52 protein-coding genes and 1 pseudogene (2 of these 53 running past the window's edge) are annotated in these 57,202 nt (G+C 57.3%); 24 read left to right on the forward strand and 29 right to left on the reverse strand.

Features of this window, described 5'->3' with window-relative positions:
* Positions 1–1,839 carry the 3' portion of a TonB-dependent siderophore receptor gene (locus ACQUTP_RS18840; RefSeq protein WP_062913522.1) on the forward strand. It extends 420 nt beyond the left edge of the window, so 1,839 of the gene's 2,259 nt are visible here — the last part of the coding sequence; the start codon falls outside the window, past its left edge; it ends in the stop codon at positions 1,837–1,839.
* Between the two features lie 264 nt (positions 1,840–2,103).
* Here ACQUTP_RS18840 and ACQUTP_RS18845 read toward each other — a convergent pair whose 3' ends face one another.
* Positions 2,104–2,472, reverse strand: coding sequence for a helix-turn-helix transcriptional regulator (locus ACQUTP_RS18845; RefSeq protein ID WP_017900112.1), 369 nt, complete (start codon positions 2,470–2,472; stop codon positions 2,104–2,106).
* A gap of 33 nt (positions 2,473–2,505) precedes the next feature.
* Positions 2,506–4,266 carry a tannase/feruloyl esterase family alpha/beta hydrolase gene (locus ACQUTP_RS18850; RefSeq protein WP_285755512.1) on the reverse strand — a complete coding sequence of 587 codons (1,761 nt, stop codon included), beginning with the start codon at positions 4,264–4,266 and terminating at the stop codon, positions 2,506–2,508.
* 624 nt (positions 4,267–4,890) lie between these two features.
* Here ACQUTP_RS18850 and bamA point away from each other — a divergent pair.
* Positions 4,891–7,314, forward strand: coding sequence for an outer membrane protein assembly factor BamA (bamA, locus tag ACQUTP_RS18855; RefSeq protein WP_032456847.1), 2,424 nt, complete (start codon positions 4,891–4,893; stop codon positions 7,312–7,314).
* 550 nt (positions 7,315–7,864) lie between these two features.
* Positions 7,865–8,218, forward strand: a complete 354-nt coding sequence (iraM, locus tag ACQUTP_RS18860) for an anti-adapter protein IraM (RefSeq protein WP_004206315.1) — start codon at positions 7,865–7,867, stop codon at positions 8,216–8,218.
* A 38-nt stretch (positions 8,219–8,256) separates the two neighbouring features.
* Here iraM and ACQUTP_RS18865 read toward each other — a convergent pair whose 3' ends face one another.
* From ACQUTP_RS18865 to ACQUTP_RS18875, 3 genes are read right to left on the reverse strand one after another with little or no spacing between them, the layout of a single operon-like run.
* On the reverse strand, positions 8,257–9,018 hold the full coding sequence (locus ACQUTP_RS18865; protein ID WP_049004460.1) for an inositol monophosphatase family protein: 762 nt from the start codon (positions 9,016–9,018) through the stop codon (positions 8,257–8,259).
* A gap of 10 nt (positions 9,019–9,028) precedes the next feature.
* Entirely contained in the window at positions 9,029–10,048 is a 1,020-nt protein-coding gene (locus ACQUTP_RS18870; RefSeq protein ID WP_428902428.1) for a LacI family DNA-binding transcriptional regulator, read from the reverse strand.
* Positions 10,045–10,815, reverse strand: coding sequence for an MBL fold metallo-hydrolase (locus ACQUTP_RS18875; protein WP_004206319.1), 771 nt, complete (start codon positions 10,813–10,815; stop codon positions 10,045–10,047). The genes ACQUTP_RS18870 and ACQUTP_RS18875 overlap by 4 nt, the downstream gene beginning before the upstream one ends.
* Before the next feature lie 162 nt (positions 10,816–10,977).
* Between ACQUTP_RS18875 and ACQUTP_RS18880 the strand changes: the two genes are divergently transcribed.
* From ACQUTP_RS18880 to ACQUTP_RS18895, 4 genes are read left to right on the forward strand one after another with little or no spacing between them, the layout of a single operon-like run.
* Positions 10,978–12,009, forward strand: a complete 1,032-nt coding sequence (locus ACQUTP_RS18880; protein ID WP_004206321.1) for an ABC transporter ATP-binding protein — start codon at positions 10,978–10,980, stop codon at positions 12,007–12,009.
* Positions 12,010–12,038: 29 nt separating this feature from the next.
* Positions 12,039–13,178: an extracellular solute-binding protein gene (locus tag ACQUTP_RS18885; protein ID WP_004206323.1), complete on the forward strand. Its 1,140-nt coding sequence runs from the start codon at positions 12,039–12,041 to the stop codon at positions 13,176–13,178.
* A gap of 60 nt (positions 13,179–13,238) precedes the next feature.
* Positions 13,239–14,069 (forward strand): ABC transporter permease, encoded by an 831-nt coding sequence (locus ACQUTP_RS18890; RefSeq protein WP_004206325.1) that lies wholly within the window; start codon positions 13,239–13,241, stop codon positions 14,067–14,069.
* On the forward strand, positions 14,069–14,926 hold the full coding sequence (locus ACQUTP_RS18895) for an ABC transporter permease (protein WP_004206327.1): 858 nt from the start codon (positions 14,069–14,071) through the stop codon (positions 14,924–14,926). Before ACQUTP_RS18890 ends, ACQUTP_RS18895 begins: the two co-directional genes overlap by 1 nt.
* Positions 14,927–14,972: 46 nt before the next feature.
* Here the strand turns inward: ACQUTP_RS18895 and ACQUTP_RS18900 are convergent, their stop codons facing one another.
* Complete coding sequence (locus ACQUTP_RS18900; protein WP_002885064.1) at positions 14,973–15,254, reverse strand: YjcB family protein; 282 nt, start codon at positions 15,252–15,254, stop codon at positions 14,973–14,975.
* 509 nt (positions 15,255–15,763) lie between these two features.
* On the opposite strand from ACQUTP_RS18900, the gene ACQUTP_RS18905 reads away from it, so the two are divergent.
* Complete coding sequence (locus ACQUTP_RS18905) at positions 15,764–17,368, forward strand: EAL domain-containing protein (protein ID WP_017900108.1); 1,605 nt, start codon at positions 15,764–15,766, stop codon at positions 17,366–17,368.
* Here ACQUTP_RS18905 and soxS read toward each other — a convergent pair.
* Positions 17,353–17,682, reverse strand: coding sequence for a superoxide response transcriptional regulator SoxS (gene soxS / locus ACQUTP_RS18910; protein WP_004206330.1), 330 nt, complete (start codon positions 17,680–17,682; stop codon positions 17,353–17,355). The genes ACQUTP_RS18905 and soxS overlap by 16 nt on opposite strands.
* An 84-nt stretch (positions 17,683–17,766) precedes the next feature.
* Here soxS and soxR point away from each other — a divergent pair, with 84 nt between their 5' ends.
* The 4 genes from soxR (at position 17,767) to ACQUTP_RS18930 (ending at position 22,687) form a co-directional block, all read left to right on the forward strand.
* A complete protein-coding gene (soxR, locus tag ACQUTP_RS18915; protein ID WP_004206331.1) occupies positions 17,767–18,225 on the forward strand; it encodes a redox-sensitive transcriptional activator SoxR in 459 nt (152 codons plus the stop codon).
* 259 nt (positions 18,226–18,484) lie between these two features.
* Positions 18,485–19,153 carry a glutathione S-transferase family protein gene (locus ACQUTP_RS18920; RefSeq protein ID WP_100051226.1) on the forward strand — a complete coding sequence of 223 codons (669 nt, stop codon included), beginning with the start codon at positions 18,485–18,487 and terminating at the stop codon, positions 19,151–19,153.
* A 390-nt stretch (positions 19,154–19,543) separates the two neighbouring features.
* On the forward strand, positions 19,544–20,893 hold the full coding sequence (locus tag ACQUTP_RS18925) for an NCS2 family permease (protein WP_004206333.1): 1,350 nt from the start codon (positions 19,544–19,546) through the stop codon (positions 20,891–20,893).
* Positions 20,894–21,040: 147 nt separating this feature from the next.
* Positions 21,041–22,687, forward strand: coding sequence for a Na+/H+ antiporter (locus ACQUTP_RS18930; RefSeq protein WP_004206334.1), 1,647 nt, complete (start codon positions 21,041–21,043; stop codon positions 22,685–22,687).
* 161 nt (positions 22,688–22,848) lie between these two features.
* Here ACQUTP_RS18930 and ACQUTP_RS18935 read toward each other — a convergent pair whose 3' ends face one another.
* Complete coding sequence (locus tag ACQUTP_RS18935) at positions 22,849–23,730, reverse strand: LysR family transcriptional regulator (protein ID WP_004206335.1); 882 nt, start codon at positions 23,728–23,730, stop codon at positions 22,849–22,851.
* Positions 23,731–23,835: 105 nt separating this feature from the next.
* On the opposite strand from ACQUTP_RS18935, the gene ACQUTP_RS18940 reads away from it, so the two are divergent.
* The 7 genes from ACQUTP_RS18940 (at position 23,836) to ACQUTP_RS18970 (ending at position 31,098) form a co-directional block, all read left to right on the forward strand.
* Positions 23,836–24,243: a CidA/LrgA family protein gene (locus ACQUTP_RS18940; protein WP_032456851.1), complete on the forward strand. Its 408-nt coding sequence runs from the start codon at positions 23,836–23,838 to the stop codon at positions 24,241–24,243.
* Positions 24,240–24,929: an LrgB family protein gene (locus tag ACQUTP_RS18945; RefSeq protein ID WP_032456852.1), complete on the forward strand. Its 690-nt coding sequence runs from the start codon at positions 24,240–24,242 to the stop codon at positions 24,927–24,929. Before ACQUTP_RS18940 ends, ACQUTP_RS18945 begins: the two co-directional genes overlap by 4 nt.
* Before the next feature lie 612 nt (positions 24,930–25,541).
* Entirely contained in the window at positions 25,542–26,078 is a 537-nt protein-coding gene (locus ACQUTP_RS18950) for a fimbrial protein (RefSeq protein ID WP_017900102.1), read from the forward strand.
* A gap of 52 nt (positions 26,079–26,130) precedes the next feature.
* Positions 26,131–26,817: a fimbrial assembly chaperone gene (locus tag ACQUTP_RS18955; RefSeq protein WP_428902427.1), complete on the forward strand. Its 687-nt coding sequence runs from the start codon at positions 26,131–26,133 to the stop codon at positions 26,815–26,817.
* Positions 26,771–29,362: a fimbria/pilus outer membrane usher protein gene (locus ACQUTP_RS18960; protein WP_428902426.1), complete on the forward strand. Its 2,592-nt coding sequence runs from the start codon at positions 26,771–26,773 to the stop codon at positions 29,360–29,362. The genes ACQUTP_RS18955 and ACQUTP_RS18960 overlap by 47 nt, the downstream gene beginning before the upstream one ends.
* The gene (locus ACQUTP_RS18965) at positions 29,359–29,973 is read left to right on the forward strand and encodes a fimbrial protein (protein WP_017900099.1); all 615 of its coding nucleotides are present in this window, start codon (positions 29,359–29,361) and stop codon (positions 29,971–29,973) included. Before ACQUTP_RS18960 ends, ACQUTP_RS18965 begins: the two co-directional genes overlap by 4 nt.
* A 33-nt stretch (positions 29,974–30,006) precedes the next feature.
* Positions 30,007–31,098 (forward strand): type 1 fimbrial protein, encoded by a 1,092-nt coding sequence (locus tag ACQUTP_RS18970; protein ID WP_017900098.1) that lies wholly within the window; start codon positions 30,007–30,009, stop codon positions 31,096–31,098.
* A gap of 49 nt (positions 31,099–31,147) precedes the next feature.
* Here ACQUTP_RS18970 and actP read toward each other — a convergent pair whose 3' ends face one another.
* The 3 genes from actP to acs form a co-directional block, all read right to left on the reverse strand.
* Positions 31,148–32,800 (reverse strand): cation/acetate symporter ActP, encoded by a 1,653-nt coding sequence (gene actP / locus ACQUTP_RS18975; RefSeq protein ID WP_025999225.1) that lies wholly within the window; start codon positions 32,798–32,800, stop codon positions 31,148–31,150.
* On the reverse strand, positions 32,800–33,111 hold the full coding sequence (locus tag ACQUTP_RS18980; protein ID WP_004206350.1) for a DUF485 domain-containing protein: 312 nt from the start codon (positions 33,109–33,111) through the stop codon (positions 32,800–32,802). The genes actP and ACQUTP_RS18980 overlap by 1 nt, the downstream gene beginning before the upstream one ends.
* A 184-nt stretch (positions 33,112–33,295) precedes the next feature.
* Complete coding sequence (gene acs / locus ACQUTP_RS18985; RefSeq protein WP_004206352.1) at positions 33,296–35,254, reverse strand: acetate--CoA ligase; 1,959 nt, start codon at positions 35,252–35,254, stop codon at positions 33,296–33,298.
* 100 nt (positions 35,255–35,354) lie between these two features.
* Here acs and ACQUTP_RS18990 point away from each other — a divergent pair.
* Positions 35,355–35,555 (forward strand): annotated as a pseudogene (locus ACQUTP_RS18990) (hypothetical protein).
* A 111-nt stretch (positions 35,556–35,666) separates the two neighbouring features.
* Positions 35,667–36,980, forward strand: coding sequence for a glutamate/aspartate:proton symporter GltP (gltP, locus tag ACQUTP_RS18995; RefSeq protein ID WP_004206354.1), 1,314 nt, complete (start codon positions 35,667–35,669; stop codon positions 36,978–36,980).
* Positions 36,981–37,014: 34 nt separating this feature from the next.
* Here gltP and ACQUTP_RS19000 read toward each other — a convergent pair whose 3' ends face one another.
* Together ACQUTP_RS19000 and fdhF are read right to left on the reverse strand one after the other, a co-directional pair.
* Positions 37,015–37,701, reverse strand: coding sequence for a tetratricopeptide repeat protein (locus ACQUTP_RS19000; RefSeq protein ID WP_004206356.1), 687 nt, complete (start codon positions 37,699–37,701; stop codon positions 37,015–37,017).
* Between the two features lie 204 nt (positions 37,702–37,905).
* Positions 37,906–40,053: a formate dehydrogenase subunit alpha gene (gene fdhF / locus ACQUTP_RS19005; protein ID WP_077598907.1), complete on the reverse strand. Its 2,148-nt coding sequence runs from the start codon at positions 40,051–40,053 to the stop codon at positions 37,906–37,908.
* 272 nt (positions 40,054–40,325) lie between these two features.
* Between fdhF and ACQUTP_RS19010 the strand changes: the two genes are divergently transcribed.
* Positions 40,326–41,054: a response regulator gene (locus ACQUTP_RS19010; RefSeq protein ID WP_004206359.1), complete on the forward strand. Its 729-nt coding sequence runs from the start codon at positions 40,326–40,328 to the stop codon at positions 41,052–41,054.
* 50 nt (positions 41,055–41,104) lie between these two features.
* Here ACQUTP_RS19010 and ACQUTP_RS19015 read toward each other — a convergent pair whose 3' ends face one another.
* From ACQUTP_RS19015 to ACQUTP_RS19030, 4 genes are all read right to left on the reverse strand, one after another.
* Positions 41,105–42,112 carry a carbohydrate kinase family protein gene (locus tag ACQUTP_RS19015; RefSeq protein ID WP_032456858.1) on the reverse strand — a complete coding sequence of 336 codons (1,008 nt, stop codon included), beginning with the start codon at positions 42,110–42,112 and terminating at the stop codon, positions 41,105–41,107.
* A 74-nt stretch (positions 42,113–42,186) separates the two neighbouring features.
* Positions 42,187–43,128: an ABC transporter substrate-binding protein gene (locus ACQUTP_RS19020; protein ID WP_186384791.1), complete on the reverse strand. Its 942-nt coding sequence runs from the start codon at positions 43,126–43,128 to the stop codon at positions 42,187–42,189.
* Between the two features lie 30 nt (positions 43,129–43,158).
* Positions 43,159–44,157, reverse strand: coding sequence for an ABC transporter permease subunit (locus ACQUTP_RS19025; protein ID WP_285755503.1), 999 nt, complete (start codon positions 44,155–44,157; stop codon positions 43,159–43,161).
* Complete coding sequence (locus ACQUTP_RS19030; protein WP_032456860.1) at positions 44,154–45,674, reverse strand: sugar ABC transporter ATP-binding protein; 1,521 nt, start codon at positions 45,672–45,674, stop codon at positions 44,154–44,156. Before ACQUTP_RS19030 ends, ACQUTP_RS19025 begins: the two co-directional genes overlap by 4 nt.
* Before the next feature lie 179 nt (positions 45,675–45,853).
* Between ACQUTP_RS19030 and ACQUTP_RS19035 the strand changes: the two genes are divergently transcribed.
* Positions 45,854–48,139, forward strand: a complete 2,286-nt coding sequence (locus ACQUTP_RS19035; protein ID WP_285755502.1) for an ATP-binding protein — start codon at positions 45,854–45,856, stop codon at positions 48,137–48,139.
* Between the two features lie 70 nt (positions 48,140–48,209).
* Complete coding sequence (gene yjdP / locus ACQUTP_RS19040; protein WP_004206366.1) at positions 48,210–48,563, forward strand: DDRRRQL repeat protein YjdP; 354 nt, start codon at positions 48,210–48,212, stop codon at positions 48,561–48,563.
* 22 nt (positions 48,564–48,585) lie between these two features.
* Here yjdP and phnP read toward each other — a convergent pair whose 3' ends face one another.
* From phnP to ACQUTP_RS19100, 12 genes are all read right to left on the reverse strand, one after another.
* Positions 48,586–49,344 (reverse strand): phosphonate metabolism protein PhnP, encoded by a 759-nt coding sequence (gene phnP, locus ACQUTP_RS19045; protein ID WP_004206367.1) that lies wholly within the window; start codon positions 49,342–49,344, stop codon positions 48,586–48,588.
* A 15-nt stretch (positions 49,345–49,359) separates the two neighbouring features.
* A complete protein-coding gene (phnN, locus tag ACQUTP_RS19050) occupies positions 49,360–49,923 on the reverse strand; it encodes a ribose 1,5-bisphosphokinase (protein ID WP_004206368.1) in 564 nt (187 codons plus the stop codon).
* On the reverse strand, positions 49,923–51,059 hold the full coding sequence (gene phnM, locus ACQUTP_RS19055; protein WP_004206370.1) for an alpha-D-ribose 1-methylphosphonate 5-triphosphate diphosphatase: 1,137 nt from the start codon (positions 51,057–51,059) through the stop codon (positions 49,923–49,925). Before phnM ends, phnN begins: the two co-directional genes overlap by 1 nt.
* Positions 51,056–51,736, reverse strand: a complete 681-nt coding sequence (gene phnL, locus ACQUTP_RS19060; protein ID WP_004206372.1) for a phosphonate C-P lyase system protein PhnL — start codon at positions 51,734–51,736, stop codon at positions 51,056–51,058. The genes phnM and phnL overlap by 4 nt, the downstream gene beginning before the upstream one ends.
* A 107-nt stretch (positions 51,737–51,843) precedes the next feature.
* The gene (gene phnK, locus ACQUTP_RS19065; RefSeq protein WP_004206373.1) at positions 51,844–52,602 is read right to left on the reverse strand and encodes a phosphonate C-P lyase system protein PhnK; all 759 of its coding nucleotides are present in this window, start codon (positions 52,600–52,602) and stop codon (positions 51,844–51,846) included.
* The gene (locus ACQUTP_RS19070; protein ID WP_002885202.1) at positions 52,599–53,447 is read right to left on the reverse strand and encodes an alpha-D-ribose 1-methylphosphonate 5-phosphate C-P-lyase PhnJ; all 849 of its coding nucleotides are present in this window, start codon (positions 53,445–53,447) and stop codon (positions 52,599–52,601) included. The genes phnK and ACQUTP_RS19070 overlap by 4 nt, the downstream gene beginning before the upstream one ends.
* A complete protein-coding gene (locus tag ACQUTP_RS19075) occupies positions 53,440–54,504 on the reverse strand; it encodes a carbon-phosphorus lyase complex subunit PhnI (protein ID WP_017900090.1) in 1,065 nt (354 codons plus the stop codon). Before ACQUTP_RS19075 ends, ACQUTP_RS19070 begins: the two co-directional genes overlap by 8 nt.
* On the reverse strand, positions 54,505–55,089 hold the full coding sequence (gene phnH / locus ACQUTP_RS19080; protein WP_004206375.1) for a phosphonate C-P lyase system protein PhnH: 585 nt from the start codon (positions 55,087–55,089) through the stop codon (positions 54,505–54,507).
* A complete protein-coding gene (phnG, locus tag ACQUTP_RS19085; protein WP_004206376.1) occupies positions 55,086–55,538 on the reverse strand; it encodes a phosphonate C-P lyase system protein PhnG in 453 nt (150 codons plus the stop codon). Before phnG ends, phnH begins: the two co-directional genes overlap by 4 nt.
* Positions 55,539–56,264, reverse strand: coding sequence for a phosphonate metabolism transcriptional regulator PhnF (gene phnF / locus ACQUTP_RS19090; protein ID WP_004206378.1), 726 nt, complete (start codon positions 56,262–56,264; stop codon positions 55,539–55,541).
* A 155-nt stretch (positions 56,265–56,419) separates the two neighbouring features.
* On the reverse strand, positions 56,420–56,854 hold the full coding sequence (gene yjdN / locus ACQUTP_RS19095) for a VOC family metalloprotein YjdN (RefSeq protein WP_032456862.1): 435 nt from the start codon (positions 56,852–56,854) through the stop codon (positions 56,420–56,422).
* 228 nt (positions 56,855–57,082) lie between these two features.
* A protein-coding gene (locus tag ACQUTP_RS19100) for a zinc ribbon domain-containing protein YjdM (RefSeq protein ID WP_004206382.1) crosses the window boundary here: on the reverse strand, positions 57,083–57,202 show its end. Its footprint extends 216 nt past the window's final position; the window shows 120 of its 336 coding nt (coding positions 217–336); its start codon lies beyond the right edge, outside the window; the stop codon is at positions 57,083–57,085.

Raw genomic sequence — 57,202 nt, forward strand, 5'->3', positions numbered from 1 at the left:
TCCCGTGGCGATACCAACTGGGTGCCGGCAGAGATGATCGATCATATCGATGTGATCCGCGGCCCGGCGGCGGCGCGCTATGGTAATGGCGCGATGGGCGGGGTCGTCAACATCGTGACCAAACCGACCACGCCTGAATGGCATGGGTCGTGGAATACCTATATGAATGCTCCGCAGCATCGTAAAGAAGGGTCGACGAAACGTACCAACTTTAGCCTCAATGGTCCGCTGTCAGACAGTGTCAGCTTCAATCTCTGGGGTAATCTGAGTAAAACCCAGGCCGATGCTCAGGACATTAACGCCGGGCATGAAGCCGAGCGTACAGGCTCCTACGCGGGCTCTTATCCCGCCGGACGTGAAGGGGTGGTGAACAAAGATATTCACAGTAAGCTGCGCTGGGAGTTCGCCCCGATGCAGGCCCTGGAGTTTGAGGCCGGCTACAGCCGACAGGGCAACCTCTATGCCGGCGACACACAAAACACCAATACCAGTACGCTGGTGAAGAGCATGTACGGGAAAGAGACTAACCGTCTCTACCGGCAAACTTATGGCGTGACATGGACCGGCGGCTGGGATAATGGCGTGACCAGCAACAGCTATGCCCAGTACGAACACACCCGCAACTCGCGAATGAATGAAGGGCTGGCGGGGGGGACGGAAGGGATCTTCTCCAGTAGCGAGTTTTCAGATATCGATCTGGCCGATGTTCTGCTACATAGCGAAGTGAATATTCCGTTTACGCTGGGGGTCGATCAGAATCTGACGCTGGGGACAGAATGGAATCAGCAGCGGATGAAAGATGGCGTATCGACAACCCAGGCGCTCTCTTACGGAACTATCGATGGCGTATCGGCTACTGGTCGTAGCCCGTACTCCAGCGCCGAGATCTTCTCGCTGTTTACCGAAGATAATATGGCGCTAACGGACAGCACCATGCTGACACCCGCTCTGCGCTTCGACCACCACAGCATCGTCGGCAATAACTGGAGCCCCTCGCTGAACCTGTCCCAGGAGCTGACGGACGACTGGACGCTGAAGCTGGGCATTGCCCGCGCTTACAAGGCGCCTAACCTCTACCAGTTGAACCCGAACTATATTCTCTACAGCAACGGTCAAGGCTGTTACGCCAGTAGTTCCGCCTGCTATCTGATGGGGAATAGCGACCTGAAAGCGGAGACCAGCGTTAATAAAGAGATTGGTCTTGAGTATAAGCATGAGGGCTATCAGGCGGGAATCACCTGGTTCCGTAACGACTATCACAACAAGATTGAGTCAGGGTACGCGGCGGTGGGCACTGCCAGCAACGGCACCACCAATATCTATCAGTGGGAAAACGTACCAAAGGCGTTAGTGGAAGGCCTGGAAGGAACGTTGAATCTTCCGATGGGGGAGACGGTTAACTGGAGCAATAACCTGACATGGATGCTGCAGAGCAAGAATAAGACGACAGGCGACCGACTGTCAGTGATCCCGCAGTTTACCCTGAACTCGACTTTGAGCTGGCAGGTCCGTGAAGATCTCTCTCTGCAGAGCACCTTTACCTGGTATGGCCGACAGAAACCAAAACGCTTTAATTATAAGGGCGAGGCGGTCAGCGGCAGCGAATTAAACGAAGTCAGCCCATACAGTATTGTCGGTCTCAGTGCGACCTGGGATGTGAACAAAAACCTGAGCTTCACCAGCGGGATAGATAACCTGTTTGATATCCGCCACTATCGGGCAGGGAATGCGCAAACGACCGGCAACGCGACGACGGGAGCTTATCTGTATGGCGCGGGTGCCGAGACCTATAACGAATCGGGGCGGACCTTCTTTGTGAGCGTAAATACTCACTTCTGATGGTGCTGATGAGAATGAAACCGGGTGCAGCGCGGCCCGGTTTTTTTATTTCAGATGAGAGCGGTGGAAACAATTATAAATGGTGACAAAATCTTCACGCCCTCTACATTATTAGCTCAAAATATCCTTTTATACTGATTTCCGTCGAGCAAGGTCGTTGATCCCGATCGGGCTCGATAATAGCACCCTGCTATTTCCCTTCTGCAATACCCCCTGTCCCCCTTCCATTCCCAACCGCAGCGATGCGGAGGAGGGGGACCTTCCTTATTTTTGCCGGGTGACCTGATGACGATATTGAGTGGGGGTGAGCGCATGATATTTTTTGAAGGTACGATTAAACGCACTGAGATCGTCATAACCAACCATAATACAAATATCGACAATACGGTAACCAGGCGTCGTCAGCAATAAACGGCGACAGAGCGACATGCGCTGCTGGCGGATATATTCCATCGGCGATCGATCAAAATAATGACGGAAGAGCCGAAACAAATGCCAGGGGGAATAACCAGAGATATCGCTCAGATCGTCGACGGTCAGTTTCTTATCCAGATTATTATCGATCCACAAGAGCAGGTCGCTTAATACCGATTGCTGGAGCGTTTTGCTATGCATGATTGAGGCCAATCCCAAAAACGAAGGGCTCCTCAATGAGGAGCCCTGGATTTATTGAACGGTGAGCTCGCCGTGGCGAACCTGATAATTTTTTTGGTTATCAGGGCCAATAAAGTCGCTGGCGGGTTTTGCCACCTGCAGATGACCAAACGCGGTTGATTGCTCTGCATGATAATTTTCGCCGTCATTCACGTTGCCGTGCCCGTTATAACGGGCAATGGCCGGGAAGGGATACACCGGACGCGTTGCGATAACGGCTGGAGCGGCGTCAGCGTAAGGCTGACTGACTTTCTGCACGCCGTGAAACTGCGTTTGGGCATCTGGTTTTTCTGTCATCGGCGGCAGCCTGGCGGCGGCTGGCGCCCGTTTGCCGGCCATAATCTCTTGCGGCGCGATGCCTTCCTCGGTCCAGCGCATCAGCGGGGTAAGGAGATCAATTTGATCGTAACCTTCGCCATTACCGCAATGTGCTACCCCAGGCAGCAGGAATAACCGCAGGAAGGAATCCGTTGCGGCATGGCCTATCTCTGCTTCTACGCCGCGGTAATAGGCGATAGAAAAGGCTGGGCTGACGGAGTCATCGGCCAGACCGTGCCAGAGGATAAGCTTGCCGCCGCGCTGCTGATAGGCATGAAGATTGGTATTTGCCGCATTATAGAGCGGTGCCAGTTGAGCGACGGCGTCAAAATTCTGCTGATTAAGTGGGAAATCCCGCATCGATTGGATCTTCTGTTTTCCTCCCGGCAGGAGCACGGATTGCAGAGCCGGTAGTACCATCATTTCCGACATTGAGTGGCCGGTCGGCGTCTCCGGCACCGGCCAGCGTAGCTCGGAGCCCAGCGGAAGACCGCCAGCGACGAACTGGGCGCCGTGGCTGTCGTAAGCGCCGCGGTAGAGCTTTTTCACTACCTCAATCTCTTCCTGTGTCAGGCAGGCGGAACGGTCCTGAGCGTTGGCAGGACAGCGGGGAAGCCAAGTCTCAGAGAACTGACAGGCATAGGGGTTTTGCAGGATGCCGTCCTGCACGCCGGAAAGCGTCGGGCAGTGAGCCAGTATGGCCTGGTGAATCAAAGGTAAGCGATCTTTCAACAAGATAGCGGTACCGTCCGGACGCTGATTGGCGGCCACATTCCAGCCGTGGAAGAAGGAGTTCTGAAACTGGAAAAAGGCCGCTGGCGCGCCAGCGCTGATACCGTCAAAATCCTGCGGAAAGCGCTGCGCTTCCATCAATGCTTCGCGACCGCCGTCTGAGCAGCCCATAAAGTACGCGTACTTTGGCGGCTGGCGGTAAAGCGTCTGCATCACCGCTTTGGCCAGCACTGCGGTCAGGTGGTTGGCGCGCCAGGCAAAATCGATGCGCTTTTGCGGATCTTCTGCCCATGACGCATCCATCATACTGCCATGGTGCCCCATATCGGTTGCTGCCACCACAAACTCGCCGTTCATTGCCGGTAGGCAGCCGCTGGCATTCGACAGACTCAGGTTAATACTCCCGCACAGTCCGCCGCAGCCGACCTGCAAGAAACGTTGACTCCAGCGCTGGGTCGGCAGGGCAATCTGCACGCCAATCTGGGGGGCGATAGTGGCGCTCACCTTGCACCAGCTTCCCTGCGCAGAGGTCTGCATTTCAGTGTGGTTGATAGTGACCTTTGCGCCAACGGCGGCGCTGAAGTCGGTAGCGCTTAGCGCATCGCATGTTAGCGCGGGGAGAATAATCGGCAGACTGGAGGCAGCCTGCGTGGGTGAAGCGAACGATAACCCAACGAGGGTGCAGAGAATGATAGGTAACATCGTTTTAAGTAAGCGTGTCATACGCGATTCCCTGTGATTGATGATGGGAGGCGGCAGGATGGTGAAGCCTATGCCTCACCTTCCCTGGCGAGGCGCCACTGCTTGGCTATTGTAGATAACGATAGACTTTCCTTGATGCCTTGATAAGGCGTCCCTACTGTATTCTGCTATTTTGAGGAAAATATGGAGATGTTCGCCATCGGCGTCTGGTGGTGAATACAAGATAAAATGTTGTGATGTCGATTGCATAATTTATTCAATTTCTCTTCATTATATCTGCTGGCTTTAAGAATATGATTGTGCCTGTTCCTGGTGATTCCAGAGAACAACATTCCTAACGAGATCCTTCCCCCTTTCCATTAGCAAGAAAGGGGGCTTTTTCAATAAAGACCGTTCAGGTAAATCTAAATATAGCTCTGGTGTTGGCCATTAGAACCACGGCGTTCAGGAAAAGTTCCATCATTAAATATATTTTTAAACATGATTTAACATCCTTTTTTTCTCCATTTTGTCGCCATAATTGCATGTAATTCTGCGCCTCGCTCAGGTTATTTCTGTCGCATATCTTAGATACGCATCCTGAACAAATAAGCTCAACGCCAGCAGATAACTGCTATTGCTCATTATCTCGTAGACGACACATTCATGTTAAAAAAGACTCATATCATCAGCGGATTATTGATTACCCCTTTAACGCTGTACGCCGCAACCTCATATCAAGTTGATGATATCCGTTTTGAAGGGCTGCAGCGCGTGACCGTCGGGGCGGCGCTATTAAGTATGCCGTTGCACGCGGGAGAAGCGGTGACGGCAGAGGAAGTCAGCGAGGCAGTGCGCGCGCTGTATGCGAGCGGCAATTTCGAGAATGTGCAGATCCTGCGCGATGGGAAAACGCTGGTGGTGCAGGTTAAGGAGAGGCCCACTATTGCCAGCATCAGTTTTTCCGGGAATAAGTCGGTGAAGGATGATGCGTTAAAGGAAAATCTCACCGCGACAGGTATTTCAGCAGGTAGCGCACTGGATCGAAATTCGCTTAGCGAAATAGAAAAGGGGTTGCAGGATTTCTATTACAGCGCGGGGAAATACAGCGCGCAGGTTCACGCTGTGGTGACACCGTTACCGCGTAATCGCGTTGACTTAACGTTCGTCTTTCAGGAAGGCGTATCGGCGAAAATCGCACAAATAAACATTATCGGTAATCAGGCGTTTCGGGAAGAGACGCTCCTGGACCAGCTTCAGCTACGCGATAATGTGCCGTGGTGGAATGTGGTAGCGGATAAAAAATATCAGAAACAGAAGCTGGAAGCCGATCTGGAAACGCTGCGCAGTTTTTATCTCGATCGCGGCTATGCGCGCTTTGCGATCCAGTCCACGCAGGTCAGTATGACGCCAGATAAAAAATCCCTGTATATCACCATCACCCTCAATGAAGGCGAACGTTATCAGGTCGACCGAACTCAGGTGACAGGCGACCTGGCGCAGCATGGACCGGAGATCGAGGCCCTTGCCCAGCCGCTGGCGGGGGCATGGTATAGCGGGGCGCAAGTCACCACGGTTGAAAATGAGATCAAAAAGCGTTTTGGTAAGTATGGTTATGCCTGGCCGCAGGTGACGACCACGCCGGAAATCGATGACGCGCATCATCGTGTGACGCTGCATATTCAGGTCAACGCCGGCCGCCGCTACTCGGTACGCCAGATCCGCTTTTCCGGTAACGACACCTCCCGGGACGCGGTGTTACGTCGTGAAATGCGCCAAATGGAAGGGGCGTGGCTCAACAACGAAAAAGTCGAGCAAGGGAAAGTACGTCTTGATCGAACGGGTTTTTTTGAGAACGTTGAACAGCAGATCGTTCCGGTCAATGGAACGGCGGATCAGGTCGATGTGGTCTACAAGGTGAAGGAGCGCAATACCGGCTCATTCAACGTGGGCCTGGGATTTGGTACGGATAGCGGCGTGAGCTATCAGCTTGGCGTGACGCAGGATAACTGGCTGGGTACGGGCAATAGCGTGAGCTTCAATGGGACGCGCAACAGCTATCAGTCTTATCTTGAACTGGGGGCGACGAACCCGTGGTTTACCGTTGATGGCATCAGCCTGGGCGGAAAGATTTTTTATAACAGCTATGATGCTTCCGATGCGGATGCCGGGAGCTATAACCAGCAGAGCTATGGCTTAGGCAGTACGCTAGGGTTTCCCATTAGCGAAAATAACTCCCTGAACCTGGGGCTGGATTATGTCCATAATCGCCTGACCAATATGGATCCGGAGCTGACGACCTGGCGCTACCTCAGCTCTCGGGGAATCGAGCCCAGCGTGGTGACGAAAGATGGCGACAGTGGCGCAAAATATAGCGCCAACGATTATTTTGTGAGTCTTGGATGGGGCTACAACGATCTCGATCGCGGCTTCTTCCCGCGTGCGGGAAACAAGAGCAGCCTGAGCGGTAAAGTGACGCTCCCCGGTTCGGATAATAGCTACTACAAACTCTCTTTTGACACCGCCCAGTATCTGCCGCTGAGCGAAAACAAGCGCTGGGTCTGGATGGAACGCCTGCGCGCAGGCTATGCTGGCGGGTTAGACGGCAAAAGTGTGCCGTTCTACGATAACTTTTACGCTGGCGGTTCGTCGTCGGTGCGCGGCTTCTCTTCTAACACCATTGGGCCTAAAGCGGCTTATTACCGCTGCAATGGTAGCGAAAGCAGCTATAGCGCCTGCCCGCTGGACGCCTCGTCTGATGCGGTCGGCGGGAATGCCATGGCGGTGCTGAACAGCGAATTTATCATTCCAACCCCCTTTGTGAATGACAAATACGCCGATAGTCTGCGAACCTCGCTGTTTGTTGACGCGGGGACGGTCTGGAGCACCTCCTGGCACAACACCGCGCAGACGCTGGCGGCAGGTATCCCTGACTACGGCGATCCGAGTCATATTCGTCTCTCCGCGGGGATTGCCGTGCAGTGGATGTCTCCCCTTGGTCCACTGGTCTTCTCCTGGGCAGAGCCGTTTAAAAAGTACGATGGTGATAAAGCAGAACAGTTTCAGTTTAATATCGGCAAAACCTGGTAGGGCCTCAGCGGGGCTTGTTAGACCGGCATGGCAATATTCTGTGGACTGTCTTCCGACATAGCGATTGAGCAGAATATGCTCAATCGCTATGTCGATATTATCGCTAAGGAATGCGATCTGGCGGGACACCCGCGACATTTACCCGAGCGCGGTCTGAGGGCCTCGCGGAGCTGGTGACGTACGACGAGGTAACCGCGCAATAAATAGCTGCCTGCTACGGTCCTCTTTTCTTGCCAACCGCGGGTAATGCTCAGTGCTGCATCATCTAATACCAATGACTGAGGCCTCATCCAGAGGGACTAAGACGTATTGTCAATTAAGTTTATATTATCTTATTTTTTATTATATTTTCTTTTTTAAGGTTAATTTGGCTGTTTTTTATCGGGCCTAATCATAAATTTCGAGAGGAAAATGAAACGTTACTAATAATGGGTTGTGTTGTTAGGAATTGTCTTAAGTCACATAATTGTCAGGGACGCTTGCGGTTTATAATAATGAATGCTATCACTATATACGGTAACAATTTGTAGCATCTGTATAAGGAAGGAATATGAAATGGACTATTCTTAATACTCTGATCTGCCCGCAATCCGGCATCGCCTTCTCGGCAATATCCAGTCTGCGTTTCTTAAAATTTATCATGTGGTACGAGGCCGATGTGATCCTGCTGCCCGGCGAGTCGATGAAGCTCTATTCCTCGAGAGTTTTAATTAATGACCAGTATCATTCATTAAAAATCTACAATATTACGGTGTACGATGAGGCGCAATGGGAAAAATTACGTGAGCGGCCATCTTGCCCATACCATGCCGGCGGCGAGCGGTCTGACTCCTGTTTTTACCAGTCCTTTTGCGCAATTAAGCGCTGTCCGAATAATATTCCCCGCAGCGAACCCTGGCGGTAGTCAGTCCACGCCGCCGGCCAGCCGCCGGCGGCGTGGCGTTATTTCGCCAGCAGGGCCGCCAGCCGCGGCTGGACGCTTGCGCAGCCCGCCAGCACGAGGTTGCCTCGCCGCAGACCCTCATTGGCGAGAAACGCATTGCACTTTCCACCCGCCTCCTCAATCAACAGCATGCCTGCCAGCGCGTCCCAGCTGTTCATATGCGCTTCATAATAGGCATGGAGCTGGCCGGCGGCGACATGCGCCAGCATCAGGGCCCCCGCGCCGAAGCGGCGATATTCCAGGCCGGCGTCGAGCAGGGTCGCGATGGCCTGGGCGTAGTCGCTGGCCGGGGCGCGGCTGGAACGGCCCATACCCACCACCACCGCATCCGGATCCGGTTCGCGTAGCGTCAGACGCTGGTCGTTGAGATACGCGCCTTCGCCGCGGCCGGCGAAGAAAAACTCATCGCGATCGGGAGCGTAGATAATGCCAAGCGTCAGCTCGCCCTGGCATACTCGCGCCAGCGAGATACACCAGTAATCCATACCGAGGATAAAGTTGGTGGTGCCATCGACAGGGTCGAGCACCCAGACGGTCTGTTCATCGCCAGCAAAACCGCTCTCCTCGCCGAGGAAACCCTCCTGGGGAAAATGGGCCTGCAGCCAGCCTTTAATCTGTTGTTCTACCGCGAGATCCGCCTGCGACACAAAGTCCTGGCGCGATTTTTTATCGACCTGTAATCCCGCATCGCGCAGCGCCTGGGCGTGGGCGCCAGCCTGGCGAATCAAGTCGCATAATGATTCTCGTTGTGCTTCCGTCATAGTCCTGCTCTCAGATAACAAAGGGCGACGTGCGCCGGTGAATTAACGTCACCTCCACCCAGGTGGTGCGTGAAGGTTGTAAAGGGTCGGCGGCGCGCTCCTGCAGCCGGGTAAGCGCCTGGCGGGAAATCGCCGCCACATCCTGATGTAGGGTGGTGAGCTGGTAGCTATATTGCGCGGTCGGCGGCGTGTTATCAAAACCAATCAGCTGGTAATCCTCAGGCGCCTGTTTGCCGCGCTGGCGCATTCCATCGAGAAAGCCACAGGCAAGCTGGGCATTGGCGCAAAAGATCCCCTCAGGCACCTCGCCAGCGAGCGCCGCGGCCTGCTCACCGCCGACGTAGCCCTCTTCCGGACAGGCGAGGTGCGCCAGGTCGCGTTCGATGTTCACTCCGCGCGTCTGTAGCGCCCGGCTGAACGCTTCCCCGCGCATGCGTCCGGCCCAGGTGGAAGGGTGAGTATTGAGCCAGCCGAAGCGCCGACAGCCGCTGCGCAACAGCTGGTCGGCGGCCAGCTCGGCGCCAGCGGCGTTATCAGAGCAGACATAATCCACCCCGGGGATCGTCGGTTGACGGTTAATGCCCACCACCGGAATATGCTGGTGAACGCACTCGTTCACCAGCGCTTCCGGCGGCTGGCCGGAGGTAACGATAACTCCGGAGACGCGAAACTGAGCGAAACGGCGCAGGGTGTGCGCCAGATCCTGCTCGCTATGGATCTCGCTCACCAGCGCCTGAAAGCCCTGGCGTTGGATCTCGTTGAGCAGGGCATCAAGCAGGGCGCTGCGAAAAGGATCGCTGATGCGCGAGACGATCACGCCGATTAAGTGGCTGCGCTGGCGGTTCAGCCCCTGGGCGAGGAAATTAACCTGATACCCCAGCTCTTCGGCGGCGCGCAACACCCGCGCCCGGGCATCGGGAGAGATGCTGCCGTTGCTGCTCAACGCCCGGGACACCACCGCCCGGGAGACGCCCGCTCGCTGGGCAACGTCCTGGGCAGTGACGCTGGGTTTACGGGGTGCAGGGCTCATAGGATATGCGCCTCGTCGTTAAACGTGGGACGCGGCAACGTTAAGGCGAGCCCATCCCGGGAAACGAATAAACCCGGCCACGGCTGGCAGGCCTGCTTCAGCGCCGGCAGGGAAGCGTCCTCGCAGTGATAGAGCCCCAGCGCCGGGAGCTGCAGCGTTCTGAACAGCATCAGGCAAGAGGGGAAATCGCCATGAGAGGCGTCATCGTCCAGAGCCGCCACCGAGGCACACTCCTGAAACGCCAGCCCGGCGCCGGCCATCAGGGCCATCGAGTCGGCGGTCGGCCGGCCATCGCCGCTGTAAAACAGCGTCTGCCCGGCAATGGTGATACGGATGGCGCGATTACTCAGCTCATGCTGGGTGGGGGCAGTGCGGATCTGCCAGTCCTGCCACGTCCAGGCGTCGCGACACGCTTGCCAGTCGAGGGTGAAGCCAAGCTCCGCCTGCGGCCAGTTCGCCAGCGCGGCCAGCTGCTTGAGCACCGGCTGCTGCGCCGGCTGGCAGTAGATAATCAACGGCTTCTGGCGGGAGCCGCTTTTCCAGTAATTCAGCAGCGCCGTCAGACCGGTGCAGTGGTCCGGATGAACGTGGGTGAAGTAGATCGCGTCGATATCGTTGACCCCGCCGCCGCGCTGCCAGAGCGCGCGGGGAACGGTGGGGCCACAGTCGATTAACCACTGTTTGTTGTCCGCGTCGATTACCCGCAACGCGGAAGTATTTTGCGTGCAGGAAAAGGCGCTCCCGCAGCCAAGCACATCTATTTTCATTTACCCTCGCCAAAAATTTTTGTCGCTTAATTAAATTGTCATAAATACCCGACAAAGTAGGCTCACATCATGTCGAGTCAACGTTGCATTTTTTTTACAGCTAAATGAACACGTGTTCATACCAATAAAAAATGCCCGCAACAGCGCTTTCAGGTAGCGAATATGAGTTATTTAAAGATCTCTGGCCTTAAAATTAGTTATGGCGATAAAGTGGTTTTACATAATATCGATCTGGCGGTCGAGCAGGGGGAGATGATCGCCCTGCTCGGCCCTTCGGGATGTGGAAAAACCACCCTGCTGAATGCCCTCTGCGGTTTTATTCCGGTGGAAAGCGGGGAGATCGCCATCGCCAGCCGATCGATCACCCATCAGGCGCCGGAGCAGCGCAATATCACCATGGTGTTTCAAAGCTACGCCCTGTGGCCGCACCTGACGGTGGCGCGCAATATTGGCTATGGCCTGAAGCTGCGCAAATGGCGCGGGGCGGATATCACACGGCGAGTGGCGGAGCTGCTACGGATCGTCAATCTCGACGGGCTGGCTGACGTGAAGGTGACCGAACTCTCGGGCGGCCAGCGGCAGCGGGTGGCGCTGGCGAGGGCGCTGGCGATAGAGCCTCAGGTGCTGGTGCTGGATGAGCCGTTATCTAATCTGGATGCCAAAGTGCGGCTCAATGTGCGCCATGAAATTAAATCTCTGCAAAAGAAACTCGGCTTTACGTCATTAATTGTCACCCACGATCAGCAGGAGGCATTAGTGATGGCGGACCGAATTGCGGTATTAAACCAGGGGCGAATTGAGCAAACCGGCACGCCGGAACAAATATATCAGCGACCCGCGACACCCTTCGTCGCTGATTTTATGGGCGCCGATAATAAAATAACCTCTGATGAAATATCCGCTGCCGCAATATCCGGTTTATCCGCTGCTCAGCAGGGTGAAAAAGTCATTTATTTTCGCAGCGCCGATGCCACGCTCGCTGAATTAACGCAGCCCGCGCCGCAGGAAGGGCTCGCCCTGGAGGGGATGGTGGAGCAGAGCGCGTTTCTGGGCAATCTGTATCGCCACAGCGTGCGCTGTCATGACCGCCTGCTGCAGGCCGACTCCGCTCAGTGCTGGCCGACGAAAAGCCGCGTCAGGCTCCATGTGCCGATGCCGGCCCTCCATATTTTTCCTTTACCACTATCACAGTGATATCAGCGTGTTCATTCTGGGGACAATCCATGTTTACTAAGACGAAAGCAGCGATCTTAACGACCCTCTGCCTGAGCGTTAGCGCCCAGGCCGACACCTTTCTTAACGTCGCCACCGCGGGCGATCAGAATATGGTGGATTACGTGAAAACCTGGCTGGGGCCAAAATTTGAAGCCGCTCATCCCGGCGTCAAGGTGCGGGTGATCGGTACCGGCCCAGGCGACGCCGGGTCGAATAAAATTAGCGAGAAGCTGAGCGCCCAGCAGGAGAGCGGCGCGCAGCAATGGGATATCGACGTCGCCGTGGTGCATCAGAAGGCGGGCGGGGAGCAGGTGGAAAAGGGATTGCTGCAAAAATATCGCCAGGATATTCAGACCGGCGGCATGGTGAGCTCGCCGAGCGCCACCCAGGCGCTGGGCGTTAACGTCGACGGATACGTTATGCCGATGTTCTTAAGCCAGACCGCTATCGCCTGGAACAGCGATCTCGTCAATACGCCACCGGCGTCGTATGACGAGCTGGTGGCCTGGACGCAGAAACATCCTCAGGCTTTTGGCTATAACGGCATCAAGAACGGCATGTCCGGCGTTAGCTTTGTGGTGGGCTGGATCTACGCCTACGGGACCGACGCCGAGCGCCTCTCCTCCGCGCCTTATGATAAAAGCGTCGAAAAGGGCTGGCAGCAAGCCTATGAGAAACTGAAGGCGTTCAATAAAAATGTCACTTTCACTCCGGGCAACGCTGGTACGCTCGACATGCTAAGTCGGGGAGAGATTGCCATGGGCCCGGTATGGGTCGACATGTTCTATAGCTGGAAAGATCAGGGCAAGCTGCCGCCATCGATTAAGCTCGCTTTACTGGCCCCGGGCATGCCGGGTCAGCCGATGTATTACGTCATTCCGGCGAAAGCGGCGAATCCGCAGCTGGCGCGCGACTTTATCGCGCTGGCCACCAGCCCGGAAGTGCAGGCGCAGGGGATCGTTAAGCAGTTCAACTGGTATCCGGGCATCGACGCCGGGCAGGTGAAGCCGAAGCTGGATGCAGCGACCTGGCAAAAACTGTTTGCCGAAATCTCGCCAGAAGCGTTGGCGAAGTATGGCAAAAGCTTCCCGATCGCTCCCTACTTTGACGATATCAAAGAGGGTTACGAAAGCCAGGTGGCCAATTAACCCTTTTTCCAGCCCGGGTCGCCGACCCGGGCGCTTGCTTGTGCCAACGCCAGGTTCTTTATGTCCAGTTCATTAAAATATTTGCTGCTGGTTGCCCCGGCCGCGCTGATGGTCGCGATCTTGTTTTTGTATCCGCTGGGGTTTTCGCTGGTCTCGGCGTTTACCGCGCCGGGACAGCCGTTCACCCTCGATCATTTTCGCAAGGTCTACGCGCTTTACGCCAACGATGTGCTCTTTTCGCTGCTTATCGTGCTGATCTCGGTGGCGTTGTTAGCGCTGATCGCCATTACCCTGTCGGCAGTGATTGCGCTGTCGCCTTGCCGGCCCGTTGTTCGCCTGCTGGGTTTTTTGTATCGCCTGCCGCTGTTTATTCCTTTTATCGTCGTCGCTCAGATGATGCGCACTTTTCTCGCCAAAAATGGCCTGATGAACAATGCGCTGGTGGCGGCCGATCTGGTCAGGCCGCTGGAGACCCTCTCCTGGCTGGGATGGAAGGGAATTGTCATTACCTTTGTCTGGAAGCAGCTGGCCTTTGCTACGCTGTTGATCTGCGGAGCGATGGCGGCGCTGGAGCCGTCGCAGATCCTCGCCGCACGTAACCTTGGCGCCTCCCGGCCGCGGCTGCTGTTCGATATTATGCTGCCGCAGGTCCTGCCGACCATCGGCGTGGCGCTGGTGCTGTCGACGGTAACCATGATGTCGGTGCTGTCGGTACCGCTGATGATCGGCGTGGGGACGCCGACGATGCTGACCGTGGATATGGCGTTTCGCGTCAATTCCTATGGTGATTACGCGGTGGCGAATGCGCTTGGCGTGGTGTCGCTGGCGATCTGCGGCGCGCTGTCGTGGTTTTACCTGCGCCATAGCCTGCAGCAAAAAGGCGGTGAATGATGAAAGCGCTGAACCTTGCTTCCTCTCCGTCATGGTGGGTAAGAGGACGCCGTAAAGTGAACGCCAGCCCGGTGCTGCAGACCCTGCTGCTGCTGTTTATGCTGCTGGCGATGTTTGGCCCGCTTCTGAACCTGTTGATCTGGACCGTAGCGGAAAGCTGGTATTTTCCCCATTCGCTGCCCAGCCAGTGGGGCCTGAAGTACTGGTATCAGGTTTTCAATCCGTACAGCGATGTCTCCAGCTCGCTGTTAACCAGCATACTGATCGCCCTGCTGTCGGTGGGGGTCTGTTTGCTGATTTCCGTTCCCGCCGGCTATGCGCTTTCCCGGCGGAAAATGCCGCTGCGGGTGCTGTTTATGCTGCTGTTTCTCCTCCCGCAGGCCTTTCCCAACCTGACGGTATACATGAATATTGCTCGTCTGTTTTACCAGTGGGGCTTGAACGGAACTATCGCGGGGGTGGTGCTGGTGCATAGCGTCCATGGTCTGATGTACTCGGTGTGGATCTGTGTGGCCGCGTTTTCAGCCATCGACCCGCTGCTGGCGCGGGCATCGCGTAACCTGGGCGCCGGACCGGTGTATACCTTCTGGCACATCGTGCTGCCGCAGGCGGCGCCAGGGATCGTTGCCGCCTGCATCTTTGTTTTTCTGGAGTCGTTGGATGAGTTTACCGGCACCTTCTTCGTCGGGGCGCCGGATATCACTACGCTGCCGCTGCTGCTCTATAACGCCAGCATGTCGGGTAACTATCAGGTCTCGTCGATTACCGCGCTGATTTTGCTGGTGCCATCGCTGCTCTTTATGGTGGTGATCCATAAATTTATGCGTCCGGAGATGATGGCGAAATTGGGGAAATAAGAGCTGCAGAAAACGAAAAAGCTTCCCGTCGGGAAGCTTTTTAACCTCAGGTCATCATCATTGGCCATTCTGGCGGCGTCTGACTCATGACTTCAATCATCACATCTTTGATATTGCCCCAGATTTTGGCAATATCGAGCAGGGTGATGCCGAGCAAACCGGTGGCGAACCAGCAGGCGGCGGCAAGGCCGAGGCAGCTGCAGATCACCGCCAGACCGGCGTAATCGCTTTTGCGAAGCTGAATATTCAGTGAGCTGGCGAGAAACATGAGTACTGCGCTCACCAGGGGCCAGCGCAACAACACGACACTGGTAGTAATGGAAGCCATTAACCTATCCTCAAAGAAAGTCGGGGAGCCATGGACGACCTGGCGCGACTGACGATGGCATAGCGCTCTGGTCTCAACTGGCGTACTAGAGAGTGATGAAACGCCATTTCTGTTTCATCAACTTGTGTGAACTATATCACACTTGGCGCTTTCTTCACCAGTCAAAAAATGAGCTTTCGCTGCGTTTAATAGCAATGTTATTTGTGTGGATATTGGTGAGCAACCCCCGCTGATCTTATTTTCATTGCCTTGCTAATGATTATTATTCTGCGGGTTTTATTACCTGTTCTTGTTTATTACACGGAGAAACCGAGTCAGATACGCGTCTATTCTTAATCTTGGCGGAATATCTTCCGAATACCTGATAAATAAGTATTATTCTTCACCATCAGGGGTAAAGCTGACGCCCGTGAGGGCTGGCAGAAAATCTGCTGATGTCTATCGCAGTCGCGATTGCTAACGTGTTTGGTCTACCTTAATTAAGGCATATCGCATGGATGTAAGCGTAAATGGGTGACAGTGCGCCGCATAAGGCGCTAAGGCTCATCGGAACGGGTTTGGTTATTTTATTACCAGTGGTACTGGCATTGTGGTTTGCCCAGCTGCGGGCGAAAGCCGAAACCATTGATCAATTACACTCATTTTCGCAGTTGGCGCTGCAAAAAACGGAAATGGTCATCCGCGAAGCGGATCAGGCCCGGGCGAAAGCCAGCCAGTATCGCGGGGAGCTATGCTCAGCGGACCATCAGCGTTATTTATTGCATATCGTTCGCGGCCTGCTGTATGTGGAAGATCTGATCTACGCTAACGGCCAGCGCTTTATCTGTTCAACGTCCGTTCATCAGCAAACCGGCTGGCGGATGCCGGCGGCCAATTACACCAAAAAGCCGGATGTCGCGATTTACTATTACCGGGACACGCCGTTTTATCCGGGCTTTGCCATGAATTATATGCAGAAGGGGCCCTATGTGGTGGTGGTCAATCCCTTCTCGTACAGCTCGGTAATCGCCAGCGATCGCGATTTAGCCTATGGCGTATTTGATACCAAAACCAACCTCTTTTTCTCGGTCAGTAACAATGTCGAGCCCGCGGAACTTCATGCGTTGATTCGCGAAGGCGATACCTTTTTTAATCAGAATGGCCGGGTGTATACGATAGCCCGCTCCGCTATCCGGCCGATCGCCGTCATTATGTCCACCTCGCGGGCCAGCTATTATCACAACTTTTGTGACCAGGCCAGCCTGACGCTGCCGCTGGGGATCATTTGCAGTATTTTACTGGTGCTGGTGTGGTCGCGCACCCGCCGGCAGTATCACTCGCCGCGCAATATGCTGCAGCGGGCTCTGAGCTGCCGCCAGCTGCGCCTGCACTACCAGCCGATTATCGATATTAAAAATAACCGCTGCGTCGGAGCGGAAGCGCTGCTGCGCTGGCCAGGGTTTGACGGCCCGGTGATGAACCCGGCGGAGTTTATTCCGCTGGCGGAAAATGAAGGCATGATTGCCCAGGTGACGGACTACGTGGTGGATGAGCTGTTTTACGAAATGGGCGAGTTTCTTGCCAGCCATCCGCAGCTGTACGTGGCGATCAATCTCTCTGCGTCGGATTTCCACTCGGCGCGGCTGATTTCACAGATCAGTGAGAAAGCGCGCAGCTATGCGGTCTGTATCGGACAGATCAAAATCGAAGTTACCGAGCGGGGGTTTATCGATGTGCCGAAGACCACGCCGGTGATCCAGGCGTTTCGCGAAGCGGGCTATGAAATTGCCATCGATGATTTCGGCACCGGCTACTCGAATCTGCATAATCTGCACGCCCTGAACGTCGATATCCTTAAAATCGATAAAACCTTCGTTGATACGCTGACCACCAACAACACCAGCCACCTCATTGCCGAGCACATCATCGAGATGGCGCGCGGGTTGCGTTTAAAGACTATCGCGGAAGGCGTGGAGACGCCGGAGCAGGTAAGCTGGCTCTACAAGCGCGGCGTGCAGTATTGCCAGGGCTGGCTGTTTGCGAAAGCGATGCCGGCGCGGGAATTTATGCAGTGGTTAGCCAATGCGCCCGCGCCCGTGAACGTGCCTCAGCCGCCGCGTCACGCGGAGATCTGATGGCGGTAGTCGCTGGGGGTGCGGTCGAACTCCCGGCGGAAGACCCGCGAGAAGGTTTGCTGCGAGACGTAGCCCAGATCCATGGCGATATCAAAGATCGGCCGCTGGGTGGTTCGCAACGCCTCCGCCGCCAGCAGCAGACGGCGCTGACGAATATAATCCCCCAGCGTCTGATGCATCACGGTGCGGAACATCCGCTGCAGGTACCACTTCGAGTATCCTGACTTTTTGGCGACTACATCAATGTTAAGTGGTTGATCGATATGTTCATCAATCCATTCAATCAGTGTTTGAATAATATCCTGATGGGACATAAAGCGGCCTCTCTCAATTCTCGATTCGTCGTTTTGTCTGCGGGCGAGTATAATTCCTCAAGTTAACTTGAGGTAAAGCGCTTTATGGAAAAGAAATCACCCCGCATCAAAATGCTGCTGACGCCCGGGGAAGTGGCAAAACGAACCGGCGTGGCGGTCTCGGCCCTCCATTTTTATGAGAGTAAAGGGCTGATCCACAGCCAGCGGAATGCCGGCAATCAGCGGCGCTACCGGCGCGATGTCCTGCGCGCGGTGGCGATTATCAAAATTGCGCAACGTATCGGCATCCCGCTGGCCACCATCGGCGACGCGTTTGGCGTGCTGCCGGAAGGGCACAATCTCAGCGCAAAAGAGTGGAAAATGCTGTCATCCCAGTGGCGCGAGGAGCTTGACCGGCGTATCCACACCCTGACGGCGCTGCGCGACCAGCTCGACGGCTGCATCGGCTGCGGCTGTTTATCGCGGCGCGACTGCCCGCTACGCAACCCGGGCGATAAGCTGGGGGAAGAGGGGACCGGCGCCCGGCTGCTGGAGGAGGAGTGATAAAACTAAAGCGCCACAACTGGGCGCTTTAGTTGTTTTCCGGTCTTGGTCTTTCGCATTATCTCGTTGGTTCACGAGAGGGTTTCCCCCGACGTCGACGTCCCTCAGTATTGCGCAATCTGTTGATGGAGGTTCCGGTTTGCGTCGACACTTTAACTATGGCATCCGCCGCCGTTTTTTCCTCACTATTTTGCCGAAATTTTCCCGGCAATCAGCGCCTGTTCCTATAGTTAATTTGAACAAACGACGGGAGAGGCCCATGCTGACGGTACATCATCTTAATCAGTCACGATCGCAACGCGTACTGTGGGCGCTGGAGGAGCTACAGCTGCCTTATCAGATAGTCCGCTATCAGCGGGAAAAGTCGATGCTGGCGCCAGCGGCATTGAAGAAAATCCACCCGCTGGGGAAATCGCCAGTACTGGAAGACAACGGCTATGTGCTGGCGGAGTCCGGCGCGATCCTTGAGTATTTGCAGGAGAGCTGGGACAGCGATGGGCTGCTGAAGCCGCAGGGCGCGGATGACAAACTGCAGTACCGCTTCTGGCTGCACTATGCCGAAGGCTCGCTGATGCCGCTGCTGTTAATGAAGCTGGTGTTCGCCAGCCTCGGCAAACCCCCGGTGCCCTTTGGCGTCCGCTCGCTGGGCTCGCTGCTGGGCAAAGGTATCCAGAAAGCGTGGCTCGATCCTCAGCTGGCCACCCATGCGCGATTCATTGACGACCATCTGGCCACGCGGCCATGGTTTGCCGGCGATCGGCTGAGCATGGCCGATATCCAGATGAGCTTCCCGGTGATGGCGCTGCTGGCCCGCGGCGGCATGGATGATCTTCGCCATATCGAGGCCTGGCGACAGCGGGTGGAACAGCGCCCGGCCTGGCAGCGGGCCATCGAGCGCGGCGGCCCCTTCACCTTACCCGGCGCCTGAGGTATCAGCGGATCCGATGATGCGGCTAAATGAAAGCAACTGACTAAAAAATTGTTAGCGGATTGCGCATGGACGATAACGTTTGCGCATAAGCTGGTTATTTTCTGTTCGTCATAAGCGAAATTTAGCGAAATACGATAAACATCGGTTGAAAAGGGTTATCTAAAGGCCGGATAATCGTTTGCCTTTCTGTTTTGCTCCCTCTTTTATCTGCTATCCAGGGGGAGGAGACAAGGTTGACACACCGTAGTGTATGCGTGGAGTTAAACGTTTGCTTTTTTGCAGCCCCCCTGGCGCTGCGATTCGGTACAAGGAGATCGCGTTTAACTGGCAGTGGAAGGTCCACCACGCATATCAACGAACAATAAAAATTTTCAGGGGAAGTTTTCTATGTCTACGCCTTCAGCGCGTACCGGCGGTTCATTAGACGCCTGGTTTAAAATTTCGGCGCGCGGTAGCACCGTGCGTCAGGAGATTGTTGCAGGTCTTACTACCTTTCTGGCAATGGTGTACTCCGTCATCGTGGTGCCGGGCATGCTCGGAAAAGCGGGCTTCCCGCCGGCCGCGGTGTTTGTTTCTACCTGTCTGGTGGCGGGCGTTGGCTCGCTGGCGATGGGATTATGGGCAAACCTGCCGATGGCCATCGGCTGCGCTATCTCGTTGACCGCTTTCACCGCCTTCAGCCTGGTGCTGGGGCAGCACATCAGTATTCCGGTGGCGCTCGGCGCGGTATTCCTGATGGGCGTCCTGTTTACGGTGATCTCGGCAACCGGCATCCGCAGCTGGATCTTGCGCAACCTGCCGCAGGGCGTGGCCCACGGTACCGGGATCGGGATCGGTCTGTTCCTGCTGCTGATTGCCGCCAATGGCGTTGGCCTGGTGATCAAAAACCCGCTGGACGGTCTGCCGGTGGCGTTGGGGAACTTTGACAGCTTCCCGGTGGTGATGTCGCTGATTGGCCTTGCGGTGATCATCGGTCTGGAAAAAATGAAGGTACCGGGCGGTATTCTGCTGACCATTATCGGCGTGTCGATTGTCGGCCTGATTTTCGATCCTAACGTCCATTTCTCCGGGATTTTCGCCATGCCATCCCTGAGCGATGACCAGGGCAACTCGCTGATTGGCAGTCTGGATATCGTCGGCGCGCTGAATCCGGTTGTGCTGCCCAGCGTGCTGGCCCTGGTGATGACGGCGGTTTTTGACGCCACCGGCACCATCCGCGCGGTGGCCGGTCAGGCGAACCTGCTGGACAAAGACGGACAGATCATCAACGGCGGTAAAGCGCTGACCACCGACTCCCTGAGCAGCGTCTTCTCTGGCTTAGTCGGGGCGGCGCCGGCGGCGGTGTATATCGAATCGGCGGCGGGTACGGCAGCCGGCGGTAAAACCGGCCTGACCGCGGTGACGGTAGGGGTCCTGTTCCTGCTGATCCTGTTCCTCTCTCCGCTCTCTTATCTGGTGCCGGCCTACGCGACCGCGCCGGCGCTGATGTACGTCGGCCTGCTGATGCTGAGCAACGTGGCGAAGATCGATTTCAATGACTTCGTTGACGCCATGGCTGGCCTGATCACCGCGGTGTTTATCGTGCTGACCTGCAACATCGTGACCGGCATCATGATCGGTTTCGCGACCCTGGTGATCGGCCGCCTGGTCTCCGGCGAGTGGCGTAAGCTGAACCTCGGCACGGTGATTATCGCTGTGGCGCTGGTGGTGTTCTACGCCGGCGGGTGGGCGATTTAAACCCTTTGTGCTCCTCACGGGCGGCTCAGGCCGCCCGTTTTATTTTTAAGCCACATCCTGTTTCCATTTGCGTTAATCTGGGTAGCGTATGATTCACAGGCAAGACGCCTCACAGGTATAAAAGAAAACGCAGCAAACAGGGAACACATGGAAATATTCTTTACCATCCTCATCATGACCCTTGTGGTCTCACTCTCCGGGGTAGTGACGCGCGTACTGCCCTTTCAGGTTCCACTCCCACTGATGCAAATCGCCATTGGCGCGCTTCTGGCGTGGCCGACCTTTGGTTTGCATGTTGAATTTGATCCAGAGCTGTTTCTGGTCCTGTTTATCCCGCCGCTGCTGTTCGCCGACGGCTGGAAAACGCCGACTCGCGAATTCATTGAGCACGGTCGCGAGATCCTCGGCCTGGCGCTGGCGCTGGTGGTCGTGACGGTGGTCGGCATCGGCTTTCTGATCTACTGGATTGTGCCGGGCATTCCGCTGATCCCGGCGTTCGCGCTGGCGGCCGTGCTGTCGCCGACCGATGCCGTGGCGCTTTCGGGTATCGTCGGGGAAGGGCGGATACCGAAAAAAATCATGGGTATTCTGCAGGGTGAGGCGCTGATGAACGACGCCTCCGGCCTGGTCTCGCTCAAGTTTGCCGTCGCGGTGGCGATGGGCACCATGGTCTTTACCGTCGGCGGCGCCACCGTCGAGTTTCTGAAAGTGGCGATTGGCGGCGTGCTGGCCGGGTTTGTGGTGAGCTGGTCGTATGGCCGCTCGATGCGCTTCCTCAGCCGCTGGGGCGGTGACGAGCCCGCCACGCAGATCGTCCTGCTGTTCCTGCTGCCGTTTGCCTCCTATCTGATTGCCGAACATATCGGCGTCTCCGGCATTCTGGCGGCGGTGGCGGCAGGGATGACCATCACCCGTTCCGGCGTGATGCGTACCGCGCCGCTGGCGATGCGCCTGCGCGCCAACAGCACCTGGGCGATGCTGGAGTTTGTCTTTAACGGCATGGTGTTTCTGCTGTTGGGCCTGCAGCTGCCGGATATCCTCTCCAGCTCGCTGGTGGCGGCGGAAGCCGACCCCAATGTCGAGACCTGGATGCTGTTTACCGACATCATCCTGATCTATGCCGCGCTGATGCTGGTGCGTTTTGGCTGGCTGTGGTCGATGCGTAAGCTTAGCCAGCGCTTCCTGAAGAAGAAACCGATGGAGTTTGGCTCCTGGACTACTCGCGAGCTGCTGATCTCCTCCGTTGCCGGGGTGCGCGGGGCGATTACCCTCGCCGGTGTGCTCTCTATTCCGCTGTTGCTGCCGGACGGGAATGTCTTTCCGGCGCGCTATGAGCTGATTTTCCTCGCCGCCGGGGTGATCCTGTTCTCGTTGTTCGTTGGGGTGATTGCGCTGCCGATCCTGCTGCGTCACATTGAATCGAGCGATAATGTGCAGCAGCGGAAAGAGGAGCGTCTGGCGCGCGCGGCGACGGCGGACGTGGCGATTGTGGCTATCCAGAAGATGGAAGAACGGCTGGCGGCGGATACCAAAGAGAATATCGATAACCAGCTGCTGACCGAAGTCAGTTCGCGGGTGATCGGTAACCTGCGCCGCCGCGCCGATGGGCGTAACGACGTGGAGACCTCCATGCTCGAAGAGAGTCTGGAACGCCGCTTCCGCCTGGCGGCGCTGCGCTCTGAACGTGGCGAGCTGTACCATCTGCGCGCCACCCGGCAGATCAGCAACGAGACGCTGCAGAAGCTGCTACACGACCTCGACCTGCTGGAAGCGCTGTTAATCGAAGATCAATAACCTGTCATCCGGATAGCGCGACATTCATTCGGGCTACCGGCGAGACCGCAGTAAATGTGTAGCCCCGGTAAGCGTTAGCGCGACCGGGGAAACCCGGGCAGCGGCGCAAGCGTCTGACCCGGGCTACCCATTCCTCTCCGAAACGCGTTGTCACCAGGGATTTATTCCAGCCAGAACGCTTTACTGCACGCCAGCCAGGCCTCAGCGCTGCGCGACATATACACCCCTTCCCGCCAAATCATCCCCAGCTCCCAGCGCAGCTCGCTTTGCAATGGGATCCAGCAAAAATTCTGCGGGTCGAGACGCTGGCAAATCGGCTCCGGCAGGATCGCCACGCCAATGCCGGCCTGCACCATGGCGGCGAGAAAATCCCACTGACCGCTGCGCACGGCGATCCGCGGCTTCACATCATGCTCGGCAAAGAGGCGCATCAGCTGCTGGCTGAGGGCGAAATCTTCGTTGTAAATAACCAGCGGATGCGCCGCCAGCTCCGCCGGCGAGAGCGAGGTCTTGCCTTCCCACGTCGCGGTCCTGGGCGCCAGGACGCACAGCGGGTGGTTGAACAACGGTAAGGTGGTGAGGCTGCTTCCTTCTTCGATCGGCAGGGCGGTCATCGCCATATCAAGCTCGCCGTTGCTGACCGCCTGCTGAACCGTCAGGCCGCCAAACTCGGCGATTTTCAACTCGACGCCCGGGTAGCGTTCGCGAAAACGGCTGATCGGCTCGGCCATCAGCATCCCGACCATCGGCGGAATGCCAAGACGCAGCACCCCCTTATGCAGGTGGTTGATATCGCTCAGCTCTGACTCCAGCTGGCTGAACTCGCCGAGGATCGCCTGGCCGCGTTCAAAAACCACGCGCCCGGTATCGGTAAGCAGCAGTTTGCGGCCATCGCGGATCAACAGCGTGCAGTTCAGTTCATCTTCGAGATTTTTAAGCATCTTGCTGATGGTGGGCTGCGTGACGAACAGCTTTTCCGCCGCGCGAGTAAAACTCTGCTGACGAACCACTTCAACGAAATAGCGCAGCGTTCGGATATCCATAATTATTCCCTGAGACTATACCTGCGATGATTTTAATTCATTTCTGTCCGCGTCGGCGGCTCTCTATACTGCACCCCTGACTTCTTTTTTCCAGGAATATCGCTCATGGCCTTCGCGCCAGCTCGCGTTGTCCCCGTCGTGGCGCAACGTCTTCAGATCCCGGTGCAGGTACTTCTCTACGTCGGGTTATTTATCTTCGCGCAATATCTGGTGAACACCTGGCAGGTGCCGCTGCCGGCCAACTTAGTGGGCATGGTGATGCTCCTGCTGCTGATCGTCTGCCGGGTGATCCCCCTGAACTGGGTTCGCGCCGGCGCCCGCTGGTTGCTGGCGGAAATGCTGCTGTTTTTTGTCCCGGCGGTGGTGGCGGTGGTCAATTATGCTCAACTGCTGATGGTCGACGGCTGGCGGATTTTTCTGGTGATTGCGTTAAGCACGCTGATGGTGCTGGGCGCCACCGCCTGGGTCGTTGACAAGGTCTATCGTTACGAAGTGAGCAGGATAAATAAATGAGCGATGTCGTGCTGAGTATCCTGTGTCTGCTGGCGACCCTGGGCCTTTATTATGCCAACAAAAAACTGTATCGCCGTTTTCATAAACTGCCGCTGATGCCGCTGGTGTTCACGCCGATCCTGCTGGTGCTGATTCTGGTGGTAGGCCACATCTCCTATCAGAGCTATATGGGGGAGACCCACTGGCTGCTCTGGCTGCTGGGCCCGGCGACCATCGCTTTTGCCGTCCCGGTCTATGAAAATGTCGCGGTGATTAAACGCCACTGGATGTCACTCACCGCCGGGGTGATCACCGCGTCGGTTGTTGCGGTGACCAGTTCGGTCTGGCTGGCGAGATGGTTGACGCTGCCTGATGAGATCCAGCGGAGCCTGGCTGTGCGCTCGGTAACGACGCCCTTTGCCCTTGCCGCAGCGAAGCCGCTGGGCGGCCAGCCTGATTTAGTCGCTCTGTTTGTTGTTGTCACCGGGGTATTCGGTATGACGATAGGTGATGTACTGTTTCTGCGACTTTCTATTCGCGCAGGAATGGCGAAAGGAGCGGGGTTTGGCGCAGCATCACATGGCGCTGGTACCGCACGATCTTATGAGCTTGGCCCACAGGAGGGCGTCGTCGCCAGCCTGGTGATGATGCTTTCCGGAGTCGTGATGGTGCTGGCCGCGCCTTTGGTGCGCTGGGCACTGTTTTAAAAGTCACTCCGCGCTCATTTCAGCTATTTTTTACGGATTAACCTGGTGGCATGGTGATTAATGGAACAACTTGATTGGGGATTTATCACTATCTCTGATTGTTGCCAGGGAAAATAATCCTTAATTAGTCTTAGTTCTAATATTATTTATTGATAACCCTTGTCTGGTTTTTCTTTAATCCGCCATGATTATTCTTAATTATTTATCGATAGTTTGTAACCAAATGTTTCTATTTGAATATTGTTTTATTTACTATATTTATTTGTATGTGTTTGAATATTTTGATATTATAACTCAATGATTTTATTTGCATATTTTTAATGCATATATGATGGTTATTAATGACAGACATTTATGACTTTGAATTAGCCTTTCTTCTATTGTTGAGAATACTCTTGGTTTCCGTTATCTTGTTTGCGTGAGCTTTTATTATTGAATGGATTCAAGTGGAATTAAAGCTCTTGCATTTGAACTAATGTTAAATGCAAGCCATACATTTCCCTAAGAAATATACCAGCAGTTAAGAACGTTGGTATCCAATCTCATTCGCTAATAGCTTGCCATAAACAATTGATGGATTGATTGTTATTCTGAATAAATAGGGGAATACAAATGAAAGCAAATTTCAAAACGTTAGCTAAGATTTTAGCTTTATCTTCTGGCTGCTCTTTGGTGGCAATGTCTCATGCGAATAATACTATCGACTTCACGGGGACGGTGGCCGAAACCACATGTTCCGCCAGTATTGATAATAATGCTTCATCTATTGAAATGGGGACTGTCTCGGTAGCAGATTTAACAGCGAACGTCTATAGCGCCGCGAAGAACTTCTCTTTCACACTGGCCGGTTGCCCTACGGGCGAAGGTGCTCTGACCAAAGCCCGAATTACCTTTGGTGGTGAAGCAGATAAATTTAATAGTGATTATTTTCGAAACCAGGCTACAGGAACACCAGCAACCAATGTTGCTGTTGCTATTTTTGATGGCGCTGGCGTATTGCAAAAGAACAATACTGAAGGTTCTGATGTCGATATTTCTTCTGGGGAAGCGACCATTCCGTTTATCGTAAAAATGGCTAAGTCAGGTTCCTCTGCTCCAACTAAAGGCCCAGTGAAGACGACCGTAACCTATAACGTAACCTATTATTAATTAATCACTATATCAAGGGAAAGCAGTTTGCTTTCCCTGTTTGGACAAGGCTATGAACAGATTATTATGTTTAGTGTGTTTTTGTTTCTCTATTTCAGTTTCGCAGGCTAGCGTAGTTGTTGGCGGAACGCGCGTTATCTTTGATGGAACAAAAAAGACAACCACCGTCTCTGTTCAGAATAAAGATAATGTTACAAATATCGTCCAGTCATGGTTAGCCATCGTTGATGAGACATCACCCGCGAAAGACTCCTTTATTACCACCCCGCCTCTTTTTCGCTTGAAGGCAGGAGAAAAAGGATTTGTACGCATTCTTCGTACAGGCAAACCGATGCCGGAAGATCGAGAGTCTATGTTGTGGCTCAATATTAAAGGAATTCCTGCAACGGATGACGTATCAGATAAAAATATAGTGCAATTTGCGATTAACTCAAGGATTAAACTCATTTATCGGCCTGCAGCTTTAAAAAATGCTATTCCGGAAGAATTTGCTCAAAAACTGCAATGGTCAAATGATGGCAGAGCCATTAAGGTAAAAAATGATTCTCCTCTCTATATGAATTTCTCTGAGATTTTTATTAATGGTAAAGCAGTACCCGAGTCGTGGTTTGTTGCACCCTATTCAACGATAAGAATACCGGTAGCTAATGCCTCTCCAGCTGGGAAAAAAGAAATCACATGGAGTGTGATCAATGATTATGGTATGTCGGGACCAAAATATAAGGCCATCATTCAATAGCGCTGGATGGAATGATGCATTCTCATTGAAAAGTAGCTATATCGCCATACTTTGCAGTCTTGGCGCTATCCCCTTAACGTCTTTCGCTGGGGAGTATTTTAACCCACATTTACTTGAAGTTAATGAAACTAGTGCGACAAGCGTAGATTTATCTTATATTTCTCGCGAAGCCGTACCTCCTGGTCAGTATAATCTTGATATTTATATTAACGACAAGTTTATCGCTTCTGACACTATCGTCTTTAAGCCACAAAAGGAAGGTAGTGATTCGTCTGCTGAGCCGTGTATTAGCGTTGCGCAACTAAAAGAGTGGTCAATAAAAACGCAGGATTATCCTGAGCTCACGATAGAGGGCTCCGAGTGTGCAAAACTGCCTGCAATACCAGGATGGGAAACGGCGGTTTTACTTTCACAGCAGCGAGTCGATTTTACCGTGCCGCAGGTCGCGATGCTGCGTCACCCTCAGGGCTATGTCCCCGAGAATCAATGGCAGCAGGGCATTACCGCCGGGCTGCTTAACTATAATCTTTCGGGGCAAAAAAACGATCCGCGGCACGGAGGCGCATCGACATCCAGTCAGTTTCTTAGTCTGCAGCCTGGGTTGAACGTTGGGCCATGGCGTTTACGTAATTACAGCACCTTTAATCATGATAATGATGGCAACCAGTGGGACTCCGTCTATAGCTATATTTCGCGCGATATCCATGCTCTGAAAGGCCAGCTGATACTGGGGCAGACTTACACCTATCCTGGCATCTTTGACAGCTTCAGCTTCACCGGTGTGCAGATGAATGCAGACAGGGAGATGCTACCGGACAGTATGAATGGCTTTGCTCCGGTGATCAAAGGCATTGCCCGGACGACTGCAGACGTAACGGTATATCAGAATGGATACAGCATCTATAAAACCACGGTCTCTCCCGGGGCATTCGAAATAAATGATCTTTATCCAACGGGGAGTGCGGGCGATCTCTATGTTACGGTGAAAGAGTCTGATGGCGGCGAGCAGAGCTTCGTGGTGCCTTTTGCCTCGCTGGCGATTCTCCAGCGGGAAGGGCAGATAGACTATGCTTTCAGCAGCGGTAAAACTCGCTCGGCGAGCTCAGGCGGAAAGGAATACCATTTTCTGCAATCCACCCTTGCCTGGGGTGCATTGAGTAACGTTACGCTGTACGGCGGTTTTCAGCAACTGGAAGATAAATATAGCAATGCGCTGTTGGGAGCTGGGTTTAATCTGGGATCTGTTGGCGCACTCTCATTGGATGCTTCTCAGTCCTGGGCTGATATAAAAGAAAATCCAACCGCGGATAATACCACTGCCAGCGAGGGGCAGTCTTATCGCGTGCGTTTTAGTAAAGATTTTCCATTAACGGGTACCAACTTCTCCGTTGCCGGATATCGGTATTCAACCCATGGCTATTATTCTCTGCAGAATTTCATTGACGGGGCAAATGCTCATAGCGGGTGTTGTTCATTAACGGGGCGGACTAAAGATCGTTTTGACGCTTCGGCCTCCCAGATTTTCTCCGGGTTCGGTTCTCTCGCCCTCTCGCTGGTCAGTGAATCTTATTGGGATAATTCACGTATGGAGTCGCTGGGGGTGAGCTATAGCAATACCCTGGGTCGCATTTCTTACTTCATTAACTACTCCTACAGCCGAAATGTGCAGAGCACAGGCCAGAACAGCGATAGCTCTCCGACCAGCGATAATATGATATCGCTTACGATGAGCATGCCTTTTGGCGCGGATATATCGGCTAACTACAACCTGAACAGCAGCCGGACGGGCGACACGACCCATAGCCTGGGGTTGAGCGGTTCTGCGTTTGCGGACCGTTCTCTGAACTGGAACGTGCAGGAAGGCTACAACGCCAGCGATAAAAGTATCTCTGGAAACGTCAATCTGAACTATCAGGGTTCCCGGGGCGAAGTCGCCGCCGGATACGGGTATGACAGCTATAGCTCGCACTACAATTACTCGCTTCGCGGCGGGATGGTTGCCCATTCTGGCGGGGTAACCCTTTCTCGCTATCTGGGCGAGAGCGTGGCGCTGGTCGAAGCGCCGGGCGTCAGCGATGTGGCAGTTCGGGGGCAGACGAATATTACGACCGATGCTTTTGGATACGCCGTTGTGCCTTTTGTACGCCCCTACCATGAAAACAATCTCTCTCTTGATGAGCAGCAGGTCTCTGGTGCGGAAATTGATAACATTGTCAGAAAGGTAGTCCCGACGCGAAATGCGATTGTTAAAGTCAAATATGATACCTGGATCGGCTATAAGGCCATGGTCACCATCAACTACAAAAATAAAGCGGTGCCTTTTGGCGCCGTGGTGACGCTTGAGGATGAAAATCTGAATGATAAAGAGCGTCGTAGTTCGATTGTCGGCGATGCCGGGCAAGTCTATATTACCGGGTTACCCAAAAAAGGCCGGCTATTTGTGAAGTGGGGTGATACGCAAAATAGCCAGTGTTATCTCAATTATGATTTTTCATCTGATCAGTCAGTGGATGATATCGTTTTTTATGCAGAGAATTGCCGATGATGAATACCAGGGTAAAGGCTTTAATTCATAATCTCAGGATAGCGGCGATGAAGAGGGGGAATGGCCGGCTATCCATAAAACCATGCTTATTGCTTATTATTAGCATTGGGGTTTTATTCATTTTCGCAAGACCTGCCTGGCCCTTTAACGCCAATAGTGTAGTTAATTTTAATGTCAGCGGTAAGATTGAAGAACCCGTATGTGAAGTGTCGGTAAAGCCCTCCAGTACTATCGATCTGGGAACGGTTTCCCTTCAACGTCTGACCGGTAAACCAGGCGCGAGTAGTGATGCCACGGCCGTTGCCATTGCCTTTGAGCATTGCTCAACGGGGATGACCTCGGTGACGATAACATTTAACGGTAATTCATATAGTAGTACCTATCCCAGTATTTATCAGGATGAGCTTATTTATGGTGCCAAGAACGTAGGGTTACAGCTGCTAAGTGCGGTGGATCAGAAAAGCCTGGGGCCAAATGATACTTATACCTATGCCCTCCCTGAGGGCGCTGAACGCGTTTTTAATATGATTGCCAGAATGTACACCCCTGACGGGAAAGTAACAGCGGGAAAGGTGGCTTTTACCGTTACTTTCAACGTGACCTACAAATAATAGTGCGCATAAAAACATATAAATGGAGTTAGTATGAAACGTGTTTTTTTACTGCTGCTGTGGCTGTCTCCAGTTTGTGGCTGGGCCTGCAGCAACTATATAAATGGCGGGGATGTCACCATTGCCAACCTGCCGCCAAGAATATTGCTGAGTGCGAATAACTATACGGCTGGGACCATTCTCTATGACTCCGGGAAAATCACCGGGCCGCAAACTTCGATGAATAATTGTAATGGTGGTATTTACGCACAGTTTAAATGGGCTTCCTCAATGGTGGGTTCTCACACCAGCGATCATATCTATACGACTTCAGTCCCGGGGATCGGTATCAGAATAAAAGTGTGGCTTAATGTCACAGGGCAAATGGAGGGTTACAATACCCAAATCAAACCTGACTATAGCGAACATTATATAGGAGATGCGAATTTTCTATTGGGGCAGGGGAGCTTGTTTTATTTTTATAACCACTCTCACTACAACCCTGTCTATCAATTGCAATTGATAGCCACTGGCGGCGCTATCGCCAGCGGTAGTGCTCTGACCTTGGGTAACCCAACCTCAACGGTGTCCATCAAAGATGGCGATGGCACGATGGCAGCTTCCAGTTTGCGCGTCACTGGTTCCACGCAAATCCAGCTGGTGCCGATGGGGTGCGATGTTGACGTGACAAGTCTGCTATTTCAGATGGGCAACGTCAGCGCCTCTGAATTTAATAAGGCGACAAAAGTCGGTTCTGCACAACAAAATCTGACGCTGACTTGCGAACCAGGAACGAACGTCACACTGAAGGTCTCGGCCTCTTCAGCTCAAGGAGATAATCCAGACAATAGCGTGATATCCCTGGGATGGGCTCCTGATGCGGCAACAGGTGTCGGCGTGCAATTGAATCTTAATGGGAAGGCATTACCCTTGAATACGGATCTCACATTGTTTTCATCCAGCAGAACGACAGTTTTGAATTCGGGTGCAGAGGCCAGTTACCGCGTATTCAGCAATCCGGACAACCCGGGAGGGGCTTCAGGTACAGAGAGACTTTCCTTTACGACTAACTATTATAAAACCGGTTCCGAGGTGAAGGCTGGGCAGGCGAACGCCAACGGAACCCTGAACTTTACCTACAATTAACCTAAATGCCGCGGGTTGCTTCCCCGGCCAGCAGGCCGGGAAAGCGAGCTTAATGCGCCTGACCTTTCTCGATGCCAATCCCTGTCTGCGAACGGATAAACTGGGCGCGGAACTGCTCGCGCTCGCGCATCCCTTCCGGTGAGTTATCGGTCGCGGAGAAGAGCCAGATGCCGATAAAGGCGATCGCGATGGAGAACAGCGCTGGGTATTCATACGGGAACAGCGCTTTCTCATGACCGAGGATCTGCACCCAAATGGTCGGGCCGAGGATCATCAGAATCACCGCCGTCAGCAGACCCAGCCAGCCGCCGATCATCGCCCCGCGGGTGGTCAGCTTCGACCAGTACATCGACAGCAGGATAATCGGGAAGTTACAGCTGGCGGCAATAGAGAACGCCAGGCCGACCATGAAAGCGATATTCTGATTTTCGAACAGGATGCCCAGCAGAATGGCCACCACGCCGAGGATCAGCACCGTAATTTTGGAGACCTTCAGCTCCTGACGCTCGGTCGCCCCTTTACGGAAGACGTTGGCGTACAGGTCGTGCGACACCGCCGAGGCGCCCGCCAGCGTCAAGCCAGCGACCACCGCCAGAATAGTGGCGAAGGCGACCGCGGAGATAAAGCCGAGGAACAGGTTGCCGCCCACCGCATCCGCCAGATGCACCGCCGCCATATTATTGCCGCCGATAAGCTGCCCGGCCGCGTCTTTGAACACTGGGTTCGCGCCGACCAGCATGATGGCGCCGAAGCCGATGATAAAGGTCAGAATATAGAAGTAGCCCATAAAACCGGTGGCGTAGAACACGCTTTTACGCGCTTCTTTGGCGTCGCTCACGGTAAAGAAACGCATCAGGATATGCGGCAGGCCGGCGGTACCAAACATCAGACCGAGGCCAAGGGAGAGCGCGGATATCGGATCTTTCACCAGCCCGCCTGGGCTCATAATCGCCGCGCCTTTCGGGTGGACGGCCATCGCTTCGGTAAACAGATTATTGAAGCTGAAGCCGACGTGCTTCATCACCATAAAGGCCATAAAGCTGGCGCCGAACAGCAGCAGAACCGCTTTGATAATCTGCACCCAGGTGGTCGCCAGCATGCCGCCGAACAGGACATAGAGCACCATCAGGACGCCCACCAGCACCACCGCAACGTGATAGTTAAGGCCGAACAGCAGCTGGATCAGCTTGCCGGCGCCAACCATTTGGGCGATCAGATAGAGGGCCACCACCACCAGCGAGCCGCAGGCGGAGAGGGTGCGGATCGGTCCCTGTTTGAGACGATAGGACGCCACGTCGGCAAAGGTGTAGCGGCCAAGGTTGCGCAGACGTTCGGCAATCAGAAACAGGATAATCGGCCAGCCGACAAGGAAGCCCAGCGAGTAGATCAGACCGTCGTAACCGGAGGTATACACCAGCGCGGAGATACCAAGGAACGACGCTGCCGACATAAAGTCGCCGGCAATCGCCAGCCCGTTCTGGAAACCGGTGATATTGCCGCCGGCGGTGTAGTAATCGCTGCGCGAACGCACCCGTTTTGACGCCCAGTAAGTGATGTACAGGGTCAGGGCGACGAAAATCAGGAACATGACAATCGCTTGCCAGTTGGTCGGCTGGCGCTGTACCGCGCCGGTAATGGCGTCTGCGGCCTGAACGCCGAGGGGCAGCAGCGTGGCGGCGAGCGCCGTCAGGACTCTCTTGATCATGCTTTTACCTCGTTGAGAACGCTCTTGGTCAAACGGTCAAATTCACCGTTGGCCCGCCAGACATAAATACCGGTGAGAACAAACGAAATGACGATCACCCCGATGCCCAGCGGGATCCCGCGGGTGACGCTGGTCCCGGCGTGCAGCGGCGTGCCGAGCCAGCCTGGCGCGAAGGCGATAAGCAGAATAAAGCCCACATAGATCACTAACATAATCACTGACAGAATGGCGGCAAACCGTTGCCGTGATGCTACCAGCTCCCTGAAATGCGCACTATTTTCTATCCGCTGACAAAGTTGTTCATTCATCTTAGCGTCTCCAGAGGTCTCCCTTTCGTCATCCACGCAGCGGACGCTGGCGACAGCAACCCCTCCGGCGTTAAAGGCCGGGATACGGTTCGCTGACGGCGTTCCTGCGAGTGAAATCCTGGGGGAGGGACTTATTTTTATCCTCTCCCCGGTGGGGGAGAGGGTGTAGGGAATCGGTCCTTACTTAAGAAGGCATGGTAATGGCCTGCTTCTCTTCGAGCAGTTTTTCCACTACGCCAGGATCGGCGAGAGTCGAGGTATCGCCGAGGTTGCTGGTGTCGCCCGCGGCGATCTTGCGCAGAATGCGGCGCATGATTTTGCCCGAGCGGGTTTTTGGCAACGAATCGGTCCAGTGCAGAACATCCGGCGTCGCCAGCGGGCCAATCTCTTTACGCACCCAGTTACGTACTTCCGCATACAGCTCCGGCGTCGGTTCTTCACCGTGATTGAGCGTCACGTAGGCGTAGATAGCCTGGCCCTTGATGTTGTGCGGAATACCGACCACTGCCGCTTCGGCGATTTTCGGGTGCGACACCAGCGCCGATTCGATCTCGGCAGTACCCAGACGGTGGCCGGAGACGTTCAGTACGTCATCCACGCGGCCGGTGATCCAGTAATAGCCATCTTCATCTCGGCGCGCGCCGTCGCCGCTAAAGTACATATTTTTGAAGGTGGAGAAGTAGGTTTGCTCAAAGCGCTCATGATCCCCGAACAGGGTACGCGCCTGGCCGGGCCAGGAGTCGGCGATGGCAAGATTGCCCTCGGTGGCGCCATCCAGCGGCAGCCCTTCGTTATCCACCAGCACCGGCTGAACGCCGAAGAACGGGCGGGTAGCGGAGCCAGCCTTCAGCTCAATCGCCCCCGGCAGCGGGGTGATCATAAAGCCGCCGGTTTCGGTCTGCCACCAGGTGTCCATCACCGGGCACTTCTCGTTACCGATCTTCTTCCAGTACCACTCCCAGGCTTCCGGGTTAATGGGTTCGCCGACCGAGCCGAGAATGCGCAGCGAGGAGCGGTCTGTGCCTTCGATAGCCTTGTCGCCTTCCGCCATCAGGGCACGGATCGCCGTCGGAGCGGTATACAGAATGCTGACCTTATGCTTATCGACGACCTGGCACATACGCGCCGGGGTTGGCCAGTTCGGCACCCCTTCGAACATCAGAGTGGTGGCGCCGCAGGCCAGCGGGCCGTACAGCAGATAGCTGTGGCCGGTGACCCAGCCGACATCGGCGGTGCACCAGTAAATATCGCCCGGGTGGTAATCGAAAACGTATTTAAAGGTGGTGGCCGCGTAGACCAGATAGCCGCCGGTGGTGTGCAACACCCCTTTCGGTTTACCGGTGGAGCCAGAGGTATAGAGGATGAACAGCGGATCTTCGGCGTTCATCTCGACGGGGCGGTGTTCGGCGCTGGCGTTCGCCATCAGATCGCTCCACCACAGATCGCGGCCTTCCTGCCAGTCGATTTTACCGCCGGTACGTTTCAGGACCACGACGTGTTCAATGCTGTTTACGTTCGGGTTTTTCAGCGCGTCATCGACGTTTTTCTTCAGCGGGATGGCGCGACCGGCGCGCAGCCCTTCATCCGCGGTGATCACCAGGCGCGAGCTGGAGTCGATAATGCGTCCGGCCACTGCCTCCGGCGAGAAGCCACCGAAAATCACCGAGTGGATGGCGCCGATGCGGGCGCAGGCCAGCATCGCCACCGCGGCTTCCGGCACCATCGGCATATAGATGGCGACCACGTCGCCTTTTTTAATCCCGAGGCCGAGCAGCACATTGGCGAAGCGGCACACGTCCGCATGCAGTTCACGGTAGGTGATGTGCTTGCTCTGGCTGGCGTCGTCGCCTTCCCAGATGATGGCGGTTTGATCGCCGCGCTCGGCGAGGTGGCGGTCGAGGCAGTTGGCGGCGAGGTTCAGGGTGCCGTCTTCATACCATTTGATGGAAATGTTACCTGGCGCGAAGGAGGTATTCTTCACGCGGGTGTAGGGGCGCATCCAGTCAAGGATTTTCCCCTGCTCGCCCCAGAATGTATCAGGGTCGGTTATGGATTGTTGATACTGCGCCTTGTACTGATCCGGGTTAATCAGGCAACGTTCCGCAATGTTAGCGGGAATAGGGTGTTTGTGTATTTGGCTCATGGCTTTTTTTCTCCTTTGAACTTGTTAAATATATGTCAAACAAACGTTAAGAGTAGGGGTTTTGACAGCTTTGTTTGTTAATTGGGGGGCAGATCACGCAATGATTCAACTGAGTGAAATTTCGTCAAATGAAACTTTGAAGTGAAATAATTACGCAAATGAATTTATAGAAATGGATGATGTGAAATATTTTTTATTACAAATACTTATGCAAGGTAACTGGGGGAAATTCGCTGCTTTATGCAGAAAAGCAGAGGAAAGCCCTGTTCTTAAAGGCTTGCGCAGCATGCCGTGCAAATGATACTGATATTGCGCGTTAAATAACCCCACAAAGCAACGCAACACAATTCATACCCCCTGCAGTGGGTACCATGACGAAAAGGAATGGTGCCTTTCATTGAGGAAGTCAGTAGTGAAGAAAACAAAAAAAGTCAGTCTGGCCTGGCAAATTTTGCTAGCCCTGGTGCTGGGTATCCTTCTGGGCAGTTATCTGCATTACCACGCCGAAAGTCGCGATTGGTTGATTAGCAATTTGCTGACACCGGCGGGCGATATCTTTATCCATCTGATTAAAATGATCGTGGTCCCGATTGTTATTTCGACCCTGGTGGTCGGGATTGCCGGCGTGGGCGATGCCAAACAGTTAGGCCGGATCGGCGCCAAAACGATTATCTATTTCGAAGTGATCACCACGGTGGCGATCGTGCTGGGTATCACCCTGGCCAACGTCTTTCAGCCGGGAACGGGCATTGATATGTCGCAGCTGGCGGCGGTTGATATTTCGAAATACCAGAATACCACCGCTGAGGTGCAGAGCCATGCGCATGGCCTGATGGGCACCATCCTGTCGCTGGTGCCAACCAACATCGTGGCGTCGATGGCGAAAGGCGATATGCTGCCGATTATTTTCTTCTCGGTGCTGTTTGGTCTGGGGCTCTCCTCGCTGCCGGCGACGCACCGTGAACCGCTGGTGACGGTCTTCCGCTCCATCTCCGAAACCATGTTCAAAGTCACCCATATGGTGATGCGCTATGCGCCGATCGGGGTGTTCGCCCTGATTTCAGTGACCGTCGCCACCTTCGGGTTCGCCTCGCTGTGGCCGTTGGCCAAGCTGGTGCTGCTGGTTTACTTCGCGATCCTGTTTTTCGCGCTGGTGGTGCTGGGGATTGTCGCCCGCCTGTGCGGCCTGAGCATCTGGATCCTGATCCGCATCCTAAAAGATGAGCTGATTCTGGCTTACTCCACCGCCAGCTCCGAGAGTGTGCTGCCGCGAATTATCGAGAAAATGGAAGCCTATGGCGCGCCGGCGTCGATCACCAGCTTCGTGGTGCCGACCGGCTACTCCTTTAACCTCGATGGCTCAACGCTGTATCAGAGCATTGCGGCGATCTTTATCGCCCAGCTCTACGGCATCGACCTCTCCATCTGGCAGGAGATCACCCTGGTGCTGACCCTGATGGTGACCTCGAAGGGGATCGCTGGCGTGCCGGGCGTCTCCTTTGTCGTGCTGCTGGCCACCCTGGGCAGCGTCGGGATCCCGCTGGAAGGTCTCGCCTTTATCGCCGGCGTTGACCGTATCCTCGACATGGCGCGTACCGCGCTGAACGTGGTGGGCAATGCGCTGGCGGTGCTGGTTATCGCCAAGTGGGAGCATAAGTTCGACCGTAAAAAAGCGCTGGCGTATGAACGCGAAGTGCTGGGCAAGTTTGATAAAACCGCCCAATAAAACACAAAGCCCGGCGCGAGTGCCGGGCTTTTTCTTATCCTTTACTGATCCTGTCAAACTCTTCGCAGCCGGTATCAAATCCCTCAAGACAGCTAACGTTCAGCCAGTGCAGCGCCTTCTGCTTATTCGGTTCGATAAAGCCTTTCTCCCCCTGCTGGAACATCATCCCGGCCCAGTATTCGGCATAGCCGGTCCGCGAGAGCGCTGAGCTGCCTTTGAAGTATTCGCTCGCTTTCACATCATCTTCCGGGCCGTGCACACCGCTGGCGTAGATCAGCCCGAGCAGCATCTGGGCGTCTACCGCCGCATCGCTTTCGCTGTCCTGGGCGGCATCCTGCAGGAGCGTGATGGCGTGCGCCACGTCGGTGGGACCGGCCTGACGGTTCACCAGCACCCGCGCGAGGACGATTTCCCCGGATTTACTGCCGGCCTTAACGGCTTTTTCCGCCAGCTGGCGGGCCTGCGGATAGTCCGCCTGCTGCGGATTGCGAATTTTGAGCTGCGCCAGCAGGGCCAGCGCGTCACCATCGCCTTGCGCCGCTGCTTTCTGGGCCCAGAATTCGGCTTTCTGATAATCGCCGGAGCTGACCCAGGTATCCGCAAGGTAATATTGCGCGCGACGATCGCCGGCTTCCGCCTGCTGTTGATACTGACTGCCGGGTTCGGTGGCCACCGCTGCGCCGCTGGTGAAAACCAGTAAAAATAAAAAGAGGTATTTCATTTGTATTTATTATCAGCAAGGAACATAGCGCGCAGTATAAAGGGAGGCGAAAAAGAAGAAAATGGCGGGAATTAGCGGGGTGAATACCCGGATAGCGGCGCGTAGCGCCTTATCCGGGCTACGGTTCGGTATTCGGTTGGTAGCCCCGGTAAGCGTAAGCGCCACCGGGGAGGGTTCCCGGATATCGGGTATGGCCGTCGAACCTTAACCCATCGCGCTTTCGCGCAGGCGGGATTTCAGCTTGTTGTACTCGTCGATCACGTACTGTTCCGCCGCGCGCTGATCGGCAATCCGCTCAACGTTGACCGCGCAGTACTTGTACTCCGGCGTTTTGGTTATTGGGCTCAGGTTCTCCGACACCAGCTCGTTACAGGCGCCAATCCACCACTGGTAGGTCATATACACCGCGCCTTTATTCGGCCGGTCGCTGACCTGCGCGCGGGTGATGATCCGACCCTTGCGCGAATTCACCCACACCAGCGCTTCATCCTCAATGCCTAACCGTTCGGCGTCGGCGGTGTTGATTTGCGCATAGCCAGGCTCATCCGCCAGCGCCGCCAGCGCCGCGCAGTTACCGGTCATTGAACGGCACGAGTAGTGGCCGACTTCGCGCACCGTCGACAGCACCATCGGGTACTCGTCGGTGAGCTTATCGATCGGCGCGACCCAGTCGCAGGTGAAGAACTGCGCCAGCCCGTTCGGGGTATCGAACTTCTCTTTAAACAGATACGACGTCCCCTGATCGGCGTCGGACTCATCGCGGCACGGCCACATCACATAGCCGAGCTCACCCATTTTCTCGTAGGTGGCGCCGTAGAAGTCCGGGCACAAATGCCGCAACTCGTCCCAGATCTCCTGGGTGTTGTTGTAGTGCATCGGATAACCCATCCGGGTAGCGATTTCGCTGATGATCTGCCAGTCGGTTTTCAGATCCCACTTCGGCTCCACGGCTTTAAAGAAGCGCTGGAAGCCGCGGTCCGCTGCGGTGTACACGCCTTCGTGCTCGCCCCACGACGTGGACGGCAGGATGACGTCGGCCGCGGAGGCGGTTTTGGTCATGAAAATGTCCTGGACGATCACCAGTTCCAGATCGTCGAACGCTTTGCGCACCGCTGACAGTTCAGCATCGGTCTGCAGCGGATCTTCACCCATAATGTACGCCGCCCGCACTTCACCGTGCGCCGCGCGGTGCGGCAGCTCGCTGATGCGATAGCCGGTATGCGCCGGCAGGCTGTCGACGCCCCAGGCTTTGGCGAACTTCTCGCGGTTTTCCGGGAACTTAACGTACTGGTAGCCTGGATAGGTATCCGGCAGCGCACCCATATCGCAGGCGCCCTGGACGTTGTTCTGGCCACGCACCGGGTTGACGCCGACGCTCGGTTTGCCGAGGTTGCCGGTGAGGATCGCCAGGCTGGTCAGGGAACGCACGGTCTCCACGCCCTGGTAGAACTGGGTAACGCCCATGCCCCACAGAATGGCGGCGGATTTGGCGCTGGCGTACATCCGGGCGCAGGCGCGGATCTCCTGGGCGCTGACCCCGGTGATCTCCTCCACCGACTCCGGCGTGTAGCCTTCAACGATTTTGCGATACTCCTCGAAGCCTTCGGAACGGCTGGCGACGAAGGATTTATCGTACAGATCCTCTTCAATAATCACGTGGCCAATCGCGTTGAGCAGCGCGATATTCGAGCCGTTCTTCAGCGCAATGTGCATATCGGCGATGCGCGCGGTTTCAATTTTGCGCGGGTCGCAGACGATAATTTTCGCCCCGTTGCGTTTAGCGTTAATGACGTGATTCGCCACGATAGGGTGGGAATCCGCCGGGTTGTAGCCGAAGATAAACACCAGATCGGTGTTATCAATCTCTGTGATGGCATTACTCATGGCGCCGTTACCGACCGACTGGTGCAGACCTGCAACCGAAGGGCCGTGTCAGACGCGAGCGCAGCAGTCGACGTTATTGGTACCAATAACGGCGCGCGCGAATTTTTGCATCACATAGTTGGTTTCATTACCGGTGCCGCGGGAGGAGCCGGTGGTTTGGATCGCATCCGGGCCATATTTGGCTTTAATGGCGCTGAGGCGAGTGGCGACGTAATCCAGCGCCTCATCCCAGGAGACAGCTTCCAGCTTGCCGCCGCGTTGACGACGGATCATGGGGGTTTTCAGGCGCGGCGTCAGGATCTGGGTATCGTTAATAAAGTCCCAGCCATAATAGCCTTTCAGGCACAGGGTTCCCTGGTTGGTTTTCCCCTGCGCCGCTTCAGCCCGAACGATTTTGCCGTTATCGACCACCAGATTGATTTTGCAACCTGATGCGCAATACGGGCAAACCGTGACGACTTTTTTCATCGGTCTTGCTCCAGTTATTCAATGGGCGCGTTTGCGCTATCGCGCCGTCACTATGCATCTTCTATGCCATATTTTCATTGTGGGTATTCCTTGATGATACGCGGCTTTTTTGGGCGAAATGCTGACGAAAAACAGCCTGTCGACAGATTTGACGTGTCGATACCCTGGAGATGTGACGGCGCTTGAAAAAATGTCACCGGGAGAGGAATTTGTCGGCGCAGCCTTGCAGAATCGATCAGACTGACACTAACTCCCCGCGGGCAGAGGCAAAGATGAAACCGGTCATTTTAGTGGTCGATGACGACATAGCGATGGGCGAGCTGCTCAGAGATGTGCTCGGCGCGCACGCGTTTGAGGTGCTGGTCTGCCAGACCGGCGGCGACGCGCTGGCGACGGTGGCGCAGCGGGCGGACATCGCGCTGGTTTTGCTGGATATGATCCTGCCGGATACCAATGGCCTGCAGGTGCTTCAGCAGCTGCAGCGCACCCGGCCGGAGCTGCCGGTGGTGATGCTCTCCGGCCTGGGCAGTGAGTCCGATGTGGTGGTGGGCCTGGAGATGGGCGCCGATGATTACATCGCCAAACCGTTCAGTTCGCGGGTGGTGGTCGCCCGGGTGAAGGCGGTGCTGCGGCGCAGCGGGGCGCTGGCCAGCGAGGCGCCGGGCGTCGCCGCCGGCCTGACGTTCAACGGCTGGCGGCTGGATACCACCCGCTGTGAGCTGTATAACCCGCAGCAGCAGGCGATCCCGCTGACCCAGGGAGAATACGGTTTGCTGCTGGCGCTGGCGCAGAACGCCCGCCGGGTACTGAACCGCGAACAGTTGCTGGCGCTGACCCATACCGAAAGCACCGAGGTGTTCGACCGCACCATCGATGTGCTGATCATGCGCCTGCGGCGCAAAATCGAGCTGAACCCGCATCAGCCGACGCTGATTAAAACGCTGCGCGGCCTGGGCTATGTCTTTTCCGCCGACGTGACCCACAGCGAGAAGGCGGCATAGGGCGGGAAGCTGTCTAACCGGCCTGGCCATTGCTGGGGGAGTCAACCCTTCTAATTATTCTGCAACTGAATAAACGTCTGTAGCTCAGTGAGCGTTTTGGCGCCGTCGATCGCATTGGCAGCCTGCAGGCTGGCGCGGGCGCAGGCGTGGGCCAGCTGCAGACTGTCGGTTAACGGCCAGCGTTCGTGGCTGCCGTACAGCAGGCCGGCGCAGAAGGCATCCCCGGCGCCGACGCTGCCGACAATCTCCTCCGGCGGCAGCCGCCATGACGGCACCCAGCGCCCGGCTTCAGTACGTGAGACGCCCCATGCCCCCTCCGGGCAGTGGATCACCACCCGTTGGCGCACGCCGGCGTCAAGCAATGCGCTGGCGGCGCTGGCGATATTGGCGACGTGCGGCTCGCCGTTGGGTAGCCGAATCTCCAGCCCGCTAAACTCGCTGGCTTCCAGTTCATTGATGGTCAGGTAGTCAAGATGCGCCAGCGCCGGCAGGACCAGCGGGCGGTAGCGCGGGTCGCCCTTGCGCGACACCAGATCGAGGGAAACCTCATAGCCTCGCTCGCGCATCTGCGCCAGCAGTCGCGCGCTGCGGGTGCCGTACACTTCGTCGGGGCGATCGAGACTCTCAAGCAGCAGCAGATAGCCGAGATGGAAAATTTTCAGCGGCGCATCCAGCGGCTCAAAGGCCGGAAGGTCAAGCAGGCGGTTGGCGCCGGGAGAGTGAAAGAAGGTGCGCTGGCCTTCGGCGTCGGTCATCACCTGAGTCATCGAGGTGGGGGCGGAGCTGGTGCGCTGCACAAGCTGGCGATTGATATGGTACTGATCGAGCATGGCGGTAATGTAGTCGCCATCGTTATCCTCGCCAATCAGGCCGACCGCCTGCAGCGGCAGTCCGGCGTGCATTTTGGCCAGGGTCAGCAGGACATTCAGCGGCGCGCCGCCGGTGGCGCGTTCGCTGTGAATAATTTCCACCAGCCAGCCGCGCTCCGGCCACTGTCTGATCTGGTGGACATGATCGACCAGCATGTTGCCTGCGGCAATAATGCCTTTGCGTTCCATGATCGCTACTCCGCGCCGTCATACCTGTTAAGCGTAGCGCACAATCGGCGGAACGATTGTGCGCCGGGTTACGCTTATTTCACGGTCCAGCCTTTGTAGGAACTGACGTTGTTTTTGTCGATCATGGTCACCGGGATCAGCACCGGCGCGGTTGGGGCCGGTTTGCCCTGCAGGATGTTGTAGCCAATTTCCACCGCCTTCGCCGCCATCACCTGCGGATCCTGCGCCGGCGTCGCGACGAACAGCGAGTTCTTACGCTTCAGCGCCTCTTCGCCGTCCGGGCTGCCGTCGACGCCGACGATGAAGAACTCGCTGCGCTGCGCCTGTTTCGCCGCCAGATCGGCGCCAATCGCCGTCGGATCGTTGATCGCGAACACGCCGTCAATCTTCGGATTGGCCGCCAGCAGGGAGGTCATCACCTCCAGTCCGCCTTCCCGGCTGCCTTTCGCGTTCTGGTTGGAGGACAAAATTTTAATATCCGGGTGTTTTTTGAACTCCGTTTCGCAGCCTTCGACGCGGTTTTGTACGGCGGAGACCGGCGGCCCGTTGATGATCACCACGTTGCCTTTGTTGTTCAGACGATCGCTAATGTATTTACAGGCCAGCTCGCCCGCCTGGGTGTTATCGGAGGTGATGGTGGCGTCGGCCCCTTCGGCGGCAACGTCAACCGCCACCACCACGATCCCGGCCTCTTTGGCCCGTTTCACCGCCGGGCCAATGCCTTTCGAATCGGCGGCGTTGAGGATAATCATATCGACTTTGGCGGCGATAAAGTTATCGATCTGCGCCACCTGCTGGCCCAGATCGTAGCCGCTGGAGACCAGCGTCACTTTGACGTTATCCCCCGCCAGCTTGCGGGCCTCCAGCTCCGCGCCCTTGGTGATCTGCACAAAGAACGGGTTGGCAAGGTCGCCCACCGTCACGCCAATCGCTTTCAGCTCTTTGGCCGACGCAAAAGGGGAGGCGGCCAGCAGCGCGCCAGCACACAGCGCGGTGACTATCGGTTTTAAACACATTCGCTTTTCCTCGCAGGTAAGATGGTGTTGTTATGCACTTTGATGATGTCGGGTACGGTATTTGTCGATCAGCACCGCAATGATGATCACCGCCCCTTTGATCACCAGTTGCCAGAAGTAGGAGACCCCCATCAGGGTCATACCGTTATTGAGGGTGGCGATAATCAGCGCCCCCACCAGCGTACCGGTGATGGTGCCGATCCCGCCGACGAAGCTGGTGCCGCCAAGAATGACCGCGGCGATGGCGTCCAGCTCGTAGCCGACTCCGAGGTTACCGTTGGCGCTGTACAGCCGGGAGGCGCTCATCACTCCGCCAAGGCCGGAGAGCAGGCCGCTCATGCCATAGACAAACAACAGCACCAGCCAGACTTTAATGCCGGTCAGCCGCGCCGCCTGCATGTTGCCGCCCACCGCGTAGATATGCACCCCAAGGGTGGTTCGGCGCAGGATAAACCAGCACACCGCGATAACCGCCAGGGTGATGACCACCAGCCACGGCACCGGGCCGAGGTAGTCATTGCCGATCCACTCGAAGCTGATATCGGAGTTGATCACCGTGGTGCCGTCGGCCAGCAGATAGGCGGCGCCGCGCAGCGCCGTATAGGTGCCGAGAGTGACAATAAACGGCGGTAGCCCGGCGAAGGCCACCAGCGCGCCGTTGAACAGGCCGAGCAGCAGGCCGAGCATCAGCGCCGCCGGAATCGACAGCAACGCCAGCTCCGGGATCAGCGAGACCACCATTGCCGCCACCGCGGTGGTGCCGAGAATGGAGCCGACGGAAAGGTCAATGCCGCCGGTGAGGATGATGAAGGTCATTCCCGCCGCCAGCACAATGTTGATCGAGGCCTGGCGGGTGATATTCAGCAGATTGCTTTCCGTGAAGAAGTTGGGGGCGATAAAGCCGAAGACGGCGACGATCAGGATGAGGATCGGCAGAATGCCGACGGTCTGCATCAGGTCGCCCATCAGCATTTTTTTCGCCGAAGCGGATGTCGCGACCGGCGCGGAGGTCTCTTTCGGTATGCTCATAGTTGCCCTGCCTTAAGGTGAGAATCGTTCACGCCGGTGGCCAGCGTCATGATCTGTTCCTGGCTGATATCGCCGGACTGCAGCTCGCCGGCGATAGTCCCTTCGCGCATCACATAGACCCGGTCGCTCATGCCCACCACTTCAGGCAGTTCGCTGGAGATCATCAGAATAGCGACGCCCTGGCGCGCCATGTCGTTCATGATGCGGTAAATCTCGCTTTTTGCGCCGACGTCGACGCCGCGGGTGGGTTCATCGAGGATCAGAATGCGTGGGCCAATCGCCACCCAGCGCGAAATTAACAGCTTCTGCTGGTTGCCGCCGGACAGTCCGCCGGCGCGCACCTGGGCGTGCGGCACGCGGATGTTCAGCAGCTGGATGGCGTCATCGGAAATAGTTTGCGCCTTACGGCGATTGAGCATCCCCCAGGTCGCGTCGCGCTCCAGCGTCGCCATGGTGATGTTTTCCTGGGCCGCCAGTTCGAGAAACAGGCCCTGCTCTTTGCGATTTTCGGTCAGAAAGCCGATTCCATGGTCGATGGCTTCGCGCGGCGAGTGGATCACCACCGGCTCGCCGTCGATCTCGATCACCCCGCCGGTGGCTTTGCGCACGCCAAAGATCAGCTGCGCCAGCTCGGAGCGTCCGGCGCCGACCAGCCCGGCGAGGCCAACGATTTCGCCAGCATGCACCACCAGGCTGCTGGGCTTAACCTTGCCGCCATCGGTCAGATCCTCGACCCGCAGGCGCGGCTGGCCGCGGGGAATATCGCGCTCTTTATTGAACAGATCGCTGAGCGGACGGCCGACCATCATGCGCACCAGCTCCGGTGCGTTGAGCTTGTCGCGCACCAGGCTGCCGACATACTGCCCGTCGCGCAGGACGCTGACCCGGTCGGAGAGCTCATACACTTCCGCCATGCGGTGGCTGATATAGATAATCGCCATCCCCTCATCGCGCAGGCGCAGGATGAGGTCGAACAGGCGCTGGGTTTCCCGCGAGGAGAGGGCGGCGGTGGGTTCATCCATCACCAGAATGCGGCTTTGACGGTGCAGGGCGCGGGCGATCTCCACTTGCTGCTGCTCGGCGATGGTCAGGGTCATCACCCGGTCGCTGGCCCTGAACTGGGCGCCGAGACGGTCGATCACCGCCTGCGCCTGGCTGAGCATGGCTTTGCGCTGCACCAGGCCACCGCGCGCCAGCTCGCTGCCGAGGAAAATGTTTTCCGCGACGGTCAGGTTCGGCGCCAGCTGCATCTCCTGGTAGATCAACGTGATCCCGGCGGCCAGCGCGTCCTTGGGGCCGCGGATCGTTTGCGGTTTTCCGTCGATCAGGATCTCGCCGCTGGTGGCGGTATAGGCGCCGGCGAGGATCTTCATCAGCGTGCTTTTTCCGGCGCCGTTCTCCCCCATCAGGGCGTGGATCTCGCCGGGCCAGACCGTCAGGTCGACGCCCTTTAGCGCGTAGAATTTGCCAAAAGCTTTGGCGATATGGCGCATTTCCAGTACCGGGGTGGCGGTCATCACGGCGCTCCTGTCTGCGAGAACAATAGCAGCAGTCCACCACCGGAAAATAAATGCAGGATGTCAGAATCCATTCATATTTGTCATAGTGATAAATAGTTAACCGCGATCACAGTTACGCGGCGTCATTTTCTGCACCGTCACGCCTATATGCCGACCGTTCCTTCACCGGAGTTGCTATGACCGCTCGCCGACACCCGTTTTTCACCAGCGCCCGTGGCCGCCTGCTCTCCTTTAATCTGCTGATGGTGGTCGTCACCCTGCTGGTGAGCGGCGTGGCGGTGTTCGGCTTTCACCACGCCAGCCAGCTGCAGGAGCAGGTGCAGCGCCAGACCCTCAACGATATGCGCGGCAGTATGGATCTGGCGCGGGACACGGCGAATGTCGCCACGGCCGCGGTGCGCCTGTCGCAGGTGGTGGGCGCGCTGGAGTACAAAAGCGAAGCGGAACGGCTGCTGGCGACGCAGCAGGCGCTGAAGCACTCGCTGGCTCAGCTGGCAGCGGCTCTGCTGGCGCAGCAGGAGGAGGCGCTGGTGGCCAGTATTATTCGCCGCAGCAACGCGCTGCAGCGGAGCGTGGCGGAGATGCTGGAGCGCGGCCAGCGTCGTCATCTGCAGCGCAATGCGCTGCTGAGTTCGCTTTACCAGAATCAGAGCAACCTGCGCCATCTCGCCGATCTTAACGATCGCGGCGGGGACCGGGCGATCGATCCTCGTCGGCTAGCCGAGATGGACCGGCTGATCGCCGCCGCGATCCATACCGTCACGCCGCGGTCGATCGTTCTGCAGCTCGACCAGCTGCGCGGCGACCTGCCGGCTCAAAGCGCCGATCCCGCGCTGGCGTTTGTTCTCCCCGACGTCACCCGGGAGCTGGCGAAGCTGGCCCCGCTGTCGGCCCAGCTGGAGGAGAGCGACCTGACGATCAGCTGGTACATGTACCACATCAAAGCGCTGGTCGCGCTGCTTAACGACGACATCAATCAGTACGTGACCCGGGTGGCGGAAGCCTCCGAACAGCGGGCGGCGCAGAGCCATCGGGAGCTGCGCTCCATCAGCATGTTTATTCTGCTTTCCGCGCTGCTGGCGCTGGCGATCACCGGCTGCGCCGGGTGGTACATCTACCGTAACCTGGGCTCTAACCTGACCGCTATCTCGCGGGCGATGTCGCGGCTGGCTCAGGGAGAGCCGAACGTCTCGGTGCCGGCCCTGCAGCGGCGCGACGAGCTGGGCGAACTGGCGCGCGCCTTTAACGTTTTCGCGCGCAATACGGCGTCGCTGGAGCACACCACCCGGCTGCTGAAAGAGAAGACCACCCAGATGGAGATCGATAGGATTAAGCGTCAGGAGCTGGAGGAGGCGCTGTTGCACAGCCAGAAGATGAAGGCCGTCGGCCAACTGACCGGAGGCCTGGCGCATGATTTTAACAACCTGCTGGCGGTGATCATCGGCAGCCTTGAGCTGGTGGAGCCGAATGCGCAGGATGCGCCACGCCTCACCAGGGCGCTGAAGGCGGCGGAACGCGGGGCGCTTCTGACCCAGCGGCTGCTGGCCTTTTCGCGTAAGCAGGCGCTGCATCCCCAGGCGGTGGCGATGGCGCCGTTGCTGGAGAACCTCAGCGAGCTAATGCGTCACTCCCTGCCGGCGACCTTGAGCCTGGAGATTGAGGCGCAGTCGCCGGCGTGGCCGGCATGGATAGACGTCGGCCAGCTGGAAAACGCCCTGATTAACCTGGTGATGAACGCCCGCGACGCCATGGCCGGGCGCGCGGGCGTCATTAAAATTCGTACCTGGAATCAGCGGGTCACCCGCAGCAGCGGCCAGCGGCAGGATATGGTGGCTCTGGAGGTGATCGATCACGGCTGCGGCATGTCGCAGGCGGTGAAAGCCCGGGTGTTTGAACCCTTCTTTACCACTAAAGCCACCGGCAGCGGCAGCGGCCTGGGGCTGTCGATGGTGTATGGCTTTGTGCGCCAGTCGGGCGGCCGGGTGGCGCTGGAGAGCGCGCCGGGGCAGGGGACGACGGTGCGGCTGCAGCTGCCGCGGGCGATGACCGAGGTAGAGAAGGCGGCGGTGCCGGTGGAAGACGAACCAATCCCGGCGGGAGAACGGCTGGCGCTGGTGCTGGAAGATGAAGAGGATGTTCGCCAGACGCTGTGCGAACAGCTGCATCAGCTGGGCTGGCTGACGCTGGAAACCGCCAGCGGGGAAGAGGCGCTGCAGCTGCTGGAGGCCTCGCCGGATATTGCCCTGTTGATTAGCGATCTGATGCTGCCCGGCGGGCTGAGCGGCGCCGATGTGATCCATACCGCGCGCCGCCGCTTTCCGGCGCTGCCGGTGCTGCTGATCAGCGGTCAGGATTTGCGCCCGGCGCAGAACCCGGCCCTGCCGGAGGTGGAGTGGCTGCGTAAGCCCTTTACCCGCGCTCAACTGGCGCAGGCGCTGAGTGCAGCGTACGCGAGGATTTGAGATTCCTCCGCTACCCGGGCGGCATGCCGATGATTAAGGTAGCGGCAGGACTCTGATGAGATTGGCCCCGATGAAACGTTACGCAATCGCACTGCTCTTTTGCACTCTGTCGCTGACCAGCCTGGCCGCCCGCGCCGATATTATCGATGACGCGATCGGCAATATTCAGCAAGCCATTAACGACGCCTATAACCCGGGTAGCAGTCGCTCTGATGACGACGACAGATACGATGACGATGGCCGGTATGATGACGGGCGCTATCAGGGAAGTCGCCAGCAGAGCCGTGACAGCCAGCGTCAGCATGACGATCGGCAACGCCAGCTGGACGATCGCCGCCGTCAGCTGGATGAACGCCAGCGCCAGCTCGATCGCGATCGCCGCCAGTTAGAAAGCGATCAGCGTCGTCTGGACGATGACTATTGATCGCCCCGCAGCAGACCGACGCCTAATCCAGCACGATTTCCATCCCGTCATAACCCGCTTCGAAACCTTCCGGTAGCGGGTTATCCATCATCCAGACGTCAAACTGATGGCTGATATGGGTGAGGATCACCCGCGGACAGCCTATCGCCTGGTTAAGGGCGCGAACGGTATTGAAATCGTTATGGTTACGCGGGGTCTGCGCCCGCGGCTCATGGCTGCAGTCGATGATCATCGCCTGCGGGCGGTTGCTGAGTAAAAACTTCAGCGTCTTGTCCGGCAGCCCGGCGGTATCCGAGAGCCAGGCTACCCGACTGTGGGCCGACTCCAGCAGATAACCGAAGGTGAGCTTCGAATGGTTGAGCGGCAGGGGCGTTACCCGCAGGCCCTGCAGCTCAAACACCACAAACGGCGTGACGGTATGGCTGAAGTCGAGCAGGCCGGGGTGCTTGAGCAGATCGTCGCAGCCGGCGTCGTCCGGCGGGCCGTAGACCGGGATCGGCGCGCCCACGCCCCAGCGCAGCGGAAACAGCCCCTGCACATGATCCAGGTGATAGTGGGTTAGCAGCACCTGCTGAAAGCTGCCGGCGGGATGATGTTCCATCAGATCCGGTCTGCCGGCGTCCAGCAGCGTCACTGCGCTGTTGAACGTCACCACCCCGCTACAGGGGCGTCGGCGATGGCTTTCCTCGCGGCGGGCGCGGCGGCAGGCCGCGCAATCGCAGCCAAAGGCCGGCACCAGCTGAGCGCCGCCGGTGCCGGTTAAGCGGAGGGTCAGGCTCATCGTGTCACCTTTGGTTTATACCAGCGGATCCGCTTCGCGCACCGCGTGGCTGCGCAGCAGGCGGAAAAATTCATCGACCGATTGTCGGAGACTGCCGTCGTTATTCAGCGTCAGGCAATCGTCCGGCTTATAGCGCGCGGCGCGGTCCAGACGCTGGGCGATATCCACCGCATTTTCCCGGCCGCGCTGCTCCAGCCGCTGGCGCAGCACCGGCGGCGAGACGGCGAGACAGATCGGCACCAGCACCTCGCCGTAGCGTTCCCGCGCCAGCGCCAGATGGGCGCGGGAGCCATTGGCCACCACGTCGAAGCCGGCGTGCAGCCACAGGTCGATCTCCACGCCAATGCCATAGTAAGTATGGTTGGCGTGCCAGCTGAGGGCAAAGAGATGCTGCTCGGCGCGGGTAAAAAATTCATGTTCGCTGAGGGCGATATGGTTTTCGTTACCGGCGTTAAAGGGCCGGGTAATGTAACGATGCGCCACCAGCAGCTGCGGGTGCTCGCGCTGGCGCAGCGCCGCCAGCAGGCTGTCTTTCCCGGAGCCGGAGGGGCCCACCAGCCAGATCAGTTTTCCCGGCATTAAAAGACCCTCCTTCCCTGGCGCCAGACATGGTCGATGTGGACATGCTCGCCGCGACGGTGCGCCAGCACCAGGTCGGCGCGTTTCCCCTCGGCGATGACGCCGCGATCGTCAAGGCCCAGCGCCTGCGCCGGATGTTTGCTGACCAGACGGATCGCCTGCGCCAGGGTGAAGGCGTTATCCTCGGCGTCGGCGATGCGGAATGCGGCATCCAGCAGGCTGGCGGGATAGTAGTCGGAAGAGAGAATGTCGAGCAAACCGTGGTTCGCCAGCAGGTGGGCGGCGACGTTGCCGGAGTGGGAACCGCCGCGCACGATATTCGGCGCCCCCATCAGGACGTGCATCCCGTGCTGACGTGAAGCCTGCGCCGCGGCCAGGGTGGTGGGAAACTCGGCGATGACGCTACCCAGCTGGTGGGATTCAGCCACATGCGCCTCGGTGGCGTCGTCGTGGCTGGCGAGGGCGATACGGCGGGCGCGGCACATGGCGGCGATGGTCTGGCGATTGGGCTGCGACCAGGTGGCGGCCAGAGCCATCTGCTCGGCTTCAAAACGGTCCATTTCGTCATGCGTCAGATGATATTTTCCCTGATAGTAATCGCGGTACTTGCTGCGATCGGCGTACTGACGCTGGCCGGGCGAGTGGTCCATCAGAGAGACCATGCTCACCGACTCGCGGTCGATCAGCTTTTCAAACAGCGGCAGCGTGGTGTGATGCGGCAGCTCGCAGCGCAGGTGCAGACGGTGCTCTGCGCGGTTAAGACCGCGCTTTTGCGTCTCTTCCACCGCATTGACCATCTTCTCCAGATTCTCAAGACGATCGCCGCCATCGCGCACGTCGCCAATCGCCACGGCGTCCAGCACGGTGGTGATGCCGCTGGCGACCATCATTGCGTCGTGGCTGCTCATCGCCGAGTGGGCCGGCCAGTCTACCTTCGGCCGCGGGGTAAAGAACTTGTCGAGGTTATCGGTATGCAGCTCGATAAGGCCCGGCAGCAGCCAGCCGCCTTCCCCATCCAGCGCCTGCGGCAGCCGGCTCTGGCTTTCAGCGAAGGCGAGAATGCGACCGTCCTGGACTTCCAGCGAACCGTGGACCACGTCATCGTCGAGAACCAGTTTTACGTTATTGATAATCATGCTGTTATTCCCATGGGGTGCAGCCGGTCGGCGACCTGACGGCGTACCCCTTCGTCATGGAAAATCCCGACGATGGCCGCGCCGCGCGCTTTGGCATCGTGGATCAGGTCGACCACGGCAGCACTGTTTTTGCCATCCAGTGAGGCGGTGGGTTCATCGAGGAGCAGGATCGGATAGTCGACCGCAAAACCGCGGGCGATATTGACCCGTTGCTGTTCGCCGCCGGAAAAGGTCGACGGCGCAAGGTGCCACAGACGTTGCGGAACGTTGAGGCGGGTCAGCAGCTGGGCGGCTTTGGCGGCGCTCGCTTCACGCGGCGTCCCGAGATCGAGCAGCGGCTGCATCACCACCTCCAGCGCCGAAATACGCGGGATCACCCGTAGAAACTGGCTGACCCAGCCGATGGTGGTTTTGCGCACTTCCAGCACCTTGCGCGGCGTGGCGGTGACCAGGTCCACCCATTCGTCGCCGTGGCGGATATGAATATGGCCGCTGTCCGGCAGATAGTTGGCGTACAGCGAACGCAGCAGGGTCGATTTGCCGCTGCCGGAGTGACCGTGGAGCACCACGCACTCCCCGGCGTTAACGGTCAGCGAGGCGTCGGCCAGCACCGGCAGACGCACGCCGTGCTGCTGGTGCAGAACAAAGGTTTTATGGACGTTTTCAACGCGGATCATGTTAGCTCTCACGAGGTTGGGTTGCCGGGTGGCGCTTCGCTTACCCGGCCTACGAATAACGCACCTGTGGGCCGGGTAAGGCGCAGCCGCCACCCGGCAAAACAGCATTAATTCTGCAACACCGACGACACCAGCAGCTGGGTATAAGGATGGTGCGGATCGTCGAGCACCCGGTCGGTTAAGCCACTTTCCACCACCTGGCCCTGCTTCATCACCAGCAGTCGGTTCGCCAGCAGGCGGGCGACGCCGAGATCGTGGGTAACAATCACTACCGCCAGATTCAGCTCCACCGCCAGGCCACGCAGCAGATCAAGCAGCCGCGCCTGCACGGACACATCCAGCCCGCCGGTGGGTTCATCCATAAACACCAGCTTCGGCTGGGTGACCAGATTGCGGGCAATCTGCAGACGCTGCTGCATGCCGCCGGAGAAGGTGGTGGGCAGGTCGTCGATGCGCGAGGGCGGGATCTCCACCTCCTGCAGCCACTTTTCAGCGGTGGCGCGAATGTTGCCGTAGTGGCGGGCGCCGGTGGCCATCAGCCGTTCGCCGATGTTGCCCCCGGCGGAGACCTGGCGACGCAGACCGTCCATTGGGTGCTGATGCACCACCCCCCATTCGGTGCGCAGCAGGCGGCGGCGTTCGGCTTCGCTCATGGCGTACAGCGAGCGCTGCTGGTACAGCACCTCGCCCCGCTGCGGCGTCAGGCGGGCGGAGATTGCCTTCAGCAGGGTGGTTTTACCGGAGCCGGACTCGCCGACGATGCCGAGCACTTCTCCCGGCCACAGCTCGAAGGAGACATCGCGAAAACCTTTATCCGGGGCGTAGAGATGGGTCAGGTTATTCACAGCAAGTAATGGCTGGTTCATTTTTTCTGCCCCTCGCTCTGCTGGCGGCAATAGTCGGTATCGGAGCAGACAAACATCCGCTGGCCGCTGTCATCCAGCACCACTTCGTCGAGGTAGCTGTGGCGCGAGCCGCAGATGGCGCAGGGTTCATCCCACTCCTGGACGGTAAATGGGTGGTCGTCGAAATCGAGACTCTCCACCGGGGTATAGGGCGGCACGGCGTAGATCCGCTTTTCGCGCCCGGCGCCGAACAGCTGCAGCGCCGGCATCATATGCATTTTCGGGTTATCGAATTTCGGGATCGGCGAGGGATCCATCACGTAGCGGCCATTGACCTTCACCGGGTAGGCGTAGGTGGTGGCGATATGGCCGAAGCGGGCGATATCTTCATACAGTTTCACCTGCATCACGCCGTACTCTTCCAGGGCGTGCATGGTGCGGGTTTCGGTTTCACGCGGCTCGATAAAGCGCAGCGGCTCCGGGATCGGCACCTGGTAGATCAGGATCTGATCCTCCACCAGCGGCGTCTCCGGGATGCGATGGCGGGTCTGGATCAGGGTGGCGTCTTCGGTACGCTCGGTGGTGGCGACGCCGGTAACACGCTTAAAGAACTGACGAATCGACACCGCGTTGGTGGTGTCATCGGCGCCCTGGTCAATCACCTTCAGCACGTCGTTCTCGCCGATGACGCTGGCGGTCAACTGGATGCCGCCAGTGCCCCAGCCGTAGGGCATCGGCATTTCGCGACCGCCGAACGGCACCTGGTAGCCGGGAATGGCTACCGCTTTGAGAATAGCCCGGCGGATCATGCGCTTGGTTTGCTCGTCGAGATAAGCAAAGTTATAGCCAGTCAGTGGGTTAGCCACGTTCGTTCTCCCGTTGCAGGCGTTTCAGCAGCGCCAGTTCGGCCTGGAAATCGACATAGTGCGGCAGCTTCAGATGCGAGACGAAGCCGGCGGCTTCAACGTTATCGGCGTGGGCCAGCACAAACTCTTCATCCTGGGCGGGACCGGCAATCTCTTCGTCATAGTCCGCCGCCTGCAGGGCGCGGTCGACGAGGGCCATGGCCATCGCTTTGCGCTCGCTCATGCCGAAGGTCAGACCGTAGCCGCGGGTGAAGTGCGGCGGCTCATCCTGCGGGGCGACGAAGCCGTTGACCATTTCGCATTCGGTGAGCAGCAGCTCGCCAATATTGACGCTAAAGCCCAGCTCTTCCGGGACAATCTCCACCTGCACGTAGCCGCTGCGGATCTCGCCGGCAAACGGATGGTTGCGGCCATAGCCGCGCTGAGTCGAATAGGCCAGCGCCAGCAGGTAGCCTTCATCGCCGCGCATTAGCTGCTGCAGGCGCGAAGAACGTGAGCAGGGGTAGACCGGCGGGGTGCGGGTGATATCGTCGGGCGGTGTGCCGCGATCTTCCTCGGCCTTCGCCAGACCCTGCTGCGTGAGCAGGCTAAAGACGTGCGGCGTCGGCTGCGTGTCGCACTCGGCTTGCTGCACAGAAGGCGCTTCGCCGTTTGCCAGCAGGGTAAAATCGAGCAGGCGGTGGGTGTAGTCGTAAGTGGGGCCCAGCAGCTGGCCGCCGGGGATATCTTTGTACACTGCCGAGATGCGGCGTTCGAGACGCATTTTGGCGGTGTCGATCGGTTCGCTAACCGCCAGCCGCGGCAGGGTGGTGCGGTAGGCGCGCAGCAGGAAGATCGCTTCGACGTTATCGCCGCTGGCCTGTTTGAGCGCCAGCGCCGCCAGTTCGCGGTCGGCGATGCCGCCCTCGGTCATCACCCGGTCCACCGCCAGATTGAGCTGTTCGCCTATCTGGTCAACGCTCAGTTCGGGAAGCCGTCCATCGCCCCGTCGTTTCTGTTCCTGTAAGGCGTGAGCGGCGCGGATCGCCTTCTCGCCGCCCTTGACGGCAACGTACATTTAGCAAACCTCCACGTGAGTGGTGCGCGGGATCGCCAGCAGGCGCTCGCCGCAGGTGAGGATCAGATCAATGCCCAGCGGGAACGGGTGTGGGCGCTCCGTCAGTTCGTCAATGATGCAGTCCGGCAGCTGAGGGGCGATCATTCGCTCTTCGGCAATGCCCGCCCCGGTCAGGCGCAGCATGCGTCCGCCGCTAAGGCTGGCGAGCTGAACGATCAGCGTGACGCCGGTCTCCGGGGCGGTGACGGTGCCAGCGGAGAGGACGTTGAGCTGCTCGGCGCTGATGCCGTCATTGGCGACGGCAAAGACCGCCTGCTGCGGCTGGTCCACCAGCGGCGCGCCGGTATGAAAGCGCAGATTCTGTCCCACCAGATCGTTATGCAGAGCGCTGGCGAGCCAGACCGGCGTTTCGTGATCGGCAAGGGTCAATAGCAGGCTGGTGGAAGCGACGTTCAGCGGCTGCCAGCCGTGCTGTAACTGCTGCAGGGAGACAATCACCCCCGGCTCGCTCATCGCTTTCAGCAGGCGACGAAAACTGTGTTGGGCATCCTGCACAGCCAGGGAAAAAGCGGGTTGTAAGGTCATGCGTTATCTCCGCGAACCAGGGTAAAGAAGTCGACCCGGCTGGCGTTGACTTCGGCGCGTCGGGCTTCAATGCGCGCGCTGCGTAGCGCTTCCAGCGGGGTTATCAGGGTTTCCATTAAATTGTGAAAATGGCGGGGTGACTGCAGCAGGGCGTCGATGGCCGCGCAGCGTTCGGCGTGCGGGCGGTCGCGGCCTAAGATCCAGCTGTAGCCGAGCGTTCCGTCGGCCAGACGTACCGCGGCGCGGGTGAGCGTGGCGTCGCCGGCGAAGAAACGGTCGCCGATACCGCCCATCCGGGCCTGAAGCTGCACCAGGCCAGTCTCGGGAGTGCGGATCAGTTCATACTCCGGCGCCAGCTGCAGGGAGTGCATGCGCGCCAGAAGATCTTGCGGTTCACTGTGGGCCAGCACGGACATCCAGCGCTGGCGGGTGGCGGTATCGAAGTGCATTCAGTGCTCCATGGTGAATTCAATCATGTCGGCGCGGGTGAGGCTGACGGAGTATTCGGTGGCGGCCTGCTCGCCCTGGCGGCTGTTGAGGGTGCGGACGCAGAGCAGCGGCGCCATATTGGGGATCTCCAGCAGTTTGCTCTCTTTCGCCTGTGCGCGACGGGCGCTGATTTTGGTGCGCACCCGGGTCAGTTCGACGTCAAGCCGATCGCGCAGCAGGTCGTGCAGCGAGCCGTGGCTGAAGGTCTGTAACACCGGCCAGAAGCGCAGGTCGGCGAAGTAGTGGTCAATCAGGCACAGGGCGACGCCATTGACCCGGCGCAGGGTGCGCAGATGAATGACGTTCTCGCCCTCGCTAATACCAAAGGCTTCGGCAACGTGCGCGCTGGCGGGGCGCAGTACCGACAGCAGTTTTTCGCTGGTGGGATCGCTGCCTTGTTCCAGCAGGTTTTGGCTGAAACGCGCCTGGGCGTTGAGCGGGTAATCGATCGGCCGCATCAGCACCAGCACGCCCACGCCCTGACGGCGTTGTACCCAGCCGCGCTCAACCAGCTGGTCGATCGCCCGGCGCAGGGTGTGGCGGTTAACGTCGAAGCGCGTCGCCAGCTGCTGCTCGGCGGGCAGATAGTCACCGCAGCGATAGTGGTGGCGCAACTCCTGCTCAAGCCGGGCGGCGATTTCCTGATAGCGCGTGGGATAACTGGTCGGATGTCTGGACAGGTGCATGGTCATCAAGCCTCACACAGCATAGGCGAGGAGCTTCCTCGCGTTGTGAGCCGATCCTGACCGGTTTATGTTGCAGTTCGGTTAAGTGATGATGACTAAAGGATGAAGAGTTAATGCCAGACGGATGACAGGGCGGCCAGGCCGCCCTGGCGGGGTCAGCCTTGTTTGACCACGTTGATCATCCAGGGAACGCCAAAGCGATCCACGACTTTGCCGAAGCCGTGGGCCCAGAAGGTTTCCTGCCAGGCCATCTCAATGCGTCCGCCGACCGCCAGCGCTTCGAACCAGCGCTGACCTTCAGCGACATCCCTGGGATCGAGGACGAGGGTGAAGCCGGCGTAGTGTTCATCGGGCCCGAAGGCGCTGTCGCTTAGCATCAGCTCGCCGTTGCCGATGCGCAGGCTGGCGTGGGCGATGGCGTCATTCGCCATCTTCTGGCCAGACGGGCAGCCGTCAGAGGCTTCCTGCGCCGAAGGCGGCATTTCGCCAAAGGTCATTTTAAACATCAGCTCCGCGCCCAGCGTCTGCTGATAGAAGGCGATCGCCTCGGCGCAGTTGCCCGCAAAGGCAAGGTAGGGACTTAAGGACATGGTGAATACCTCAGTGACCGTAACCCGTAAAGCGTAGTCGCCCGCAGCGGGATTGAGCCAGACGGCAGCGCGAAAATGGGGGTGGGAATACCGCTGCAGGGGGCAGCATAAATAGCGGCGGCTGGCCGGATAAATAACCGGATACGCAGGGAGGCGAGGGACCGTCAGGATATCGGGAGCGGCGACGGCGATAGGGGAAAATAATCGCGTCGCCTGCCCGGAAATAAATCAGTTCTTTTTGACGAATTCAGATTTCAGCTTCATCGGGCCAAAACCGTCAATTTTGCAGTCAATATTGTGATCGCCTTCGACCAGGCGGATATTCTTCACTTTGGTGCCGATTTTCAG

The organism is Klebsiella sp. 2-CIP_Kleb. (genome assembly GCF_050378715.1).
Classification (GTDB): Bacteria; Pseudomonadota; Gammaproteobacteria; order Enterobacterales; family Enterobacteriaceae; genus Klebsiella; species Klebsiella quasipneumoniae.

Bases quoted from the DNA above. Each gene is read 5' to 3' on its own strand.
- ACQUTP_RS18875 (WP_004206319.1), bottom strand. From the start codon at position 10,815: ATGAAAATAGATGTGCTTGGCTGCGGGAGCGCCTTTTCCTGCACGCAA.
- ACQUTP_RS19075 (WP_017900090.1), bottom strand. From the start codon at position 54,504: ATGTACGTTGCCGTCAAGGGCGGCGAGAAGGCGATCCGCGCCGCTCAC.
- ACQUTP_RS18970 (WP_017900098.1), top strand. From the start codon at position 30,007: ATGAAACGTGTTTTTTTACTGCTGCTGTGGCTGTCTCCAGTTTGTGGC.
- ACQUTP_RS18950 (WP_017900102.1), top strand. From the start codon at position 25,542: ATGAAAGCAAATTTCAAAACGTTAGCTAAGATTTTAGCTTTATCTTCT.
- ACQUTP_RS18980 (WP_004206350.1), bottom strand. From the start codon at position 33,111: ATGAATGAACAACTTTGTCAGCGGATAGAAAATAGTGCGCATTTCAGG.
- ACQUTP_RS18850 (WP_285755512.1), bottom strand. From the start codon at position 4,266: ATGACACGCTTACTTAAAACGATGTTACCTATCATTCTCTGCACCCTC.
- ACQUTP_RS18880 (WP_004206321.1), top strand. From the start codon at position 10,978: ATGAGTTATTTAAAGATCTCTGGCCTTAAAATTAGTTATGGCGATAAA.
- phnP (WP_004206367.1), bottom strand. From the start codon at position 49,344: ATGAGCCTGACCCTCCGCTTAACCGGCACCGGCGGCGCTCAGCTGGTG.
- ACQUTP_RS18905 (WP_017900108.1), top strand. From the start codon at position 15,764: ATGGGTGACAGTGCGCCGCATAAGGCGCTAAGGCTCATCGGAACGGGT.
- ACQUTP_RS18930 (WP_004206334.1), top strand. From the start codon at position 21,041: ATGGAAATATTCTTTACCATCCTCATCATGACCCTTGTGGTCTCACTC.
- phnM (WP_004206370.1), bottom strand. From the start codon at position 51,059: ATGATTATCAATAACGTAAAACTGGTTCTCGACGATGACGTGGTCCAC.
- ACQUTP_RS18940 (WP_032456851.1), top strand. From the start codon at position 23,836: ATGGCCTTCGCGCCAGCTCGCGTTGTCCCCGTCGTGGCGCAACGTCTT.
- soxS (WP_004206330.1), bottom strand. From the start codon at position 17,682: ATGTCCCATCAGGATATTATTCAAACACTGATTGAATGGATTGATGAA.
- ACQUTP_RS18925 (WP_004206333.1), top strand. From the start codon at position 19,544: ATGTCTACGCCTTCAGCGCGTACCGGCGGTTCATTAGACGCCTGGTTT.
- yjdP (WP_004206366.1), top strand. From the start codon at position 48,210: ATGAAACGTTACGCAATCGCACTGCTCTTTTGCACTCTGTCGCTGACC.
- ACQUTP_RS18870 (WP_428902428.1), bottom strand. From the start codon at position 10,048: ATGAGCCCTGCACCCCGTAAACCCAGCGTCACTGCCCAGGACGTTGCC.
- ACQUTP_RS19030 (WP_032456860.1), bottom strand. From the start codon at position 45,674: ATGACCGCCACCCCGGTACTGGAAATGCGCCATATCGCCAAAGCTTTT.
- phnF (WP_004206378.1), bottom strand. From the start codon at position 56,264: ATGCACCTGTCCAGACATCCGACCAGTTATCCCACGCGCTATCAGGAA.
- ACQUTP_RS19035 (WP_285755502.1), top strand. From the start codon at position 45,854: ATGACCGCTCGCCGACACCCGTTTTTCACCAGCGCCCGTGGCCGCCTG.
- ACQUTP_RS19025 (WP_285755503.1), bottom strand. From the start codon at position 44,157: ATGAGCATACCGAAAGAGACCTCCGCGCCGGTCGCGACATCCGCTTCG.
- phnG (WP_004206376.1), bottom strand. From the start codon at position 55,538: ATGCACTTCGATACCGCCACCCGCCAGCGCTGGATGTCCGTGCTGGCC.
- ACQUTP_RS19000 (WP_004206356.1), bottom strand. From the start codon at position 37,701: ATGAAATACCTCTTTTTATTTTTACTGGTTTTCACCAGCGGCGCAGCG.
- ACQUTP_RS18885 (WP_004206323.1), top strand. From the start codon at position 12,039: ATGTTTACTAAGACGAAAGCAGCGATCTTAACGACCCTCTGCCTGAGC.
- acs (WP_004206352.1), bottom strand. From the start codon at position 35,254: ATGAGCCAAATACACAAACACCCTATTCCCGCTAACATTGCGGAACGT.
- ACQUTP_RS18920 (WP_100051226.1), top strand. From the start codon at position 18,485: ATGCTGACGGTACATCATCTTAATCAGTCACGATCGCAACGCGTACTG.
- phnL (WP_004206372.1), bottom strand. From the start codon at position 51,736: ATGATCCGCGTTGAAAACGTCCATAAAACCTTTGTTCTGCACCAGCAG.
- yjdN (WP_032456862.1), bottom strand. From the start codon at position 56,854: ATGTCCTTAAGTCCCTACCTTGCCTTTGCGGGCAACTGCGCCGAGGCG.
- ACQUTP_RS18945 (WP_032456852.1), top strand. From the start codon at position 24,240: ATGAGCGATGTCGTGCTGAGTATCCTGTGTCTGCTGGCGACCCTGGGC.
- ACQUTP_RS18935 (WP_004206335.1), bottom strand. From the start codon at position 23,730: ATGGATATCCGAACGCTGCGCTATTTCGTTGAAGTGGTTCGTCAGCAG.
- ACQUTP_RS18955 (WP_428902427.1), top strand. From the start codon at position 26,131: ATGAACAGATTATTATGTTTAGTGTGTTTTTGTTTCTCTATTTCAGTT.
- ACQUTP_RS19010 (WP_004206359.1), top strand. From the start codon at position 40,326: ATGAAACCGGTCATTTTAGTGGTCGATGACGACATAGCGATGGGCGAG.
- ACQUTP_RS18895 (WP_004206327.1), top strand. From the start codon at position 14,069: ATGAAAGCGCTGAACCTTGCTTCCTCTCCGTCATGGTGGGTAAGAGGA.
- phnH (WP_004206375.1), bottom strand. From the start codon at position 55,089: ATGACCTTACAACCCGCTTTTTCCCTGGCTGTGCAGGATGCCCAACAC.
- ACQUTP_RS18890 (WP_004206325.1), top strand. From the start codon at position 13,239: ATGTCCAGTTCATTAAAATATTTGCTGCTGGTTGCCCCGGCCGCGCTG.
- ACQUTP_RS18900 (WP_002885064.1), bottom strand. From the start codon at position 15,254: ATGGCTTCCATTACTACCAGTGTCGTGTTGTTGCGCTGGCCCCTGGTG.
- ACQUTP_RS18960 (WP_428902426.1), top strand. From the start codon at position 26,771: ATGATTATGGTATGTCGGGACCAAAATATAAGGCCATCATTCAATAGC.
- ACQUTP_RS18865 (WP_049004460.1), bottom strand. From the start codon at position 9,018: ATGACGGAAGCACAACGAGAATCATTATGCGACTTGATTCGCCAGGCT.
- bamA (WP_032456847.1), top strand. From the start codon at position 4,891: ATGTTAAAAAAGACTCATATCATCAGCGGATTATTGATTACCCCTTTA.
- ACQUTP_RS19020 (WP_186384791.1), bottom strand. From the start codon at position 43,128: ATGTGTTTAAAACCGATAGTCACCGCGCTGTGTGCTGGCGCGCTGCTG.
- soxR (WP_004206331.1), top strand. From the start codon at position 17,767: ATGGAAAAGAAATCACCCCGCATCAAAATGCTGCTGACGCCCGGGGAA.
- ACQUTP_RS18965 (WP_017900099.1), top strand. From the start codon at position 29,359: ATGATGAATACCAGGGTAAAGGCTTTAATTCATAATCTCAGGATAGCG.
- iraM (WP_004206315.1), top strand. From the start codon at position 7,865: ATGAAATGGACTATTCTTAATACTCTGATCTGCCCGCAATCCGGCATC.
- phnK (WP_004206373.1), bottom strand. From the start codon at position 52,602: ATGAACCAGCCATTACTTGCTGTGAATAACCTGACCCATCTCTACGCC.
- phnN (WP_004206368.1), bottom strand. From the start codon at position 49,923: ATGCCGGGAAAACTGATCTGGCTGGTGGGCCCCTCCGGCTCCGGGAAA.
- ACQUTP_RS19015 (WP_032456858.1), bottom strand. From the start codon at position 42,112: ATGGAACGCAAAGGCATTATTGCCGCAGGCAACATGCTGGTCGATCAT.